Source organism: Burkholderia sp. SR8 (genome assembly GCF_052851275.1).
In genome coordinates this window covers 1-56030 of record NZ_JAULUC010000006.1, presented here as the reverse complement: position 1 = coordinate 56030, position 56030 = coordinate 1, and the positions used below count along the sequence as shown (strand labels likewise).

The 56030-nt window shown below is 69.0% G+C and carries 53 protein-coding genes (1 of these 53 running past the window's edge); 26 read left to right on the top strand and 27 right to left on the bottom strand.

The window, feature by feature from the left end; all coding sequences use genetic code 11:
- The 3 genes in view from Q3A80_RS09380 to Q3A80_RS09370 are tightly spaced (at most 27 nt apart) and all read right to left on the bottom strand, a layout consistent with a single transcriptional unit that may run on beyond the window.
- Positions 1-967 carry the 5' portion of a dipeptide ABC transporter ATP-binding protein gene (locus tag Q3A80_RS09380; RefSeq protein WP_446328766.1) on the bottom strand. The gene continues 950 nt to the left of window position 1, outside the view, so only the first 967 of its 1917 coding nucleotides appear in the window; its start codon is at positions 965-967; its stop codon lies off the left edge, out of view.
- Positions 968-994: 27 nt separating this feature from the next.
- Positions 995-1981 carry an isoaspartyl peptidase/L-asparaginase family protein gene (locus Q3A80_RS09375; protein WP_446328765.1) on the bottom strand — a complete coding sequence of 329 codons (987 nt, stop codon included), beginning with the start codon at positions 1979-1981 and terminating at the stop codon, positions 995-997.
- Positions 1978-2922 carry a MurR/RpiR family transcriptional regulator gene (locus Q3A80_RS09370; RefSeq protein ID WP_446328764.1) on the bottom strand — a complete coding sequence of 315 codons (945 nt, stop codon included), beginning with the start codon at positions 2920-2922 and terminating at the stop codon, positions 1978-1980. Before Q3A80_RS09370 ends, Q3A80_RS09375 begins: the two co-directional genes overlap by 4 nt.
- Before the next feature lie 322 nt (positions 2923-3244).
- Between Q3A80_RS09370 and Q3A80_RS09365 the strand changes: the two genes are divergently transcribed.
- The gene (locus tag Q3A80_RS09365) at positions 3245-5266 is read left to right on the top strand and encodes a BCCT family transporter (protein ID WP_446328763.1); all 2022 of its coding nucleotides are present in this window, start codon (positions 3245-3247) and stop codon (positions 5264-5266) included.
- A gap of 94 nt (positions 5267-5360) precedes the next feature.
- A complete protein-coding gene (locus tag Q3A80_RS09360) occupies positions 5361-5672 on the top strand; it encodes a hypothetical protein (RefSeq protein WP_446328762.1) in 312 nt (103 codons plus the stop codon).
- A gap of 94 nt (positions 5673-5766) precedes the next feature.
- On the opposite strand, the gene Q3A80_RS09355 is transcribed toward Q3A80_RS09360, so the two are convergent.
- The gene (locus tag Q3A80_RS09355; protein ID WP_446328761.1) at positions 5767-6615 is read right to left on the bottom strand and encodes a class I SAM-dependent methyltransferase; all 849 of its coding nucleotides are present in this window, start codon (positions 6613-6615) and stop codon (positions 5767-5769) included.
- Positions 6616-6794: 179 nt separating this feature from the next.
- Here Q3A80_RS09355 and Q3A80_RS09350 point away from each other — a divergent pair, with 179 nt between their 5' ends.
- Positions 6795-8258: a metallophosphoesterase family protein gene (locus Q3A80_RS09350; protein WP_446328760.1), complete on the top strand. Its 1464-nt coding sequence runs from the start codon at positions 6795-6797 to the stop codon at positions 8256-8258.
- Here Q3A80_RS09350 and Q3A80_RS09345 read toward each other — a convergent pair.
- A complete protein-coding gene (locus Q3A80_RS09345) occupies positions 8245-8643 on the bottom strand; it encodes a hypothetical protein (protein ID WP_446328759.1) in 399 nt (132 codons plus the stop codon). The genes Q3A80_RS09350 and Q3A80_RS09345 overlap by 14 nt on opposite strands.
- On the opposite strand from Q3A80_RS09345, the gene Q3A80_RS09340 reads away from it, so the two are divergent.
- Positions 8642-9997 (top strand): cytochrome-c peroxidase, encoded by a 1356-nt coding sequence (locus tag Q3A80_RS09340; RefSeq protein ID WP_446328758.1) that lies wholly within the window; start codon positions 8642-8644, stop codon positions 9995-9997. The two genes, Q3A80_RS09345 and Q3A80_RS09340, sit on opposite strands and share 2 nt — an antisense overlap.
- 98 nt (positions 9998-10095) lie before the next feature.
- The gene (locus Q3A80_RS09335) at positions 10096-10371 is read left to right on the top strand and encodes a hypothetical protein (protein WP_446328757.1); all 276 of its coding nucleotides are present in this window, start codon (positions 10096-10098) and stop codon (positions 10369-10371) included.
- Positions 10372-10515: 144 nt separating this feature from the next.
- Here Q3A80_RS09335 and Q3A80_RS09330 read toward each other — a convergent pair whose 3' ends face one another.
- Positions 10516-12000: an aminotransferase-like domain-containing protein gene (locus tag Q3A80_RS09330; RefSeq protein WP_446328756.1), complete on the bottom strand. Its 1485-nt coding sequence runs from the start codon at positions 11998-12000 to the stop codon at positions 10516-10518.
- 211 nt (positions 12001-12211) lie between these two features.
- Between Q3A80_RS09330 and Q3A80_RS09325 the strand changes: the two genes are divergently transcribed.
- Positions 12212-12562 carry a hypothetical protein gene (locus tag Q3A80_RS09325; RefSeq protein ID WP_446328755.1) on the top strand — a complete coding sequence of 117 codons (351 nt, stop codon included), beginning with the start codon at positions 12212-12214 and terminating at the stop codon, positions 12560-12562.
- A 168-nt stretch (positions 12563-12730) separates the two neighbouring features.
- On the opposite strand, the gene Q3A80_RS09320 is transcribed toward Q3A80_RS09325, so the two are convergent.
- The 8 genes from Q3A80_RS09320 to gtdA all read right to left on the bottom strand — a co-directional run bounded on the left by Q3A80_RS09320 (position 12731) and on the right by gtdA (position 19260).
- Positions 12731-13153 carry a DUF6691 family protein gene (locus Q3A80_RS09320; protein WP_446328754.1) on the bottom strand — a complete coding sequence of 141 codons (423 nt, stop codon included), beginning with the start codon at positions 13151-13153 and terminating at the stop codon, positions 12731-12733.
- A 1-nt stretch (position 13154) separates the two neighbouring features.
- Positions 13155-13589, bottom strand: a complete 435-nt coding sequence (locus tag Q3A80_RS09315; RefSeq protein ID WP_446328753.1) for a YeeE/YedE family protein — start codon at positions 13587-13589, stop codon at positions 13155-13157.
- A complete protein-coding gene (locus Q3A80_RS09310) occupies positions 13579-13929 on the bottom strand; it encodes an ArsR/SmtB family transcription factor (protein WP_446328752.1) in 351 nt (116 codons plus the stop codon). The genes Q3A80_RS09315 and Q3A80_RS09310 overlap by 11 nt, the downstream gene beginning before the upstream one ends.
- A 129-nt stretch (positions 13930-14058) precedes the next feature.
- A complete protein-coding gene (locus tag Q3A80_RS09305) occupies positions 14059-15420 on the bottom strand; it encodes an MFS transporter (protein WP_446328751.1) in 1362 nt (453 codons plus the stop codon).
- A 76-nt stretch (positions 15421-15496) separates the two neighbouring features.
- The gene (locus tag Q3A80_RS09300) at positions 15497-16705 is read right to left on the bottom strand and encodes a 3-hydroxybenzoate 6-monooxygenase (RefSeq protein WP_446328750.1); all 1209 of its coding nucleotides are present in this window, start codon (positions 16703-16705) and stop codon (positions 15497-15499) included.
- 19 nt (positions 16706-16724) lie between these two features.
- Positions 16725-17366 (bottom strand): maleylacetoacetate isomerase, encoded by a 642-nt coding sequence (gene maiA, locus Q3A80_RS09295; RefSeq protein ID WP_446328749.1) that lies wholly within the window; start codon positions 17364-17366, stop codon positions 16725-16727.
- A gap of 37 nt (positions 17367-17403) precedes the next feature.
- Positions 17404-18102 (bottom strand): fumarylacetoacetate hydrolase family protein, encoded by a 699-nt coding sequence (locus Q3A80_RS09290; protein WP_446328748.1) that lies wholly within the window; start codon positions 18100-18102, stop codon positions 17404-17406.
- A gap of 111 nt (positions 18103-18213) precedes the next feature.
- Entirely contained in the window at positions 18214-19260 is a 1047-nt protein-coding gene (gtdA, locus tag Q3A80_RS09285) for a gentisate 1,2-dioxygenase (RefSeq protein WP_446328747.1), read from the bottom strand.
- Between the two features lie 163 nt (positions 19261-19423).
- Here gtdA and Q3A80_RS09280 point away from each other — a divergent pair, with 163 nt between their 5' ends.
- Complete coding sequence (locus Q3A80_RS09280) at positions 19424-20368, top strand: LysR family transcriptional regulator (protein ID WP_446328746.1); 945 nt, start codon at positions 19424-19426, stop codon at positions 20366-20368.
- 52 nt (positions 20369-20420) lie between these two features.
- Here the strand turns inward: Q3A80_RS09280 and Q3A80_RS09275 are convergent, their stop codons facing one another.
- The 4 genes from Q3A80_RS09275 to Q3A80_RS09260 all read right to left on the bottom strand — a co-directional run bounded on the left by Q3A80_RS09275 (position 20421) and on the right by Q3A80_RS09260 (position 24082).
- A complete protein-coding gene (locus tag Q3A80_RS09275; protein ID WP_446328745.1) occupies positions 20421-21716 on the bottom strand; it encodes an FAD-dependent oxidoreductase in 1296 nt (431 codons plus the stop codon).
- A complete protein-coding gene (locus tag Q3A80_RS09270; protein ID WP_096499103.1) occupies positions 21713-21946 on the bottom strand; it encodes a 2Fe-2S iron-sulfur cluster-binding protein in 234 nt (77 codons plus the stop codon). The genes Q3A80_RS09275 and Q3A80_RS09270 overlap by 4 nt, the downstream gene beginning before the upstream one ends.
- Before the next feature lie 79 nt (positions 21947-22025).
- Positions 22026-23153: an NAD(P)/FAD-dependent oxidoreductase gene (locus Q3A80_RS09265; protein ID WP_446328744.1), complete on the bottom strand. Its 1128-nt coding sequence runs from the start codon at positions 23151-23153 to the stop codon at positions 22026-22028.
- Positions 23150-24082, bottom strand: a complete 933-nt coding sequence (locus tag Q3A80_RS09260; RefSeq protein WP_446329002.1) for a 4-hydroxyproline epimerase — start codon at positions 24080-24082, stop codon at positions 23150-23152. Before Q3A80_RS09260 ends, Q3A80_RS09265 begins: the two co-directional genes overlap by 4 nt.
- A 603-nt stretch (positions 24083-24685) precedes the next feature.
- Between Q3A80_RS09260 and Q3A80_RS09255 the strand changes: the two genes are divergently transcribed.
- From Q3A80_RS09255 to ilvD, 4 genes are all read left to right on the top strand, one after another.
- Positions 24686-26311, top strand: a complete 1626-nt coding sequence (locus tag Q3A80_RS09255; RefSeq protein WP_446328743.1) for an APC family permease — start codon at positions 24686-24688, stop codon at positions 26309-26311.
- Positions 26312-26382: 71 nt separating this feature from the next.
- Positions 26383-27975 (top strand): aldehyde dehydrogenase (NADP(+)), encoded by a 1593-nt coding sequence (locus Q3A80_RS09250; RefSeq protein ID WP_446328742.1) that lies wholly within the window; start codon positions 26383-26385, stop codon positions 27973-27975.
- Positions 27968-28990 carry an Ldh family oxidoreductase gene (locus Q3A80_RS09245; RefSeq protein WP_446328741.1) on the top strand — a complete coding sequence of 341 codons (1023 nt, stop codon included), beginning with the start codon at positions 27968-27970 and terminating at the stop codon, positions 28988-28990. Before Q3A80_RS09250 ends, Q3A80_RS09245 begins: the two co-directional genes overlap by 8 nt.
- Before the next feature lie 505 nt (positions 28991-29495).
- Positions 29496-31355 (top strand): dihydroxy-acid dehydratase, encoded by a 1860-nt coding sequence (ilvD, locus tag Q3A80_RS09240; protein WP_446328740.1) that lies wholly within the window; start codon positions 29496-29498, stop codon positions 31353-31355.
- Between the two features lie 101 nt (positions 31356-31456).
- Here the strand turns inward: ilvD and Q3A80_RS09235 are convergent, their stop codons facing one another.
- Positions 31457-32272, bottom strand: a complete 816-nt coding sequence (locus Q3A80_RS09235) for an SH3 domain-containing protein (protein WP_446328739.1) — start codon at positions 32270-32272, stop codon at positions 31457-31459.
- A gap of 33 nt (positions 32273-32305) precedes the next feature.
- Entirely contained in the window at positions 32306-32713 is a 408-nt protein-coding gene (locus Q3A80_RS09230; protein WP_446328738.1) for a hypothetical protein, read from the bottom strand.
- Between the two features lie 309 nt (positions 32714-33022).
- Here Q3A80_RS09230 and Q3A80_RS09225 point away from each other — a divergent pair, with 309 nt between their 5' ends.
- On the top strand, positions 33023-34588 hold the full coding sequence (locus Q3A80_RS09225; protein WP_446328737.1) for a sigma-70 family RNA polymerase sigma factor: 1566 nt from the start codon (positions 33023-33025) through the stop codon (positions 34586-34588).
- A gap of 186 nt (positions 34589-34774) precedes the next feature.
- Entirely contained in the window at positions 34775-35653 is an 879-nt protein-coding gene (locus Q3A80_RS09220; RefSeq protein WP_446328736.1) for a helix-hairpin-helix domain-containing protein, read from the top strand.
- 76 nt (positions 35654-35729) lie between these two features.
- Here Q3A80_RS09220 and Q3A80_RS09215 read toward each other — a convergent pair whose 3' ends face one another.
- Complete coding sequence (locus Q3A80_RS09215; RefSeq protein ID WP_446328735.1) at positions 35730-36155, bottom strand: helix-turn-helix domain-containing protein; 426 nt, start codon at positions 36153-36155, stop codon at positions 35730-35732.
- Positions 36156-36295: 140 nt separating this feature from the next.
- Between Q3A80_RS09215 and Q3A80_RS09210 the strand changes: the two genes are divergently transcribed.
- On the top strand, positions 36296-36793 hold the full coding sequence (locus Q3A80_RS09210; RefSeq protein ID WP_446328734.1) for a DUF2938 domain-containing protein: 498 nt from the start codon (positions 36296-36298) through the stop codon (positions 36791-36793).
- A 150-nt stretch (positions 36794-36943) separates the two neighbouring features.
- Here Q3A80_RS09210 and Q3A80_RS09205 read toward each other — a convergent pair whose 3' ends face one another.
- Entirely contained in the window at positions 36944-37384 is a 441-nt protein-coding gene (locus Q3A80_RS09205; protein WP_446328733.1) for a MarR family winged helix-turn-helix transcriptional regulator, read from the bottom strand.
- Between the two features lie 134 nt (positions 37385-37518).
- Here Q3A80_RS09205 and Q3A80_RS09200 point away from each other — a divergent pair, with 134 nt between their 5' ends.
- The gene (locus tag Q3A80_RS09200) at positions 37519-39051 is read left to right on the top strand and encodes a DHA2 family efflux MFS transporter permease subunit (RefSeq protein ID WP_446328732.1); all 1533 of its coding nucleotides are present in this window, start codon (positions 37519-37521) and stop codon (positions 39049-39051) included.
- A 51-nt stretch (positions 39052-39102) separates the two neighbouring features.
- Here Q3A80_RS09200 and Q3A80_RS09195 read toward each other — a convergent pair whose 3' ends face one another.
- Positions 39103-40617, bottom strand: coding sequence for an acetyl-CoA hydrolase/transferase family protein (locus tag Q3A80_RS09195; RefSeq protein WP_446328731.1), 1515 nt, complete (start codon positions 40615-40617; stop codon positions 39103-39105).
- 642 nt (positions 40618-41259) lie between these two features.
- Here Q3A80_RS09195 and Q3A80_RS09190 point away from each other — a divergent pair.
- The 7 genes from Q3A80_RS09190 to Q3A80_RS09160 are packed head-to-tail and all read left to right on the top strand — an operon-like array spanning position 41260 to position 48480.
- Positions 41260-41943: a CDP-alcohol phosphatidyltransferase family protein gene (locus Q3A80_RS09190; RefSeq protein ID WP_446328730.1), complete on the top strand. Its 684-nt coding sequence runs from the start codon at positions 41260-41262 to the stop codon at positions 41941-41943.
- Positions 41940-42749: a HalD/BesD family halogenase gene (locus Q3A80_RS09185; protein ID WP_446328729.1), complete on the top strand. Its 810-nt coding sequence runs from the start codon at positions 41940-41942 to the stop codon at positions 42747-42749. Before Q3A80_RS09190 ends, Q3A80_RS09185 begins: the two co-directional genes overlap by 4 nt.
- The gene (locus Q3A80_RS09180; RefSeq protein ID WP_446328728.1) at positions 42746-43747 is read left to right on the top strand and encodes an HpnL family protein; all 1002 of its coding nucleotides are present in this window, start codon (positions 42746-42748) and stop codon (positions 43745-43747) included. The genes Q3A80_RS09185 and Q3A80_RS09180 overlap by 4 nt, the downstream gene beginning before the upstream one ends.
- A 35-nt stretch (positions 43748-43782) precedes the next feature.
- Positions 43783-44550 carry a phosphocholine cytidylyltransferase family protein gene (locus tag Q3A80_RS09175; protein WP_446328727.1) on the top strand — a complete coding sequence of 256 codons (768 nt, stop codon included), beginning with the start codon at positions 43783-43785 and terminating at the stop codon, positions 44548-44550.
- Positions 44547-46232: a phosphoenolpyruvate mutase gene (gene aepX, locus Q3A80_RS09170; RefSeq protein ID WP_446328726.1), complete on the top strand. Its 1686-nt coding sequence runs from the start codon at positions 44547-44549 to the stop codon at positions 46230-46232. Before Q3A80_RS09175 ends, aepX begins: the two co-directional genes overlap by 4 nt.
- Positions 46229-47416 carry a phosphonopyruvate decarboxylase gene (gene aepY / locus Q3A80_RS09165; RefSeq protein WP_446328725.1) on the top strand — a complete coding sequence of 396 codons (1188 nt, stop codon included), beginning with the start codon at positions 46229-46231 and terminating at the stop codon, positions 47414-47416. Before aepX ends, aepY begins: the two co-directional genes overlap by 4 nt.
- Positions 47416-48480, top strand: a complete 1065-nt coding sequence (locus tag Q3A80_RS09160; protein ID WP_446328724.1) for a 2-aminoethylphosphonate aminotransferase — start codon at positions 47416-47418, stop codon at positions 48478-48480. Before aepY ends, Q3A80_RS09160 begins: the two co-directional genes overlap by 1 nt.
- A gap of 144 nt (positions 48481-48624) precedes the next feature.
- Here Q3A80_RS09160 and Q3A80_RS09155 read toward each other — a convergent pair whose 3' ends face one another.
- Positions 48625-49281 (bottom strand): HD domain-containing protein, encoded by a 657-nt coding sequence (locus tag Q3A80_RS09155; protein WP_446328723.1) that lies wholly within the window; start codon positions 49279-49281, stop codon positions 48625-48627.
- Between the two features lie 170 nt (positions 49282-49451).
- Here Q3A80_RS09155 and pdxR point away from each other — a divergent pair, with 170 nt between their 5' ends.
- The 3 genes from pdxR to Q3A80_RS09140 all read left to right on the top strand — a co-directional run bounded on the left by pdxR (position 49452) and on the right by Q3A80_RS09140 (position 51881).
- Complete coding sequence (gene pdxR / locus Q3A80_RS09150; RefSeq protein WP_446328722.1) at positions 49452-50864, top strand: MocR-like pyridoxine biosynthesis transcription factor PdxR; 1413 nt, start codon at positions 49452-49454, stop codon at positions 50862-50864.
- Between the two features lie 119 nt (positions 50865-50983).
- Positions 50984-51400: a cupin domain-containing protein gene (locus Q3A80_RS09145; protein WP_446328721.1), complete on the top strand. Its 417-nt coding sequence runs from the start codon at positions 50984-50986 to the stop codon at positions 51398-51400.
- Between the two features lie 25 nt (positions 51401-51425).
- Positions 51426-51881, top strand: a complete 456-nt coding sequence (locus Q3A80_RS09140; RefSeq protein ID WP_446328720.1) for a carboxymuconolactone decarboxylase family protein — start codon at positions 51426-51428, stop codon at positions 51879-51881.
- Between the two features lie 180 nt (positions 51882-52061).
- On the opposite strand, the gene Q3A80_RS09135 is transcribed toward Q3A80_RS09140, so the two are convergent.
- Complete coding sequence (locus tag Q3A80_RS09135) at positions 52062-53213, bottom strand: acyltransferase family protein (protein WP_446328719.1); 1152 nt, start codon at positions 53211-53213, stop codon at positions 52062-52064.
- A 355-nt stretch (positions 53214-53568) separates the two neighbouring features.
- Here Q3A80_RS09135 and pip point away from each other — a divergent pair, with 355 nt between their 5' ends.
- Positions 53569-54501 carry a prolyl aminopeptidase gene (gene pip, locus Q3A80_RS09130; RefSeq protein ID WP_446328718.1) on the top strand — a complete coding sequence of 311 codons (933 nt, stop codon included), beginning with the start codon at positions 53569-53571 and terminating at the stop codon, positions 54499-54501.
- A gap of 60 nt (positions 54502-54561) precedes the next feature.
- Here pip and Q3A80_RS09125 read toward each other — a convergent pair whose 3' ends face one another.
- Both Q3A80_RS09125 and Q3A80_RS09120 read right to left on the bottom strand, forming a co-directional pair.
- On the bottom strand, positions 54562-54834 hold the full coding sequence (locus Q3A80_RS09125) for a hypothetical protein (RefSeq protein ID WP_446328717.1): 273 nt from the start codon (positions 54832-54834) through the stop codon (positions 54562-54564).
- Positions 54835-55020: 186 nt separating this feature from the next.
- Positions 55021-56019: a transglutaminase family protein gene (locus tag Q3A80_RS09120; protein ID WP_446329001.1), complete on the bottom strand. Its 999-nt coding sequence runs from the start codon at positions 56017-56019 to the stop codon at positions 55021-55023.
- Positions 56020-56030: the final 11 nt, after the last annotated feature.

The following is a 56030-nucleotide window of genomic DNA, read 5'->3' as shown; positions in this document are numbered from 1 at the left end:
GCGGCTGGCTGTCGGCCGCGGCACCGTTTGCGGCTTGCGCGTCGTTCGCCGCAGGCGCGGCCGCGCTCGTGCCGGCCACCTTCAGCAGCGGGAATTTCTCGGGGATATCGGTGCCCTGCATCGACCCGAGCCGCGGCACCGCCGCGAGCAGCGCGCGCGTGTAGCGATGCGCGGGCATCGTGAAGATCCGCTCGGACTCGCCCTCCTCGACCTTCTCGCCGCGATACATCACGAGCACGCGATCGGCCACCTCGGCGACCACGCCCATGTCGTGCGTGATGAAGATCACGCCCATGTTCATTTCGTCCTGCAGCCCGCGGATCAGTTGCAGGATCTGCGCCTGGATCGTCACGTCGAGCGCGGTCGTCGGCTCGTCGGCGATCAGCAGCGCGGGACGGCACGACAGCGCCATCGCGATCATCACGCGCTGCCGCATCCCGCCGGACAGCTGGTGCGGATAACGCGCGAACACGCGGCGCGCTTCCGGGATGCGCACGAGGTCGAGCAGCCGCAACGCTTCCGCGCGCGCCTCGGTCGCGCTCTTCGACTGGTGCAGCGCGATCGCCTCGCTGATCTGGTCGCCGACCGTAAACACCGGGTTCAGCGACGTCATCGGTTCCTGGAAGATCATCGCGATGTCCGCGCCGCGGATGCCGCGCATCGTCGCCGCGCTCGCCTGCGCGAGGTCGACGAGCGTGCCGCCGCGCCGCCGCAGCACGATCCGGCCACTCGTGATCTCGCCGCCGCCATGCTCGACGAGCCGCATCAGCGCGAGCGACGTGACCGACTTGCCGGAGCCCGATTCGCCGACGATCGCGAGCGTCTCGCCGCGATCGACGTGAAACGACACGTTGCGCACTGCGTCGAACGTCGCGTTTTCGCGGCGGAACATCACCGACAGGTCGTCGACGGCGACGACGCGCTGTTCCGGCAGGACCAGCGCGGACGGGTTTCGGCTCGAAGTCATGCGAAGCTCTCCTCGTGCGATCCGGAATCAGGCTGCATCGTCGCGGTAGATGCCGACCACCGGCGCCTCGCCGACGCGCGCGTACCCGCGATACATCCCTTCCGTGTTGAACGGCATCGCGACGTTGCCGTGCGCATCGACCGCGACGATCCCGCCGCGGCCGGCCAGGCGCGGCAGCTTGTTCATCACGACGTCGTGCGCGGCGTCGGCGAGCGATGCGCCGCGATACGCGATCTGCGCGGCCATGTCGTGCGCGGTCGCGAGCCGGATGAACATCTCGCCGGTGCCGGTGGCGGATACCGCGCACGTCGCGTCGTCCGCGTAGCAGCCGGCGCCGATGATCGGCGAATCGCCGACGCGCCCCGGCTGCTTGTTCGTGATGCCGCCGGTCGACGTCGCCGCCGCGACATGCCCGTTGACGTCGCACGCGACCGCGCCGACCGTGCCGTGCTTGCGGTCGGGATCGAGCGGTTCGGGCGGCCGCGCGGCGCCGAACGCGAAGGTCGCCGCGTCGTGATCGAGCATCGTGCCGGCCGCCGCGCGCGCCTTGACCCATTGCGCATGGCGCGCTTCGGTGTCGAAGTAGCCGGGCTCGACGAGTTCGAGCCCCTGCGCGGCCGCGAACGCGTCCGCGCCTGCGCCGGCGAACAGCACGTGCTCGCTCGCCTCCATCACGCGCCGCGCGGCGAGGACCGGATTGCGCACGCGGGTCGCGCAGCAGATCGCGCCGGCCGCGAGCGTCGCGCCGTCCATCACAGCCGCGTCGAGCTCGTGCCGGCCCTCGGCCGTATAGACGGCGCCGCGCCCGGCGTTGAACAGCGGACAGTCCTCGAGCATCCGCACCGCGACGGTCACGGCGTCGAGCGCGCTGCCGCCGCCGGCGAGCACCTTCTGCGCGGCCTCGAGGATCGCGGTGAGCTCGGCTCGGTACTGGCGTTCGGTGTCGGAATCCATCGCATCGCGCAGGATCGTGCCTGCGCCGCCATGAATCGCGACGATCGCGGATGAAGTCATGATTTTTTCGGACGTGGGGAAGAAGGGCTGGCGGCCGGCAGCGCCGCTTGCGGCTGCACGAGCCACGGCAGCAGGAATTCGGTCATCTCGGCGGCGGACTTCGCGGACCGGTGCGTGCGCAGCGCGACCGCATCGATCAGCGCCTCGATCAACGTGAGCACGGCGGCTTCCGACGTCGCCGCGAAACGCCGCTCGGCCTTCACGTACAGGTTCATCGATGCGATCGGCGCAAGCGGCGATTGCGGGCCGTCGGAGATGCCGAGCACGCGCGCGCCGCGCGCCGCCGCACGACGGGCCAGCTCGATCGTGTCCTTCACGTAGCGCGGACACGCGAGCGCGATCACGAGATCGCGCGAGTCGGCCGTATACAGGCGCCGCGCCGCATGCGACGGGCCGCCCAGCAGCGCGAGCGATTGCACGTTGTCGTGGCACACCGACAGCCCGTGCTCCATCAGCCCGGCGAGGAACGCGCTCGAACCGGCGCCGAGGATCAGCACGCGCCGCGCGCCGACGATCGCCTCGACCGCCGCTTCGACATCGGCCGCATCCAGCTGCGCGCGCGTGTTCTCGATGTTCGCGACGGCCTGGTCGAACACCGCATCGATCCACGCGGCGCCGCGCACGCCCTGCTCCTGTTCCTGCGCCGACCGCAGCCGCTCGACCGGGCCGAGCGTCGCCTCGAAGCCGCGCACGAGCGCCGCGCGCATCGCCGGATAGCCGTCGAAGCCGAGCGCCTTCGCGAAGCGGTTCGCGGTCGCGATCGATGCGTTCACCGCCTGCGCGAGCTCGTCGATCCGCATCGTCGCCGCGCGAAACGGATTCGCGAGCACGAACTGGCCCATCCGCCGATGGATCGGCGTCATCCGCGGCATGGCCGACGCAATGCGCTCCGCGATCGCGGATTCATCCTGACTGGCATCGTGCGGAACGAGAGGCGTCATACGAAAGGTTTTGCAAGGTAGATGAAAATCAATTTACACAATCTGCCGCGCGGAAAAAAATAAATTTTCATCAGGGTTGTCACGACCCTGTCGCGTTCGCGTGCACGGATCGGCGGTGTCGCGGGCCGCACCGCGCCGACGCGCGGGTTTTCTCGCTCGCCGCGATACCTTACAATTCGTCAGCTTGATCCTTGCTGCATACCCTCTCCTTGCAGTCCTGACACCGCGGTACACTCGACGCACGCCGTATCAGGGTCCGACGCGCGACGTACGCGCGCCGGGCGGCGTCGCGCCTCGTTGCGCCCACAACTGGATGCCCGCCATGCCAGATTCCGTTCCGTCGCCCCGCACGACGTTCAAGCCGCAGGTCGTACTGCCGGCGCTCGCGGTCATCGGCGCGCTGCTCGCCGTATGCGCGCTGCACCCGACCGAAGCCGGCGCGCTGTTCTCCGCCGGCCAGCAGTGGGTCGTCGCGCGCTTCGACTGGTTCTACGTGCTCGCCGTCACCACGTTCCTCGTCTTTCTCGTGCTGATCGCGGCAAGCGACTTCGGCAACATCCGGCTCGGCCCCGACGATGCCGAACCCGAGTTCAGCTTCGTGTCGTGGACGGCCATGCTGTTCGCGGCCGGCATGGGGATCGGCCTCATGTACTTCGGCGTCGGCGAGCCGATGCAGCACTTCCTGAAGCCGCCGACCGTCGACCCCGGCACGCCTGCCGCCGCGCGCGAGGCGATGCTGATGACCTTCTTCCACTGGGGCTTCCATGCGTGGGCGGTCTACGGGCTGATGGGGCTCGTGCTCGCGTACTTCGGCTTCCGCTACAACCTGCCGCTGACGCTGCGCTCCGGGCTGTATCCGGTGCTGCGCGAGCGCGTGAACGGCTGGATCGGTCACACGGTCGACGCATTCGCGCTGGTCGGCACGGTCGCGGGCATCGCGACGACGCTCGGCTACGGCGTGATGCAACTGAGCGCGGGCCTGCACACGGTGGCCGGCTGGGACACGAGCGGCAACGCGTTTCGCATCGCGCTCGTCGCGATCGTCGTGCTCCTCGCGGGCGCGTCGGCTGCAAGCGGCCTCGACAAGGGTGTGCGACGGCTGTCCGAGCTGAACCTGCTGCTCGCGTTCCTGCTGCTTGCGTTCGTGGTCGTCGCGGGCCCTACCGCGTTCCTGCTGCGCGCGCTCGGCGACAACATCGGGCAGTACCTGTCGAACCTCGTCGACCTGTCGTTCCGCACCTATGCGTACGCGCCGCCGCGCGAGGAAGGCTGGTTCGGCGGCTGGACGATTCTCTACTGGGCATGGTGGGTGTCGTGGTCGCCGTTCGTCGGGATGTTCATCGCGCGCATCTCGCGCGGCCGCACGATCCGCCAGTTCGTGATCGGCGTGTTGCTCGTGCCGACGGCGTTCAACCTCGTATGGATGACCGTGTTCGGCAACAGCGCGATCTGGCTCGACACGCACGGTGCGGCCGGCGCGCTCGCGCAGACGGCCACCAGCGTCGACGCGCTGCTGTTCCGCTTCTTCGATTTCCTGCCGCTGCCGCAGTTGTTGTCGATCGTCGCGATCGTGCTGATCGCGGTGTTCTTCGTCACGTCCGCCGATTCGGGCGCGTTCGTGATCGACCAGATCGCGACGCGCGGCGCCGCGCATTCGCCGGTGTGGCAGCGGCTGTTCTGGGCCGCGCTGCTCGGCGTGACGGCGGCCGTGCTGCTGGTCGCGGGCGGCCTCGGCGCGCTGCAGGCGATGACGCTGATCGCCGCGTTGCCGGTCGCGCTGATCATGCTCGCCCTGTGCTACGGGCTGTGGCGCGGGCTCGCGGCCGATCGCGCGCACTATTCGCAGGACGTCGCGCCCGCGACGAGCTTCTGGACCGGTCAGCACTGGCGCCATCGCCTGACGCACATCCTGCGTCAAACCACCGAGGCCGACGCGCGCCAGTTCGTCGCTGAAACCGTCGAGCCCGCGCTGCGCAAGGTCGCCGACGAACTGCGCGCCGGCGGCGTCGACGCGCACGTGCAGCGCGACAACGAGGATGCGGTACGGCTCACCGTGCCGACCGCCGAACATCGCGATTTCGTCTACGGCGCGCGCGTGACGGCAAAATCCGCGCCGGCGTGCCTCGTACGCGAGACGGCCGAACCGGAATCGGAACGTCCGCACGTGTACGGGATCGTCACGTTCTTCGCGGACGGCCGGCTCGGCTACGACGTCGAATACCTGCGCGGTGACGAACTGATCGCCGACGTGCTGCGGCAATACGAACGCTACGTGTCGCTCGCGGCCGACCAGCGCACGCATCTGCTGAGCCGCGCGCCGGGTCACGCAACGGAGGCCGAATGAGCGAGACCATCGGCTTCTTCATATTGGCCAGATTCATTACGTTCGGCGCGTTCAGCGCATCGAGCCGGCGCGCGCCTGCCGGCGGAGCCGCACGATGAGCGGCGTCCTGCACGATCGTACCGGCGACCTCATCGCACTCGCCACGCTCGCGGTGCTTTACGTCGCCGGTGTCGGCCTTGCGCTGTGGCGGATGCGCACGGCCGCGCCGCGCGGCAAGCTGTACTGGATCGCCTGCATCGCGCTGCTGGCCGGCGGCGCGGTCGCGATGACCGCGAACCTGTCGCCCGTGCCCAACAGCGGCGAGATGCCGCCGGGTTTTGCGCTCGGCGCCGAAGCCGTGCTGCTCGGCCTCGCGCTCGTCGCGGCCGGTTGCGCGTGGTGGATGTTGCGCGCACGGCGCGGCTGAAGACAGCGCTTTACGCTTTACGCGCGTCCGGTTCAGCGCGCGTACCGGCCCACGCGCGTTGCAACGATCGGAAAGTCGCCGTTCTCCCGAAGCGTCACACCGACCGCGCCCGCGCGGTAACGAGCCAGCACGCCGCGTCGAAACGCAGATCGGCGCCCTGCACGTAGCGATCGAACGCGGCGCGAACCGTCTCGATCACGCGCCGGCGTGTCGCGTCGTCCACCTGCCGCAGCGCGAGGCCGACGGGTCCCAGCCGCGCGATGTAGTCGTCCAGCGCGGCGGCCGGCAACGCACATGCGGTATCGATCGGCTCGATCGCGATGTCGGCCCAGCCGCTGTCCGCCAACACCGACGCGATCCGCTGGCGGTCACCGAACGCGAATTGTCCCGGTGCGCCGGGTTGCCGCGCCGGCAGGTCGGGCAGCAACGGCTCGGCGGCACGCTCGGCCGTCGTCATGAACGGATTGTCGGCCGCGCCGCGCCATGCAACGAAGCGCAGCTGCGCGTTCTGCCGCGCCGCGTGCCGCAAGTTCCCGAATGCCCGGACCGGATCGTCGAAGAACATCACGCCGAAGCGCGACACGATCAGGTCGAACCGAGCGGGCGGGAACCCGTGCGTCTGCGCATCGGCCTGCACGAAATCGATGTCGAGACCGTCGCGTTCCGCGCGCGCGTGCGCGGCGGCGATCATCCGCGCCGAGATGTCGACACCCGTACAGTGCGCGTGCGCGCCGAGTCGCCGTGCGATCGCGAGCGTCACCGCGCCCGTGCCGCAGCCGACATCCAGCACGCTGCGCGCGGACGCCGTCACCGCCGCGTCCGCGAGCAGTATCTCGAACGGCTCGAACATCCGGTCGAGCGACGTCTGCGCGTCGACCCACGCGAGCCCCGACGGCCCGTTCCACAGCGCGGACTGCGCTTCGTTTGCGTGGCTGTCTTCCATCGTCGATTCTCCTGGTTCCTGTTGGGCGTCATGAGCCGTGCACGGGACTATGCTGCATCAAGCCGGCTTGAGGTCAAGGCCGTCGCGCCGGAACGCTCGGCGCGCCGGCTGCATCGCAGCCATTCACATTACTTACATTCGTGTTGCGTATCGTTGACGGCTTTCCTACGGTGCCTCCCATGCGACGACTCTTCTCGCGCGCGCGGTTCGTGCGCTGCGCTCCGCTTGTTGCCCTCGCGGCGCTGTCCGCGTGTTCGAACCACATCGATACGCCCGCCGATCCGGCCAGTGCCGCGATCAACGTCCAGGCCGCGTGGGTCGAGATCGGCGATGCGAACCAGGCGATCGCGCGCGTGATCACGAACTACCGCCCCGCTTCCGCGAGCGATCCGCTGTGTCCGCAGCTTGCCGTCGACGGCAAGCTGTCGCGCATGACGCTGCGCGCCGGCGCCGCGACCGTTCCGCAACGGACGACCGCCAGCGACCCGGCCGACTCGAAGCCGTCGAGCTTCCCGGTGTCGGTCTGCGAAACGACGCTGCCGGCCGATGCGCAGTCGGCGAGCGTCGCGGGGCGCGCGCTGCCGCTGCCGAAAGCGCTGCCGCAGCGCATCGCGATCATCGCCGACACCGGCTGCCGGATGAAGAAGGCCGACAACGCATGGCAGGCGTGCAACGACGCGACGGTCTGGCCGTTCGACACGATCGCGGCGAGCGTCGCGAAGCTGTCGCCTGATCTGGTGCTGCACGTCGGCGACTATCACTATCGCGAGAACGCATGCCCGCCCGACATCGCCGGCTGCAAGGACAGCCCATGGGGCTACGGCTGGGATACGTGGCAGGCCGACCTGTTCCGCCCGGCCGCGCCGCTGTTCGCGAAGGCGCCGTGGGTCGTCGTGCGCGGCAATCACGAGGAATGCGCGCGGGCCGGCCAGGGCTGGTACCGCTTCCTCGATCCGCGCCCGTATTCGGCGGCCCGTTCGTGCGACGATCCGGCCAACGACAACGACGCGAACTACTCGGACCCGTATGCGGTGTCGCTCGGCGGCGGCACGCAGGTGATCGTGTTCGATACCGCGAAGGTCGGCCGCAATCCGCTGAAGACGACCGACGCGCAATTCCGCATCTACCAGAAGCAGTTCCAGACGGTCGCGGCGCTCGCGTCGAAAGCCGGCATCACGACGACGATCTTCACGAACCACCATCCGATCCTCGCGTTCGCGCCGATCGCCGGCAGCACGCCTGCGCCGGGCAACCTCGCGCTGCAGTCGGTGATGGCGAGCCTGAACGCACAGGCGTACTACCCGCCCGGCATCCACGTCGCGCTGCACGGACACGTGCACGACTTCCAGGCGATCAACTTCTCGTCCGGACATCCGGCGACGATCGTGTCCGGCAACGGCGGCGACAACCTCGACGTCGCGCTGCCCGATCCGTTCCCGGCAGGCCTGACGCCCGCGCCGGGCGCCGTGATCGAGCGGCTGTCGCACAACAACAGCTTCGGCTTCCTGATCATGGAGCGACGCGCGGCGCCGGCAACGGGCTGGGTGTTCCATGCGTATTCGGCGGCGGGCAAGCTGCTCGCGTCGTGCGACCAGTCGGGCACGACGCTCGCCTGCGACAAGACGGGGTTCATCGCGCCGTGAGTGACGACGTGCGGTTGGGTGAGGGTTTGACGGGTTTGGCGGGTTTGGCGGGGGTGGCCGGCCGCTGGCGGCGGATGGCTGCGGTGTGGGTACGTCCGGTTTCGGGGATGGCGGCAAGCGAGCGTCGGATTAGGGGGTCGCGTGCGACTCCGGCGTCTGCTTCGGCTTCGGCATCGGCTTCGGCATCGGCTTCGGTTTCGGCTTCGGCGCTGGCTCCGGCATCGGCATCGGCATCGGCATCGGCTTCGGCTTCGGCATCGGCTTCGGCGTCGGCTCCGGCTCCGGCTCCGGCTTCGGCGCCGGCTCCAGCATCGGCATCGGCTTCGGCTTCGGCTCGCGTTCCGGCTCCGATCCCGGTTGCCGGTACCGGCTCGGCGATACGCATGCTTGCCACTGCGATGCTCGCCGGGGCCGCACTTGCGGCGCAGGCCGCACCTTCCGAAACGACGCTGCTCCCCGGCGCGCCGCCGTCGCGCGTCGTCGGCACGATCGGCAACGGCACGCCGCAGGTGACCGGCAAGGTCGACGCGGCGACCGCCCGCTTCGCGCCCGATCCGACGCTCGTCGCGCTCGGGCGGCGGATCTTCTTCGATCCGCGCCTGTCCGAGCCGCGCGGGACGTCGTGCGCGGGCTGCCACGATCCGGCGCGCGCGTTCGCGCCGACACTGTCCGCGGCCTCGCTCGCAGGCCCCGGCGTGCCGGAAGGCAGCCGCCGCGGGCGCTTCAGCCAGCGCAATGCGCCGTCGCTGCTCTACGTCCGTTACGTGCCGCGCCGCCACTTCTACCAGGATGACGACGCGCCGGCGCCGTCGCCGTTCGGCGGCCTCTTCAGCGACGGCCGCGCGGACACGCTCGCCGAACAGATCCGCGGGCCGCTGTTCGATCCGAACGAGATGAACAACCGGTCGCCGGCTGCGCTGCTGCGCAAGGTCGACGGCACCGAGCTGGCGCCCGATCTCGCCGCACGCTTCGGCGCATCCGTACGGCGCGATCCGGAGCAGCTGGTGCGCGCGCTCGGCGCGGCGCTCGAGGCCTACCTGCAGAGCGACGAGATGGCGCCGTTCACGTCGCGCTTCGACACGTTCCTGCGCACGCGCCAACCGCTCGCGCCGGCCGAGATGCGCGGGCTGGCGCTGTTTCGCAACCCCGACAAGGGCAACTGCATGAGTTGCCATACGTTGTCGGAGACGTCGAGCCGGCCGGAACGCTCCCTGTTCACCGACTTCGGCTACGACGCGATCGCGGTGCCGCGCAATCGCGCGCTGCCCGCGAACCGCGATCCGCGCCATTTCGACAACGGCCTGTGCGACACGGCCACCCGGCTGCGCTGGCCCGAGCCGACGCAATGGTGCGGCTACCTGCGCACGCCGGGGCTGCGCAACGTCGCGGTCAAACAGACGTTCATGCACAACGGCGTATTCACGACGCTGCGCGACGCGGTCGCGTTCTACAACACGCGGTCGACGGACCCGGGCCGCTGGTATCACGGCGCGAAGACGTTCGACGACGTGCCGGCCGCCTATCGCGGCAACATCAACGTCAACTCGACGCCGATGAACCGCCGGCCGGGCACGCCGCCCGCCCTGACCGACGCGGAAATCGACGATATCGTCGCGTTCCTCGGCACGCTGACCGATGCGCGCTATGCGCATTTCGCGGCCTCCGCCAGCCCTGCCGCCCCCGCCACGCCGAAGGCGCCTGCCGCCCGGATCGCCCGTACCGCCGCGCCGGCGCGCTGAACCCTGGCCGAACGGCCAGGCGGACGCACGCCCGCTTGCGGCCGCCTCATATACTGGTTATATTTACAGTACTGTATTTATGAACAGTGAGGTGCGCGATGGAACATCTGGTCCGTATCGTCAACGACACCGATCGCCAAGTACTGGCATGGCTGCGCGCGCAGCTCGGCGACGCCCGCGTGGAGCGCGCGGCACGCCAGCTCGGGCATACGCGCAAACCGTTTCCGTTCGCGGTATGCCGGTATCTGGGCATGAGCGCGCCGGCCACGCTGCGCCAGCCGGAACGGCCGCGTGCCGCGCGCGACTTCACGGTCGGCGATCGCTACCTGTCGCTGATCCGTCAGCACCTGGCCGCGCAGGCGGTGGGCCGATGACATCGCCGAAGTCGTATCGCTGGCGTGTCGTCGCGCGGCGGCCGGCCGGCGGAAGCGCGACGAGCCGGATCGGCCGGCCCGTGCGTTCAGCTCGAACACCGGGCGCCGACGCAGACGCACCGGGCAAGCCGCTCCCGGCACGGCCTACGCGGCGGCGGCCGCGTCCCGTATCAGCTCGCCGAGTGTTTCGATTGCCGCTTCATGGGCCGTGTCGAACACCCGCGTGCAGGCAAGCCGGACATACGCGTCAAAGCGGTCGGAATTCGAAAAGATCGAGCCGGGCGCAATCCTTACCCCGCGTGCCAACGCGGCATCGAACAATGGTTCGGAACGCACGCCGTCCGGCAACGCGATCCACAGCAGCATGCCGCCCGGCGGCCGGTTCATCCGCGTGCCGGCCGGAAAGTGGCGCGCGATCGCATCGATCGTCGCATCGCGCTGCACGCGAAGCTGTTCGCGAAACCGGTGCAGGTGGCGATCGAATGCACCCGAGCCGACGAATTCGGCCGCGACGGCCTGCAGCAACGCAGCGTTGTGCCGGCTGTGCGCGAACTTGAGCATTTTCACGCGCGCATGCCAGCGGCCCGCGCTCATCCAGCCGAGCCGCATCCCGGGCGCCAGCACCTTGTTGAACGACGGGCAGTAGATCACCGTGCCGTCGCGGTCCCATGCCTTCACCGGCTTCACCGCGTGCGGCGCCTCGACGAGTTCGCGATACGGCTCGTCCTCGATCACGGCCACGCCGTGGCGCGAGCACAGCGCGACCAGCGCGGCCTTGCGTTCGTCGGGCATCACGCTGCCGAGCGGGTTCTGCAGATTCGGCACGACGACCACGGCCCGAATATCGGGGTACGCGGTCAGCGCCACGTCGAGCGCCTCGATCGACAGCCCGGTTGTCGGACTGGCCGGAATTTCGAGCGCGCGCAGGCCGAGGCTTTCGAGCAACTGGATCAAGCCGAAAAAGGCCGGCGATTCGATCGCGATCGTGTCGCCGGGGCGCGCCACCGCGCGCAGCGCGAGATTCACCGCATCGACGCCGCCGCTCGTCGACATCACGTCGTCCGGCGACACGGTCACACCGTACGACAGCGCACGCCTGGCCATCGTCTGCCGGAATTCGGGCGAGCCGCCGACCGGCCCTGCATCGGTCAACAGCGTCGGCTTGCGGCGCAACAGCCGGATCGCCAGCGCCTGCAGGCGCTCGGCCGGATACAGCGTCGCCTGCGCGGACGCGCCGCCGAGATTCAGCGCGTCGGGTTTCGCATTCCCGCGATCGATCACCCGCGATACGCGTTCGTGCAGGCCGGCGAATGGCGGTTCGATACTCAACGGCGGCCCGCTGCTTTCCGGCAGCGCCTGAAGCGCAGCCGCCGCTCGCCGCCGCACGAAGTACCCGGAACGCGGCCTGGCTTCGCACCAGCCCGTATCCTCGAGCCGCCGGAACGCCTGGATCGCGGTCGACAGGCTTACGCCGTGCTGCGCCATGAATGCGCGCACCGACGGCATCCGGTCGCCGGGCGAGAGCGTGCCGGCCGCGATGATGCGGCGGTAATGCTCGGCGAGCCGTTCGTAAAGCGGCTCGCCGGTCATCGGCAAAGGCGTGCGGGACGGATCGGCGGCGAAGGTCATGCAGTCGATCGTGCCCGCGCGCTCCGGTGCACGCCAGATACAGATTCCGACGAAACCCACCGATACAGCGATCTGAAACAGGCGTTTGCACCGTAACAGATTCCCGTCCCCTGAATCTGTCGTGCACCCGCGCGTTTCCCTAACCTGATGGCACGCCATCGCCTCGCCGTCGCGAGGCCGGCCAACCAGTGACAACGGGAAAGGACTCGCCATGCGAACGCAAGACATCCGGCTCGATGCCGGCCAAAGCCACTTTGCGTGGTTGGACAACGGCGCCCGGGTGATCGTGCTCGACGGCGCGCTGTCGGTTACGCTGCACCACGGCGGGCTCGACTGGCTGCCGGATGCGCCGCAATACGTTCGCCGCGTGCTCGACGAAGGCGAATGCCTGACGATCGAGACGGCCGGCCATGTGATGTTGTCCGCCAGCGGGGCCGGGCCGGTCGGCGCGATCGTCGCGGAACCGGCGGCTCGACGCGGCGTGTTCGCCGCGTGGCGCGCATGGCTGCACCGGGCGTCGGTCCGGGTATTCACCGAACGGCATGTGCGCGAGCAGCCCTGACTGCGGCAGCTCGCGCCATCGTCGCCGGGTGTCATCATGCGACCGCCGCGTCGCCGCGCCGGCGACACGCGCGATCTTGTCAGCCACCGCGCTGCGGGGCAGATCCACTCAGCGCGTCCGATCAGGCTGCTGCAGCGGCCACGGCCCGTGACAGGAAGTCCGCGGCCGCTACCGCGCCTTCCGCCGCCGCTCGATCCATTCGAACAGCGCCATGCCGACCAGCATCGCGACGGCGAACGCCATGCCCTTGACCGACCCGAGCCCGATCGACACGATCGCCGGCCCCGGGCAGAACCCGGCGAGGCCCCAGCCGATGCCGAACACGGCGCTCCCGGCAACGAGGCGCACGGTCACCGTCCGCGCGGCAGGCCACTGAATCGGTAAGCCGAGCCACGAGCACGTCCGACGCTTCGCCCATGCGAATGCAAACACCGCGACGCCGATCGCGCCGGCCATCACGAATGCGAGCGACGGATCCCACCAGCCGGCCAGGTCGAGAAAACCGAGCACCTTCCGCGGGTTCGCCATCCCCGACACGATCAGGCCGACGCCGAACAGCAGTCCGGCCAGAAACGCGAATGCTGCCTGCATGTCAGCCTCCGAGCACGTGCCGGCGTACGAAAACGGTCGCGAAGCCCGCCGCCATGAACACCGCCGTCGCAACGATCGAACGCGCGGCGCCGCGCGACAGTCCGCAGACGCCGTGACCGCTCGTGCATCCGCCCGCATAGCGCGTGCCGATCCCGACCAGCACGCCGGCCGCCAGCAATTCGCCCCAGCCTGCGTCCACTTCCGGGACCACGCCGGCGCCGGCGATACGCATCATCAGCGGCGCGGCGATCAGCCCTGCGACGAACGCGGCACGCCAGTCGCGCTCCGCGGCACCGGCCGCGAACAGCCCGCCGACGATGCCGCTGATTCCGGCGATCCGCCCGTTGAACGCGACGAGCCACGCGGCAGCGAGCCCGATCAGCACGCCGCCCGCAAGCGACAGCCAAGGCGTGAAATGAAGCGCGTCAACCTGCATGGCGCTTTCCCTTCACGGCGGGGCCGCAAAACTGTTCGTAGAGCACGCCCATCACCGCGATCGCGGCCGGGCTGTCGAGCGAATAGTGGATGTTCTTGCCTTCGCGGCGCGTGCGCACGAGCGCGTTGTCGCGCAACACGCCGAGCTGCTGCGACAGCGTCGGCTGACGGATATCCAGCCGCGCCTCGAGATCGCTGACGCAACGTTCACCCTGCGACAGTTCGCACAACAGCAGCAACCGGTCGGGGTTGGACAGCACCTTGAGCAGCGCGCACGCCGATTCGGCGGCGGCGCGCATCTGATCGGGCTCGGGCAGCCCGGCGGAAGAATCGGCGTTCATGAGGACGAGCTTTTGCAGACGATTAACGAATCGATATTATATCAACTTATATATTATCGATCCGCCCGTTCAGCCCGTGCCGTCGATCCATCAAGGCAGCCGGCACCGTCTGCACCGCCCCTCGTTCCGCTAAGCCTGCTCGCCGGCAATCGCATCGGCCGCCGCCGCCCGCTTCGCGCCGGTCCGCACTCTCCCGAGCGTCAGCACCGCGATTCCGGCGATCACGCACGGCACCGCGACAACGGCAAACGCAGTCGGCAAAGGCAGTCCCATCGCGAGCATCGCGCCGCCCGCCATCGAGCCGACGACCGATCCGCCGCGGCCGATCCCGTTCGCCCAGCTGACGCCGGTGGTTCGGCATTCGGTCGGATAGAACGCGGCCGACAGCGCATTCGCGCCGACCTGCGAACCCGACACGCAGAAGCCGGCCGCGAACACGGCCAGCGCGGCGCCTTCCGGCGATGCGGCCAGCACGCCGATCGCCGCGACGAACACGCCCGCCGCCGCATAGCTGCATGCGAGCACGCGATGCGGATCGAAGCGGTCCATCAGCCAGCCGAGCACGATCGCGCCGAGCGTGCCGCCGACCTGGAACATCGCGGTCACGCGTGCCGCGGTCTGCAGCGTCGCGCCGGTCGTGCGCAACAGCGTCGGCAACCAGCTGGACAGCAGATAGATGACGAGCAGGCTCATGAAGAACGCGAGCCACAGCAACAGCGTGCCGCGCAGCAGGTCCGCGCCGAACAGACGGCCGAGCGGCGACCCTGCCGGCTTCCCGCGCGGCGCGACGAACGACGCATGCGCGAGATGCGGGTCCGGCGCGATACGCGCGAGCATCGCCGCGACCCGCTCGCGCGCCGCGCCGGTGTTGACGAGGTAACGCACCGATTCCGGCAGCCGCCATGCGAGCACCGGCAGAAGCAACAGCGGCGCGGCACCGCCGACGACGAGCACCGCACGCCAGCCGTTGCGCTCGATCAGTGCCGCGGCCGCGAGCCCGCCGAGCGCGGAGCCGATCGTGAAGCCGCAGAACATCGTCGTCACGAGCAGCGAGCGCCGCCGTGCGGGGCAATACTCGGACGTCAGCGTGATCGCGTTCGGCATCGCACCGCCGAGCCCGAGCCCCGTCACGAAGCGCCATGCGATCAGCTCGGCCAACCCGCCCGCGCTCGCCGACGCGGCGGTCGCGATGCCGAAGCACGCGACGCAGGCGAGCAGCAGCCGCTTGCGGCCGAACCGGTCGCCGAACGGCCCGAACACGAGCGCGCCGGCCATCAGCCCGGCGAGGCCCGCACCGAATACCGGCGCGAGCTGCGCGGGCGACAAGCCCCATTCCGCACGAATGACGGGGGCGATGAACCCGATCGATGCGGTATCGAAACCGTCGATCGCGACGATCAGGAAGCACAACACGACGATCGCGGCCTGAAACGGCGCAACGCGATGCCGGTCGATCCATTCGCTGACGTCGATGGACAGCGTATCGGCCATGATGGTGTCTCCTCCATGAAGGCGGTCGCGCGCGATGTGGTTGGAATGCGCGCCGCCGGATGCGGGCTGAAGCGCGTCAGGCGACGGACTTCAGGCAATCTTCCGCGCGCCAGCCGTGCAGCCAGTCGAGCGCGTCGTAGAACTGCGCCTGCGTGCGACCGACCCACAGTCCGTTGCGTACCTGCCGCTCGACGCCCTTCGCGTGATAGATCCGCCCCATCTCGCGCGCCGCGTACAGCACGCGCGCGGTGCGCGGAATCCGCACGCGTTCGTACAGCGCGAACGCGGCCTCGAAGTCGCCGTCGGCCTGCGCGACGGCCGCGCCGAGCGTCACCGCGTCCTCGAGCGCCTGGCACGCGCCCTGCGCGATGTACTGCGTCATCGGATGCGCAGCGTCGCCGAGCACCGTCGCGCGGCCCGTGCTCCAGCGCTCGACCGGGTCGCGATCGGCGGTCGCCCAGCGCTTCCACGACGTCGGCCGGTCGAGCATCTGCTTCGGCAACGGATGGATGCCGTCGAAGTACGACAGCACTTCCTCCTTGCTGCCCTCGCGCACGCCCCAGGTTTCCTGCTCGCGGCTGTGGAACGTGACGACGAGGTTGTATTGCCGTCCGCCGCGCAGCGGATAGTGGACGAGATGGCAATGCGGGCCGGCCCAGACGACCGGCGCGTTGATCTGAAGATCCTTCGGCATGTTGTCGACGTCGACGACCGCGCGGTACACGACGTGCCCCGTCACGCGATGCGCATCGCCGATCAGCGCATGACGGATCGCGGACTTCACGCCGTCGCAGCCGATCACCGCGTCCGCGCGATAGCGCTCGCCGTGCTGGTCGGTCACGGTCACGCCGTTGCCGTCCTGCTCGAACCCGCACACCTGCGTGCTGGTCCGGAATTCGATCAGCGGATGATCCTTGACCGCTTCGTAAATCGACAGATGAATGTCCGCGCGATGAATCACCGCGTACGGGTTGCCGAAGCGTTCGCGATACGCGGCGCCGGTATCGATGCGCGCGACCTTCCGCGCATCGACCGCATCCATCAGTTGCAGCCAGTCGGTGAACACCGCTCGACCGCGTGCGGCGTCGCCCACGCCGAGCGCGTCGAGCGCGTTGAAGGCATTCGCCGCGAGCTGGATGCCCGCACCGATCTCGCCGATATGCTCGGCCTGCTCGAGCAGCTTCACGCGAATGCCCTGGCGCGCAAGCGCCAGCGCGGTCGCGAGGCCGCCGATGCCGCCGCCGATCACGAGTACGCGCCGGCCTGTGTTGTGTGTCTCGCCCATGTCTGTCTCCTGCTTCGTGTTACGCGACGTAGTCCGGCTGCCGCTGCGGCTGCGCCGCGTCGAACGCCGGCTCGTGCCGCGCGTGTTCGTAAATCGCAAGGCTGCGCGGATACGCGCTCAGGTCGCAATCCATCCGCAACGCGTTCGCGATCTGCGGCACCAGGCACACGTCGGCGAGCGTCGGCGCATCGCCGAAACACCACGGGCCCGCGTCCGCGCGCGCGAGGAGGCGCTCGACGGCGGCCATCCCTTCCGCGATCCAGTGCCGGTACCACGCGCTCTTCTGCTGCGGCGTGACCTGCAGTTCGCTGTCGAGGTAGCGCAGCACGCGCAGGTTGTTGACCGGATGGATGTCGCACGCGATCAGCGTCGCGAGTTCCAGCACGCGTGCACGTTGGCGCGGTTCCGCAGGAATCAGCCGCGGCGCCGGATGGAGCTGATCGAGGTAGTCGATGATCGCGAGCGACTGGCCGAGACGGAAATCGCCGTCGACCAGCGCCGGCACCGACGCCGACGGATTCACCTGCGCGACGTAGCCGGCGTCGCGATGCTCGCCGGTGCGGATGTTCACCGGCAGCGTGTCGTACGGCATTCCTTTCAGCGCGAGTGCGATGCGCACCCGATAGGACGTCGAACTGTTGAAGAAGCTATGCAGTTGCACGATGTGACCTTTCTTCGGGGAAAACGACGCACGCGCGTCAGACCACGCGTACGGCCAGTTCGCCGAGACGCTCGACGCCGACCTTCATCACGTCGCCCTTCACCACCGCGCCGACTCCTTCCGGCGTGCCGGTGAAGATCACGTCGCCCGGTTCGAGGCGGAAGAACTTCGACAGGTCGGCGACGGTTTCGGCGACCGACCAGATCAGGTGCGACACGTCGCTCTTCTGCTTCGTCGCGCCGTTGACGGTGAGCCACAGGCCGCCCTGCTCGAAGTGACCGACGTCGCTCGCCCGATGCACGGGCCCGACCGGCGCGGAACGATCGAATGCCTTGCCGATTTCCCACGGACGGCCCATCTCGCGCATCTTCATCTGCAGATCGCGGCGCGTCATGTCGAGCCCGACTGCATAGCCCCACACGTGGTCGAGCGCGTGTTCGACCGGAATGTCCGAACCGCCTTTGCCGATCATCGCGACGAGTTCCGCCTCGTAGTGGTAGTTCTGCGTCTGCCACGGATAGGCGAGTTCGAGCGTTTCGCCGTACGCGACCGGCACGACCGAATCGGCCGGCTTGCAGAAGAAGAACGGCGGCTCGCGATCGGGATCGAAACCCATCTCGCGCGCATGCGCCGCGTAGTTGCGGCCGACGCAGTACACGCGGCGGACCGCGAAGCGGGCGTCGCTACCGGCGACGGGAAGCGCGACCGGCGCTTCGGGCGGGAAAACGTAAGTCATGAACGGCTCCTGCGTTAGCATGAAAGGAGGAACGCGCGCCGCTGCGGCGGCGCACGAAAGGAAGCGGGAAAATCGTTGAAACCGGCCGCGCTCGATCGCGGTCACTCACGATCACTCGCGAACTTCGCGCAGCAGGTTCAACTCGGACAGCACCGGCCGGTCGGAATAGCTGAACAGCACGCTGTCGGACGACGCCGACAGCCGCACCGGCGCCCACGACGGCGCGACGAAGATGTCGTGCGGCTCGAACGCGAATGCGTCGCCGCCGATGTGCGCGGTGCCGCTGCCTTCGACGACGCAGTAGATCGTCGCGTCGGTGCTGCGATACGTGCGGCCGTCGAAGCCGGCGGGCAGCAACTGCATGAACGTCGCGATCGTCGGCATCGGCCAGCCGCCCGTCGCGGGGTTCACGTAGCGCAGTTTCACGCCGTCCCACGCGTCGAGCTCGCCGTTGCGGTACAGCGCGTCGAGCGCTTCGCGGGTGCGTGCGTACGGATAGCTGAACACCGGCGACGTCGGGTCGCTCACGCGATGCCGGACCGGCACCATGTTGTGACCGAAGCGCGCGAAGCTGTCGCCTTCCGCGCGGCTGACGGGTTGCTCGGCTTGCGGATAGTTCTCCGCGAAGCCCGCGTCGAGGCTCGCGACGAGCGGAATGTCCAGCCCGTCGAGCCACACGACCGGCTCGCCGCCGTCTTCCGCGGACGGATTGCCGTGGTCGTGCCACGCCCACGACGGCGTGATGATGAAGTCGCCCGGATGCATCGTCGTGCGCTCGCCGTTCACCGCGGTCCATGCGCCGCTGCCTTCGACGATGAAGCGCAGCGCCGACTGCGTATGCCGGTGGCTCGGCGCAATCTCGCCCGGCAGGATCAGCTGCAGCCCCGCGTACAGGCTCGGCGTCATGCTCGACTTGCCGGGCAGCCCGGGGTTCTCCAGCACCAGCACGCGCCGCACGGCTTCTTCCGCGCTGATCACGTTGCCGGCCTGCATCACCAGGTCGCGCACCTGCGCGTACTTCCAGATCGCGGGTTGCGCGGCCGGCTGCGGCGTTTTCGGCACGAGGTTGTGCAGCGATTCCCACAACGGCGCGAGACGCTGTTCGGCGATTCGTGCGTAGTAGTCGGCGCGCGACGTATCCGGGTGTCGGCTGGTCATCATGTCTCCTTGGGCGGCCGATCGCGGTCGGCGCTGTGTCCGGTCGGGGGCTGCGTGCTGCAGTCCGTCAGCGAATTTATATTCGACGCAGACATACCCAGTAAAATGGCGAAATCATCTAATCCATATTGTTTTGGATATATTTTCCGATACGGAGCGCGCGATGGACTGGACCTACCGGCTGCGATTGCGGCACCTGCAAGTGCTGCTGAGCCTGGCGAGCACGGGCAACCTGAGCCAGTCGGCGGCGGCGCTCGCGACCACGCAGCCCGCGCTGTCGAAATGGCTGAAGGAACTGGAGGAGGACGTCGGCCTGCCGCTGTTCGAGCGGCACGCGCGCGGATTGCGGCCGACCGCGTACGGCGACGCGCTGATCGAGCATGCGCGCCGCGTGGAGGCGCAGCTCGACGTCGCGCGCGACGACATGGCCGCGCTGCGCGAAGGCGGCAGCGGCCTGGTGACGATCGGCACGTCGGGCGTCGCGGCCGCCGATACGGTGCCGCTCGCGGTGTCGCAATTGCTGAAGCGGATGCCGCGTGCGCAGGTGCGGCTCACCGAAAGCACGATGAATCAATTGATGCCGCAACTCGCACGCGGCGAGCTGGACATCGTCGTCGGGCGCTCAGGGTCGGCGTCCGTCGATCCGCACCTGCACGCCGAGGCGCTTTATGTCGATCCGGTGGTGTTCGTCGCGCGGCCCGATCACGCGCTCGCCGGCGCGGCATCGGTGGGCTGGGACGAGGTACTCGCGTACTCGTGGATCGTCTGGCCGTCCGGCACGCCCGTGCACAACGCGCTGCAGGTCGCACTGACGGCCGCGGGCCGCGTGCAGCCGCCGCACTGCGTCGAATCGAATTCGTCGATCCTGAATCTCACGCTGCTGAACAACACCGACCTGCTCGGCGTCGCGTCGCACCGTGCCGCGCGGCGCTTCGAGCAATTGAACGCGATCCGCATCCTGCCGATGCAGCTCGAGGGCCAGGGCGCGGTGTCGATCTACTGGCATCCGGACAGCGCGAATCGCGCGGCCGTGGCCGCCACGATCGAGTGCCTGCGTGCCTGTGCGGCACCGCAGGTCGGCGGATGGGAGAAAGTGAACGTCGAATGAGCGCCGAGGCGGCCGGCGCGTGCCGTGCCGCCTCAGCGTCGGGCGTCGGGCGTCACGCGCCGTCGCAGCACGCCGTATCGTCCAGCATCAGCGTGCCGACTCGCGCGGGCACGAGCGGCGTGCGCGGCACCGGCGGCGTCCAGCCGAACAGCGCCTGCGCGGCCGCGCCGCAGACGCGGCCCTGGCATGCGCCCATCCCGCAGCGCGTCTGCAGTTTCGCGGCCGTCCAGCCGGGTGCCGGCGCGGCCGCGACCGCGTCTGCCACTGCGTCGAAACGCACGTCCTCGCACCGGCACAGCAGCGTATCGGGACGCGCGAGCCGGCGGATCGGCTCGCGGATCGCGAAGCGCTCTCGCACCGCATCCGCGAACGCCTGCCAGCGTGCGCGCTGCGCGACCAGCGCAGCGAGCCGCTCCGTTTGCCCGGTGGCCGCGCAGCCGGCGATCTCGCCTTCGACCATCGCGAGCTCGCTGCCGCCGACACCGGTGCATTCGCCCGCGGCGAAACAGCCGTCGCGGCTCGTGCGCTGATGCGCATCGACCACGACCGCGCCGTTCTCGATCCGGCAGCCGAGATGACTCAGCAGCACGGTGTTCGGCACGAGGCCGAAGCCGCACGCGAGCCGGTCGCAGTCGACGTCGAACTCGCGCTCGCCCTGCCGGATCCGCACGCGTTCGAGCCGCTTGTCGCCGAACGCTTCGACGACGTATGCATTGGGCCGGTACGCGGCGGTGACGAGCTTCGCGGCCTGCGCGAGCTTCGACGGCCAGCGCCACAGCCCGGCACCGAAGCCGGCGACATCGCCCCATGCGGCCTGTTCGAGCACGTGCGACACCTGCGCGCCGGCCTGACGGGCCGTCGCCGCGCTCGCGAGCAGCAGCGGACCGCTGCCGGCGATCATCGTGCGCTGGCCGCGCACGTCGAGGCCGTATTTGATCAGCGCCTGCAGGCCGCCCGCGCCGGTCACGCCGGGCAGCGTCCAGCCCGGGAACGGCAGCAGCAGCTCGCGCGCGCCGCAGCAGACGATCAGCGTGCGGAATTCGAGCAGCAACCCGCGTTCGTCGTCTTCCAGCAGCAGCGTGCCCGGCCGCGTTTCCGCGACGATGCGCGTGCCCGCGAGATGCGTAACGTTCGGCTGTCGCAGCACCGCGAGGCGTTCCGCGGCGGCCGGCGCCGGCGTCGCGTTGGCCGCCTGGCGCCAGATTTGCCCGCCTGCGCGCGGGTTGTCGTCGACAATCGCGATCGTCGCTCCGCTTCGCGCGGCCGCCCGCGCGGCCGACAGCCCGGCCGGGCCCGCGCCGACGATCGCGACGTCGACGCTCAGTCGTTCCTGTTTCGCCGTGCTCATCGCGTGCGCTCCACCCGCATCCCGTCGCGGCACAGCGTCTGGCAAGCCAGTCGGCGGCGGCCGTCGATCGTCATCCTGCACTCCTGGCAGATGCCCATACCGCAAAACGGCGCACGCGCCGCACCCGTGCACGACACGCGCGTCGTGTCGTCGCCGCTCGCCGCGATGGCAGCCGCGACGGTCGCACCGTCGGCCACCGTCAGCGCGCGGCCGTCCAGATGAATGATCATGTCAACCTCCGCCGGGCCGCCCCAAGGGGGCTGACCGCCCCCGCGGGGGGCAGCGAACGAAGTGAGCGTGGGGGTCGTTTCATGTCAGCGCTCCGGCGACGGGGGACGTCGTCAGAAAACGTCCCGGCAAATACGGTTCGATATCGATGGGCGGCCGCTCGCCGGTCATCAGCGCGGCGACCAGCCGCGCGCTGCCCGGCGCGGTCGTCACGCCGAGCCCTTCGTGCCCGACCGCGAGCCACACGCCCGGCCGCGCCGGATGTTCGCCGAGCAGCGGCAGTCCGTCGGGGCTCGCGGAACGGAAGCCCGTCCACGAGCGGATGGCGTTCAGTTCGGCGAGATCGGGGAGATAGCCGACCGCGCGGCGCAGCATGCGCGAGAGCACCGGCGGCTCGATACGAGGGTCCTCGGTGTCGAACTGGCGCGACGAGCCGATCAGCAGCTGGCCCGTCGGCCGCGGCTGCACGTTGAATGCGACCGACGTGCCGTCGCTCGCATGCGCGCTCGCCGCATAGCCGAGCTCGACGAGCTGGTGCGATACCTGGCCCGGATAGCGGTCGGTGATCAACAGATGGCCCTTCTTCGGGCGCAGCGGCAGTTCGGGCAACAGCGTGCGCGCGGCGACGCCGTTCGCGACGACCACGCGTTCCGCGCGCAGCGTCGCGCCGCTCGCGAGTGTCACGCTCGCGCCGTCGACCGCCACCGCCCGCTCGCGCCGCAACGCGATGCCCGGCGCTCGCTGCAACAGCCAGCTTGCAGCGACCGGCGCATAGAGAATCGCATCGCCGGGAATCTTCAGCGCGCCGCCGAGGCCTGCGCGCAACATCGGTTCGAGTTGCGCGAGCGTTTGCGCATCGATCAGCTCGCCCGCGACGCCGTGCGCGGCGAGCGTCGCCTGCTTCGCGCGCGCGAGGTCCATCTCGTGGGCATCCGCCGCGAGCCACAGCGTGCCGCAGTTGCGGTACGCGCAGCCTTCCGGCATCTCGCCGGCGAGCGCGCGCCACTGCTCGATCGAGTAGTGGCTCAGCGCGAGCTCGGCCGCGTTGTCGTCCATCGCGACGAGGTGGCCCATGCCGGCGCCCGTCGCGCCGCCGCTCGCGTCGTCGACGACGAGCACGCGCAGCCCGCGCTGCGCGAGTTCATGCGCACACGCGGCGCCGACGATGCCGGCGCCGATCACGACGACGTCGGTACGGGTCTCGCTCACGACACGATGCCCCAGCCGAACGGATCGTCTTCCTCGATCAGCAATGTCGCTTCCGCGCTCAGGTGCGCGCTGCCGCGGATCGTCGGCACGATGCCGCCGTCGGCCTGCACATAGCTTGCGTGGAACACGCTGCCGATCACGCTCGCCTGGCGCCACACGACGCCCGGTTCGAGCTTGCCGTCGGCCGCGAGGCACGCGAGCTTCGCGCTCGTGCCGGTGCCGCACGGCGAACGGTCGTACGCGTGACCCGGGCACAGCACGAAGCTGCGGCTGTCGTGTTCGGGATCGTCCGCGAACAGTTCGATATGGTCGATCTCGCCGCCGTTCGCGCCCGTGATCCCCGCGCACTCGAGCCCCGCGCGCACCGCGGACGAATACGCGGTCAGCGCGGCGACGTTGTCGCCGGCCACACGCTGGCCGTGATCGCTGATCAGGAAGAACCAGTTGCCGCCCCACGCGATGTCGCCCTTCACCGGGCCGTAACCCGGCACGTCGACCTCGACGCCCTTCGCATGGCGATACGCGAGCACGTTGCGCACGCTCACCGACAGGTCGTCGTGCAGCGTCGCCTCGACGGTGCCGACCGGCGTTTCGATCTTGTGCACGCCCGGCGCAATGCGGCCCATGTGATGCAGCGTGCGCACGACGCCGATCGTGCCGTGCCCGCACATCCCGAGATAGCCGCTGTTGTTGAAGAAGATCACGCCGGCCGCCGCTTCCGGCGACACGGGCTCGCACAGCAGCGCGCCGACCAGCACGTCGCTGCCGCGCGGCTCGAGAATGCACGCGGTGCGGTAGCGGTCGTGCTCGCGCGCGAGCACGTCGCGACGCTCGGCCATCGTGCCGTTGCCGAGCGACGGAAAACCGGACACGACGAGCCGCGTGGGTTCGCCGCCGGTGTGCGAATCGATGATCTGGATGCGCTTCATCATGAGCCGTCCGAAGTGGGGAAAGGAGCATAGCTTCCTCCGTCGCGCGTCCGTCCGCTTGTGGCTTTTCGATGAAGGCGGCGACGAAATCGGCATAGTGCGGAGCACCTTTCGGAACCCTTCCGGCCACTGTGCCGATTTCGTCATTCTGCTCCGCGATACGACTCAAGCGTGATGGGTGTTTGCACGGCGATACTGGTTGCACGTCGACGCGCCTGTCGTCGGCCGACATGAAGCAGGAGATTGCAGTGAGCCGAAACGCCATCCAGCGGACCGGAGTGTTCCCCGCCGTCAGCAACCGGTTCGTACCGGGCGCTTCCAGCGCTTTCGACGCCGCGCACCGCGCCGAACCGGGCCCCGTGAACCGCTGACCGATTTCCCCCCGGCGGTGCGGCGGCTTCCCCCCGTCGCATCGCCACCACCGGTCCGGCAGGGCCGAACGGGCCCGTTCGCCGCAGCGCCAGCGCGCGCTGCGCATCGACGGTCCGCGGCCCGCCCCGGTCGTTCGAACCGGTCGCACGCCGGCCGGCAGGTACCGCACCGCTGCTCCGTCGGAGCGCGGCGCCGACCAGCCTGCCCCGATATTTCCCAGGAGACAAACCCATGCCAGGCCAAGGCAACACCCACCCGTCCGTCCCGCTTTCCCGTTCCGTGCCCGCCGACGGCGGTCACGGCAAATTCAAGAAACAGCTGTCGCTGACCGACCTCACGTTCATCGGCCTCGGTGCGATCTTCGGTTCGGGCTGGCTGTTCGCCGCGAGCCACGTGTCGACGATCGCCGGCCCGGCCGGCATCTTCTCGTGGCTGCTCGGCGGCTTCGCGGTGCTGCTGCTCGGCATCGTCTATTGCGAGCTCGGCGCCGCGCTGCCGCGCGCGGGCGGCGTGGTCCGCTATCCGGTGTTCTCGCACGGCCCGCTGCTCGGCTACCTGATGGGCTTCATCACGCTGATCGCCTTTTCGAGCCTGATCGCGATCGAAGTGGTCGCCGCGCGCCAGTACGCGGCGGCGTGGTTCCCCGGCCTGACGAAGGCCGGATCGAGCGATCCGACGACGATCGGCTGGCTCGTGCAGGCCGCGCTGCTGTGCTTCTTCTTTTACCTGAACTATTCGAGCGTGAAGACGTTCGCGAAGGCGAACAACATCATCAGCATCTTCAAGTTCATCGTGCCGCTGTCGGTGATCGCGGTGCTGTTCACGTTCTTCAAGCCCGCCAACCTGACCGTGCACGGCTTCGCGCCGTTCGGCATGCCGGGCATCGAAATGGCCGTGTCGGCCGGCGGCATCATCTTCGCGTATCTCGGCCTCACGCCGATCGTGTCGGTCGCGAGCGAAGTGCGCAATCCGCAGCGCACGATCCCGATCGCGCTGATCCTGTCGATCCTGCTGTCCACGCTGATCTACGTGCTGCTGCAGCTCGCGTTCATCGGCAGCATCCCCACCGACATGCTCGCCGCCGGCTGGCACGACGTCAGCAAGGCGTTCTCGCTGCCGTACCGCGACATCGCACTCGCGCTCGGCGTCGGCTGGCTCGCGGTGATGGTCGTCGCCGACGCGATGATCTCGCCGAGCGGGTGCGGCAACATCTACATGAACGCGACGCCGCGCGTCGTCTACGGCTGGGCGAAGACGGGCACCTTCTTCAAGGTGTTCACGCGCGTCGACGAAGCGTCGGGCATCCCGCGCGCGGGCCTGTGGCTCACGTTCGGCCTCGCGATCTTCTGGACGATGCCGTTCCCGTCGTGGGAAGCGCTGATCAACATCGTGTCGGCCGCACTCGTGCTCAGCTACGCGGTCGCGCCCGTGTCGGTCGCCGCGCTGCGCCGCACCGCGCCCGACCTGCCGCGGCCGTTCCGCGCGGTCGCGTTCGGCATCACCGGCCCCGCGTCGTTCGTGATCGCCGCGCTGATCGTCTACTGGTCGGGCTGGAGCACGGTGTCCTGGCTGCTCGGCCTGCAGATCGCGATGTTCGTGATCTACCTCGCGTGCCGCCGCTGGGTGCCGACCGCGCACCTGAGCCTCGCCGAGCAGGTGCGCTCGTCCGCGTGGCTGATCGCGTTCTACGCGGCCATGATCGTGCTGTCGTATTTCGGCGGCTTCGGCGGTACCGGCCAGCTCGCGCATCCGTACGACACGGTCGTCGTCGCGGCCGTCGCGCTCGTCATCTACTACTGGGGCGCCAACACCGGCGTCCGCTCCGACAAGCTGCAGCTCGAAGACGACGAAGGCTGACACCCGCGCCTTCCCCTTTCCACTCCCGGCCGGGCACACGACGCCCGGCTCCGCATTTTTCGAGGAAAACCATGCAACTCACAGGTCAGCTCCTGATCGGCCAGTCGGCCATCGCCGGACAGAACGGCACCCTCCACGGCATCGCCGCCGCGACCGGCGAAGCGCTCGAACCCGCATTCGGCGGCGCGAGCCTGCACGACCTGGAGACGGCCTGCGCGCTCGCCGACGATGCATTCGATACGTACCGCGAAACGAACCCCGAGCAGCGCGCCGCGTTTCTCGACGCGATCGGCCGCAACATCATGGCGCTCGGCGACGACCTGATCGAGCGCTGCATGACCGAAACCGGCCTGCCGCGCGCGCGCATCGAAGGCGAACGCGGCCGCACGGTCGGCCAGCTCGCGCTGTTCGCGTCGCTCGTGCGCGACGGCGGCTACGTCGATGCGCGCATCGATCCCGCGCGCCCGGACCGCAAGCCGCTGCCGCGCGTCGACCTGCGCCTGCGCAACGTCGCGATCGGGCCGGTCGCCGTGTTCGGCGCATCGAACTTCCCGCTCGCGTTCTCGGTGGCCGGCGGCGATACCGCCTCGGCCCTCGCGGCCGGCTGCCCGGTGATCGTCAAGGCGCACTCCGCGCATCCGGGCACGTCGGAGCTCGTCGGCCGCGCGATCCAGCAGGCCGTGCGCGAATGCGGGCTGCCGGCCGGCGTGTTCTCGCTACTGTTCGACGCATCGCGCGAAATCGGCCAGGCGCTCGTCGCAGACGCGCGCATCAAGGCCGTCGGCTTCACCGGCTCGCGCCGCGGCGGCGTCGCGCTGATGAACATCGCGGCCGCGCGCCACGAGCCGATTCCGGTCTACGCGGAAATGAGCTCGATCAACCCGGTGCTGCTGTTCCCGGCCGCGCTCGATGCGCGCCACGATACGATTGCGCCGCAGTTCGTCGCGTCGCTCGCGCTCGGCGCCGGCCAGTTCTGCACGAACCCGGGCCTCGTGCTCGCCGTCGACGGCCCCGCGCTGCGCGCGTTCGAAGCCGCGGCGGCCACGGCCGTGCAGGCGACCGCCGCGCAGACGATGCTGACGCCGCACATCCACGCAAGCTACGCGCAGGGCGTCACCGCACTGCGCGCGCACGATGCGGTCGAGCTGCTCGCCGAAGGCGTCGAAGGCGGCCGCTACCAGGCACGCGCAGCGCTGTTCGCGACGTCGGCCGACGCGTTCATCGCGCACCCCGAACTGCGCGACGAAGTGTTCGGTCCTGCGTCGCTGATCGTCCGCTGCGCGGATGCCGACACGCTGCATCGCGTGCTGAAGTCGCTCGAAGGCCAGTTGACGATCGCCGCGCATCTCGCCGACGGGGACGCCGCGCTGTTCGCCGCACTGCGCCCGACGCTGGAGCGCAAGGCCGGCCGCATTCTCGTCAACGGGTTCGGCACCGGTGTCGAGGTCGGTCACGCGATGGTGCACGGCGGCCCGTTCCCGGCCACGTCCGACACGCGCACGACGTCGGTCGGCGCGCGCGCGATCGAGCGTTTCCTGCGCCCCGTGTCGTATCAGGACGTGCCGGACGCGCTGCTGCCCGACGCGATCCGCAACGGCAACCCGCTGAACGTGCCGCAACGCATCGACGGCGTGCCCGCGCCGCGGGAAGCGCGCGATGTCTGAGCCGCTCGCCGAAGTCGTCCTGTCGCTCGACGAGGTCCATGCACTCGCGCTGCGGGTGCTGACCCACAACGGGATGTCGGATGCGCACGCGCGGGCGATCGCGCGCGTGATCACGCAGGGTCAGCGCGACGAGTGCCATTCGCACGGCGTGTACCGGCTGCTCGTGTGCGTGCGCTCGCTGAAGAAGGGCAAGGTCGATCCGCAGGCCGTGCCGACGCTGCGCCGGCTGTCGTCGTCGATCGTCGCGGTCGACGCGCATCGCGGTTTCTCGCTGCTGAGCTTTGAAACCGGCCTGCCGGTGCTCGTCGAGATGGCGAAGCAGCACGGGATCGCCGCGATGGCGATCCATCGCTGCTATCACTTCTCGGCACTGTGGCCGGAGGTCGAGGCGATTGCCGCCGAGGGACTGGTCGGCATCGCGATGAATCCGAGCCACAGCTGGGTCGCGCCGGAAGGCGGCCGCGAACCGGTGTTCGGCACCAACCCGATCGCATTCGCGTGGCCGCGCCCGGGGGGCGTGCCGTTCGTGTTCGACTTCGCGACGAGCGCAATCGCGCGCGGCGACATCGAGTTGCACGCGAAGCTCGGCAAACCGATCCCGCCGCACTGGGCGATCGATGCCGACGGCCGGCCGACCACCGATCCGAAGGCCGCGCTGCAGGGCGCGATGCGCACGTTCGGCGGACACAAGGGCTCGGCACTCGCGGCGATGGTCGAGCTGCTCGGCGGCGCGCTGATCGGCGACATGACGAGCCGGGAATCGATGGAATTCGACGAAGGCGTCGGCGCGACGCCGTGCCATGGCGAGCTCGTGATCGCGTTCGATCCGAAGGTGTTCCTCGGCGACGAGCTCGAGGCCGGCCTCGCGCGCGGCGAGCGGATGTTCGCGTCGATCACCGGGCAAGGCGCGCGGCTGCCGTCGCAGCGGCGCTTCGATGCACGGGCGCGCAGCATCGCGCACGGCGTGCGGATTCCGAAGCCGTTGTACGACGAAATCCTGACGCTGCTCGACTGACGCGCGATCGAGCGGCACGGCACGGCTTCATCGTCGGCGGAACGGGCGGTGAAGCCGCCGCGCGGTTCTGCCGGCGATGGCCTTTTCGCCTGTTCACCTTCGCGTGTCAGCCTTCGCTTTTCCGCCTCCGCATCTCGGCATTTCGGCACCTTGGCACTTGGCACTTGGCACTTGGCACTTGGCACTTGGCACTTGGCACTTGGCACTTGGCACCTTGGCACCTTGGCACCTTGGCACCTTGGCACCTTGGCACCTTGGCACCTTGGCACCTTGGCACCTTGGCACCTCGGCGCCTTGGCACCTCGGCGCCCGGTACGTTCAGTCGCCGCCCGGCCGGCCACCGGCATCGCGTCGCCTCCCGCCGCGCCCGCCGCCCGCCCGGCGGCTGTGGGATAATCGTCGAGTTTGCCCAGGGCGCAGCTCAAGAGGTTGTTCGCACGGGCGCGCGAGAGGCCTTTATTCCCGTGCCTCCACCCTTTTCCGCGATATTTCTTCAGCCATCACAATGCCCACATACCGTTCCAAAACCTCCACCGCCGGCCGCAACATGGCAGGTGCGCGCTCGCTGTGGCGCGCCACCGGCATGAAAGACGACGATTTCTCGAAGCCGATCATCGCGGTCGTCAACTCGTTCACGCAGTTCGTGCCCGGGCACGTGCACCTGAAGGATCTCGGCCAGCTCGTCGCGCGCGAGATCGAAGCGGCGGGCGGCGTCGCGAAGGAATTCAACACGATCGCGGTCGACGACGGCATCGCGATGGGCCACGACGGCATGCTGTACTCGCTGCCGAGCCGCGACATCATCGCCGACTCGGTCGAATACATGGTGAACGCGCACTGCGCGGACGCGATGGTCTGCATCTCGAACTGCGACAAGATCACGCCGGGGATGCTGATGGCCGCGATGCGCCTGAACATTCCGGTAATCTTCGTGTCGGGCGGCCCGATGGAAGCCGGCAAGACGCGTCTCGCGAACCCGGTCACCAAGGCCATCGAACTGAAGAAGCTCGACCTCGTCGACGCGATGGTGATCGCGGCCGACCAGTCGTATTCGGATGCGGACGTCGCCGAAGTCGAACGCTCGGCGTGCCCGACCTGCGGCTCGTGCTCGGGCATGTTCACCGCGAACTCGATGAACTGCCTGACCGAAGCGCTCGGGCTGTCGCTGCCGGGCAACGGCACGGTCGTCGCGACGCACGCCGATCGCGAGCAGCTGTTCAAGCGCGCCGGCCGCCGCATCGTCGAACTCACGCGCCAGCACTACGAGCAGGACGACATGCGCGTGCTGCCGCGCTCGGTCGGCTTCAAGGCGTTCGAGAACGCGATGACGCTCGACATCGCGATGGGCGGCTCGACCAACACGATCCTGCACCTGCTCGCGATCGCGCAGGAAGCCGGCATCGACTTCACGATGAAGGACATCGATCGCCTGTCGCGCATCGTGCCGCAGCTGTGCAAGGTCGCGCCGAACACGAACAAGTACCACATCGAGGACGTGCACCGCGCCGGCGGCATCATGGCGATCCTCGGCGAGCTCGACCGCGCCGGCAAGCTGCACACCGACGTGCCGACCGTGCACGCGCCGACGCTGAAGGACGCGCTCGACCAGTGGGACATCGTCCGCACCGAAGACGAAGCGGTCCGCACGTTCTACCTGGCCGGCCCGGCCGGAATCCCGACGCAGGTCGCGTTCAGCCAGAACACGCGCTGGCCGAGCCTCGACCTCGACCGCGCCGAAGGCTGCATCCGCTCGTACGAGCATGCCTTCTCGAAGGAAGGCGGTCTCGCGGTGCTGACGGGCAACATCGCGCTCGACGGCTGCGTGGTGAAGACGGCCGGCGTCGATGAAAGCATCCTCGTGTTCGAAGGCTCGGCGCACGTGACCGAGTCGCAGGACGAAGCAGTCGAGAACATCCTGAACGACAAGGTCAAGGCCGGCGACGTGGTGATCGTGCGCTACGAAGGCCCGAAGGGCGGCCCCGGCATGCAGGAAATGCTGTACCCGACGAGCTACATCAAGTCGAAGGGCCTCGGCAAGGCATGCGCGCTGCTGACGGATGGCCGCTTCTCGGGCGGCACGTCGGGCCTGTCGATCGGTCACTGCTCGCCGGAAGCGGCAGCGGGCGGCGCGATCGGCCTCGTGCGCGACGGCGACAAGATCCGCATCGACATTCCGAACCGCACGATCGACGTGCTGGTGTCGGACGAGGAACTCGCACGCCGCCGCGAAGAGCAGAACGCGAAGGGCTGGAAGCCGGCGCAACCGCGTCCGCGCAAGGTGTCCGCGGCGCTGAAGGCCTATGCGAAGCTCGTGATGTCGGCCGACAAGGGCGCCGTGCGCGACCTGTCGCTGCTCGACGACTGACGCCGGGCGGCGGGCCGCACGAGCGGCCCGCGACGCCCGCTGCAGAAGCCGCTCTCCGGAGCGGCTTTTTTTTCGTCCGGCGCCGGCGTCGACGCCGTCCATCAACGGCGATATTCGTCGCTGCGAGCACCACCGCCGCCGCCATGGCCGCCGTCGTGGTCGCCGCCTCCCTGCGATCTGCCACCGTAACCGCCGCCGCCCGGATTCCCCTGCGGCGGCATCATGCGCGGCGCGCCGCCCTGCGGGGGCGCGGGATGCGCGACTGCAGCCGGCGGCCGCGCATTGCCGCCGGCACCGGGCATGGGCGCCGGCATCGGCGCAGGAGCCGGTGCGGCCTGCGGGGCCTGCGGCGCCGGCATGCGGTTCGGGCCGTTCCAGCCGCCGCGCGTGGCCGACGGCCGTGCGTCATGCTGCGCGGGCGGCACGCCGCCGGGCGCACGCTGGATCGGCCCGCCCGGTTGCGGGCGGCCGTATGCGGGCGGTACGCCGCCGGGGCCGATGCGCGGCTCGGCGCGCCGCTCCCAGCGGTCGCGATCGTGGAACCACGGCCGGTTGCGGTAATAGCGGTCCCAGTACGCGCCGATCGCGAAGCCGGTCACCGGCACGCCGATGATCGCGCCATACTCGAGCAGCGGCACGTAGCTGCCCCGGTACGGATAGTCGAGTTGTTCGGCGTCGATCCAGCCGCGCACGCCCGGCAGCGCGACGTCGCACCACGAGTAGTCGCTCAGGCAGCCGAACACGTCGAGCGCGGTGCCCGGTGGAATTTCGGCGACGACCGGATAATCCGGCGCCGGCCCCGCATAGAGGTCGGCTCCCGAGTTCGTATACGCGCTGCTCTGCGCATCGGCGATGCCCGGTATGGCCGCGATGCCGAACAGCACGGCGCACAGACTTCGGATGATGGTGTTGCTCATGGTGCTCTCCCGCGCGGTGCCGCCGCGCGTCGGTCAGTGTCGATGGCCACCGCCCCAGTGTCCGCCACCCCAGTGGCCGCCGCCCCACGGTCGGTGCCAGTACCCGCCGCGGTACCCGCCGCCCCAATGCCCCCAGAAGCCGAGGCCGATCGTGACGGGCGGCCCGTACCAGCCCGGGTAGTACGCGGGATAGTAGGCCGGGTAAGGCACATAGACGGGCGCGGCATAAACGGGAGCCGGCGCGTACGCGTAATCGTCCGACGAAGGCGGTGCAGCCGGCGCGGTGCTCGCCGGCGCCACCGCGATCTCGCGCTGCGACAGCGTGGCCGGCACCGGTGCGTAATACGGTGCATAGCCGTAAGGGCCCGTGTAATAGCAGCCGCTCAGCGCGAGCATCGCCACCGCCATGACGGCAGGCCTCGCGGCGGGAATCGGGTTCATCTCGTTGCTCCGCAGGAATCCGCGCGTCGCCGCGTGGCGCGCGCCTGACTCTAGCTTACGTCCCCTGCATGTTTCCGCGGATTTGATCGGTTACTTTTTGTTTCTGCGCTGGAATGCAGGCGCCGGACCGTGCAGGCACGTCGTCTGCTTCGGCGTCTGCCGCGCCGCCGTTGAAGTTGGCGCAACTGCCCTCACCTTGAATATCGAGTCAGACTGACCGGCGCGGACGGGTGTTCGCGGCCTCCGGCGGCCTGAAACCCGCGGACTTCGGCCCGCCCAGACAGGAACGCGGCTCGCGCCGCCATCGACATGACTACGCCACGCCCCACGCTTCGGGCGGACACGCCCCTCGATCCGATCATCCAGCTGCTGGCGCTCGCCGGCGAACAGGGTTATCTGACGCACGCCGACCTCGTCGACGCGCTGCCGCCGGAAAGCGACAGTCCCGACGCGCTGGACGTCGTGCGCGCCGCGCTCGCGGACATCGGCATCGCCGTGCTCGACGAGCCGGCCGCACCGGTGCCGTTCGCGGCCGCGGCGCCGGTCGACGTCGATCGCGACACGCTCGACGAAGGCCGTGCGCTACTCGGCGACCTCGCCCGCGGCACGAGCGCATCGACCGACCCGCTCGCGCTCTACATGCGGCGTATCCACGCGGTGCCGCTGCTCAAGCGCGAGGACGAAATCGTGCTCGCGCGCGAAATCGAAACGGGCCGCCATCAGATCCTGCATGCGCTCGCCGGCTGTCCGGCCGCGATCGAGACGCTGCTCGCACGCCGCGGCGCCACGGGTGCAACCGGCGCGGCCGGCGACGAAGGCGACGAAGGCGACGACGTCGACGGGGAACACGACGCACCGCCTGCACCTGCACGCGACGACGCGCTACAAGCCGCGGTCGCGGCCGTGCGCCACGCGTTGCATGCGCACGGCTGCCGCTCGGACGCATACCGCGACGCGCGCAACCATCTGGCCGCCCTGCTCGGTTCGCTCGCATGGGTCGCCCCGGCCGTCGACGACGCGAGCCGCGTCGTGCGTGCGCTCGCGGCCACGCCGGTCAATACGACCACGGAGGCCGGCGCCGACGACGCGTGCTTCGACACGGTCGCGCGCCGCGCACTCGGCGCCGCGCTCAGCGATGGCCAGCAAAAGGTGCGCGACGGCACGCGCGCGATGCTGGAAGCGAACCTGCGGCTCGTGCTGTCGATCGCGCGCAAGTACCTGAACCGCGGCGTCGACCTGCCCGACCTCGTGCAGGACGGCTGTCTCGGCCTGATGCGCGCGATCGAGAAGTTCGAATACCGGCGCGGCTTCAAGTTCTCGACCTACGCGACCTGGTGGATCCGGCAGGCCGTCGCACGCGCAGTGGCCGACCGCTCGCGCACGATCCGCGTGCCGGTGCACGTCGGCGACCAGTACCAGCGCGTGCAGCGGCATGCGCTGCGCTTCCGCCAGCGCACCGGCCGCCGCGCGACGCCGGCCGAGCTCGCGGCCGAAACCGGGCTCGCCGAGGACAAGCTGCGCGCGGTGCTCGCGCTGCCCGCCGAGCCGCTGTCGCTGGACACGCCGCTGCCCGACGCGGACACCGGCCTCGTCGACCTGATCGAGGACCAGGCGTCGACGAGCCCGTTCGAGCGTCTCGCGGATTCGCGCATGCGCGAGTGCGTGACGTCGCTGCTGCGAACGGTCACGCCCACCGAGGCCGACGTGCTGCGCCGGCGGTTCGGCCTCGGCGGCGCCGAGCCCGATACCTACGACGCGATCGCGCAGGACGCCGGCATGTCGCGCGAACGCGTGCGGCAGATCGAGAAGCGCGCGCTGGCGACGCTGCGCACGGCCGCCGAGGCCGAGGGCGCGCAGTCGTTCCTCGACGCGTAACGGGTCGCGCGTTCGTGCCGGATCCCGGCACGAACGCGTGTGACCCGGTTCCGTCGGTGCAACGTTTGCCATTGACGCGCATCAAGTTTTGCTCGTCGCTTGCGGCCACAATATGCTGAAATGAAAGGTAAAGCGGTGCGTCGCGCACCGCGTCCATTCCGTTTGCGCTTCCCCGGGTCCCTCACCATGCAGACGACCTTCAGCCAGACGCACGAGGAAAACCGCCAGGTCGCGGACTGCCTGCGCGAAGCCGCGCAGCTGCTTGCCGACCAGGGCGCGAATCCCTATCGGGTGGCCGCCTATCGCACGGCGGCCGACACGCTCGAGTCGCTCGACGATGCGATCCGCACCCGGTTCGACGCGGGCGGCGTCGACGCGCTCGGCGCGCTGCCGCAGATCGGCACGGGCGTCGCGCAGGCGATCGCCGAGTTGCTGGTGACCGGGCGCTGGCGCCTGCTCGACCGGCTGCGCGGCGACGCCGAACGCGCGTCCGCGTTCGAAGCCGTGCCGGGCATCGGTCACGCGCTCGCACTGCGGATTCACGACGAATTGCACATCGACACGCTCGAGGAGCTCGAGCGCGCGGCCCGCAACGGCCGGCTCGAAGCGATCGCGGGCGTCGGCCCGCGGCGCGCGGCCGGCATCCGCGCGGCGCTCGACGACGTGCTGACGCGCCGCCGGCGCTGGCAAGGCCACGCGCGCGACGCCGATCTCGGCACCGAACCGCCGGTCGAGCTGCTGCTTTACATCGACCGGCTGTACCGCAACAAGGCCGCCGCCGGCGCGCTGCCGATGCTCGTGTCGCGGCGCCTGAACGCGGACGTCAGCGTATCGCCGCCCGTGATGCACATGACGAAGGGCGGCTGGCATTTCACCGCGCTGTGCCCGTATCCGGCGCGCGCGCAGGAGTCCGGGCGCACCGCGGACTGGGTCGCGCTTTACTTCTACGATGCGTTGCAATGCGAGCACCAGCGGACCATCGTCACCGGCACGCTCGGCTCGCTCGTCGGCAAACGGATCGTGCGCGGACGCGAGATGGAATGCCGCGTGTATTACGCGGGATGACGCAGGCGGGCCGCCAGCCGCCACGCCGGGTGCCGGCGAGCGGCGTGCGCGCGTCGGTCCGGTATCCGCACCCGGCCTAAGCGCCTTCCGCCTTCGTGCGGCGCACCGGATGGCGATGCGCGGCGATTCTCAGCAGCTTCTGGAACGACGGACATTCGAGATGGCTCGGCGCCGGGCACACGGCCGCATGCCGCAGCGCGTCGCGCACCGCGCCCAGGCGGCGGATCGTGCGGTCGAGTTCGTCGGCCTTGTCGTCGAGCTTCGCGCGATCGATCGCGGGCCGGCCGTCGGCGCCGAACATCGCGAGGATGTCGTCCAGCGAAAAACCGGCCTCGCGGCCGAGCGCGATCAGCGCAAGGCGCTCCAGCACCGACTCGTCGTATTGACGGCGCAGCCCGTGACGGCCGGTCGGCACGATCAATCCCTTTTCCTCGTAATAGCGCAGCGTCGACGCGGGCAATCCCGAGCGGCGCGCGACATCGGCGATGTCCAGTCGGCTCATGCTTGACCTCAAGTGAACTTGAAGTTGCAAGATAGCCGTTCGACTCTTTCGACACAAGCCCGGACCGCCATGAATCTGCCCTATCCCTGTCGTCTTCCGTCGTGCGTCGCCGTCGCGACCGTTCGCGCCGGAGGCCCGCGATGATCTCCGCCGACTTCCTGTTGCGCATCCTGCTGATCGGCGCGGGCGCGACGCTCGCGATGGACCTGTGCGCGTGGTGGCGGCGCAAGGCCTTCGGCATTCCGTCGCTCGATTACGCGCTGGTCGGCCGCTGGCTCGGCCACATGACGCGCGGCCGGTTCCGTCATGCGTCGATCGTCGCCGCACCGCCGATGCCGGCCGAACGCGCGGTCGGCTGGATCGCGCATTACGCGATCGGCATCGCGTTCGCGGCGCTGCCCGTCGCGATCGCAGGAACGGAGTGGGTCCGCGCGCCGACGCTCGTGCCCGCGCTGGCGGCGGGCCTCGTCAGCGTGGCCGCGCCGTTCTTCGTGATGCAGCCGGCGCTCGGGTTCGGCGTCGCCGCGTCGCGTACGCCGCAGCCACGCGTCGCGCGCCGGCGCAGCCTCGTCACGCATCTCGTGTTCGGGCTCGGGCTGTATCTGACGGCGTTCGGACTCGCGATGCTCGAGCGTTAGCGCGGCGCACCGCCGGCAACGGGCCGGCTCACGGAAATCGTGCTCGTGCGGCGCCAGACCACGCCGTACCGGCTCCACAGGCCCCTTCGTTGCTGCAGCAGCCAGTCGGCCGCGGCGGGTCGATTCCGCAGCGGCAAGCCGGCGCCGCGGTCATTCGCCGCCGCTGTCGATCAGGTTGTGACGCACGCGCCCGAGCAGCCGGACGAGCGTGTCGCGCTCGTCCGGCGTGAAGCCGCGCAGCCCGTCGTCGGTGACGGTGTCGCCCACTTCCAGCATCTGCGGAAAGATGTCGCGCGACTTGCCGGTGAGCCGGATCACGAACGCGCGGCGATCGTCGTCGTTCGCGATGCGTTCGATCCATCCGCAGCTTTCCATCCGGTCGAGCAGCCGCGTGAGCGAGATCGGCGTGATCTCGAGCCATTCCGCGAGCCGCGCCTGATTCATCTCGCCCTTCCACGTCAGGTACGCGAGCACGCGGCTTTGCGCGCGCGTCAGCCCGATGCGCTTCGCGCGCCGGTCGAACAGGCGTCCTTGCAGGCGGGCCACGTCGGAAATCAGGTAGCCGATCCGGTTCTCGTAAGTCTTGTCCATGCGGCGATTATAGGGGCAGGCCGCGCGCGATCCGCGGCCGCGGCGACGCGATGAGCACGGCTATAATAAGCGTGCTTATAATTCGAGTCATACTGGATCGTCGCCCACGGCGACCGCCCCACGGAGACACCCGCTTGAATCCCGCCGCCGACGCCCCCGCCTCGCCGCCCGCCCTCAATCGGCCGATGCTGACGCTGTCGATCATGCTCGCGACGCTGATCCAGACGCTCGACAGCACGATCGCGAACGTCGCGCTGCCGCACATGCAGGGCAGGCTGTCCGCGTCGCAGGACGAGATCACCTGGGTGCTGACTTCGTACATCGTCGCCGCGGCGATCGCGACGCCGCTGACCGGCTGGCTGTCCGACCGGCTCAGCATGAAGCGGCTGCTGACGATCTCGATCGCCGGCTTCACGATCGCGTCGGCGCTGTGCGGGCTGTCGGAATCGCTCGTGCAGATCGTCGGCGCGCGGCTGCTGCAGGGTGTGTTCGGCGCCGCGCTGGTGCCGCTGTCGCAGTCGATCCTGCTCGACATCAACCCGCGCGAGAAACAGGGCCAGGCAATGGCGATCTGGGGAATGGGCGTGATGGTCGGCCCGATCCTCGGTCCGACGCTCGGCGGCTGGCTGACCGACAGCTACAACTGGCGCTGGGTTTTCTTCATCAACGTGCCGATCGGCGCGTTCGCGCTGGCCGGCGTGCTGACCTTCCTGCCGGCCCGCGCACCGCGCCCGCACGTGAAATTCGACGCGTTCGGCTTCGCGACCCTCGCGCTCGCGATCGGCGCGTTCCAGGCGATGCTCGACCGCGGCGAACAGCTCGACTGGTTCGGTTCGTACGAGATCCGGATCGAGGCGCTGGTCGCCGCGCTCAGCTTCGCGTTCTTCCTCGCGCATACGGCGACCGTCGGCAAGGCATCGTTCTTCAAGTCGGAATTGCTGCGCGATCCGAACTTCGCGACCGGCACGCTGTTCATCTTCGTCGTCGGCGCGGTGCTGTACGCGACGCGTGCGCTGCTGCCGCCGATGCTGCAGAACCTGATGGGCTATCCGGTCGCGACGACGGGCCTCGTCACCGCGCCGAGCGGCGCCGGAACGATGATCGCGATGCTGTTCGTCGGGCGATTGCTGAAGTACGTCGATGCGCGGGCGCTGCTGTTCGCGGGGCTGGCGATTTCCGCGCTCGCGCTGTGGCAGATGATGCAGTACACGATCGTGCTGTCCGAGGCGGACATCGTGTGGCCCGGCGTGATCCAGGGCTTCGGGCTGGGGCTCGTGTTCGTGCCGCTGAGCGCGCTGTCGTTCTCGACGCTGCAGCCGGAGCTGCGCGCCGACGGCACGGCCACCTACAGCCTGATGCGCAACATCGGCAGCAGTATCGGCATCTCGATCGTGCAGACGCTGATGACGCGCAACACGCAGGTCGCGCATGCCGATCTCGCGACCCACGTCACGCCGTTCGACCCGGCCGTGCAGGCGATCGCGGGCAGCCGCGTCGACATCGCGCTGCTCGATCGCACGATCAACCAGCAGGCCGCGATGATCGCGTACCTGAACGACTTCAAGCTGATGTTCGTCGCGACGCTGCTGATGATCCCGCTATTGCTGCTGATCCGGCCGCCGCAGAAGACGGCGAGCGTCGACGTCGCGCACGCGGCGATGGAATGACGGCGCGAAGGACGTGCGCGCAGCCCGTGCGCCGCGTGCACGTCCGGCCGCTCAGGCCTTCATCGTCCCGGTGCGCACATAGCGCTCGTGCCACGACAGCGCCTCGGCGAGCAGGTGCGGCGTGTGCTTGCCGAAGCTCTCGCGCGACGCGCGCTCGAAGTAGTCCTCGAGCATGGGCCGGTAGTCGGGATGCGCGCAGGTCGCGATGACCTTGCGCGCGCGCTGCTTCGGCGACAGCCCGCGCAGGTCGGCGAGCCCCTGCTCGGTGACGACCACCGCGACGTCGTGCTCGGTATGGTCGACGTGGCTCGCCATCGGCACGATCCGCGAGATCGCGCCGCCCTTCGCGGTACTGGCCGACATGAAGCATGACAGATAGCCGTTGCGCGCGAAGTCGCCCGAACCGCCGATGCCGTTCTGGATCTTCGTGCCCATCACGTGCGTCGAATTCACGTTGCCGTAGATGTCGGCCTCGATCATCCCGTTCATCGCGATGCAGCCGAGCCGGCGCACGAGTTCCGGATGGTTGCTGATCTCCTGCGGGCGCAGCAGGATCTTTTCGCGGAACGTCGCGATCTCGTCGGCAAAACGCTGCACGGCGGCCGGGCTCAGCGACAGCGCGGTGGCCGACGCGAAGCTCAGCGTGCCGTCGTCGAGCAGGTCGAGCATGCCGTCCTGGATCACCTCGGTGTACGCGGTCAGGTTCGAGAAGCCGGCCGAGCTCAGTTCCGCGAGCACCGCGTTCGTGATGTTGCCGACGCCCGACTGCAGCGGCAGCAGGTTTTCCGGCAGGCGGCCGCGCTTCACTTCGTGGCGCAGGAAGTCGATCAGCTGCAGCGCGATCTGCTTCGACGTCGCGTCCGGCGCGGAGAACGCGTTGCTGCGGTCCGGCGCATCGGTCTCGACGATCGCGACGATTTTCTCGGCCGGGCAGCGCAGGTACGGCTCGCCGATCCGGTCGTCGCTTTTCGTCAGCGGAATCGGCTTGCGATGCGGCGGCAGCGCGGTGCCGTAATAGATGTCGTGCATCCCGTCGAGGCCGAGCGGCTGGCGCGAATTCACTTCGAGGATCACGTGCTTCGCCTGCTCGAGCCACGTCTTGTTGTTGCCGATCGACGCCGATGGAATCAGCAGACCGTCCTCGCGGATGCCCGCGACTTCGACGATCGCGACGTCGAGGTCGCCGTACAGCCCGAACCACGCATATTGCGCGACGTGGCTCAGGTGAACGTCCTGGTAGTCGACTTCGCCGCCGTTGATCTTGTCGCGCAGCGTCGGGTCGGACTGGTACGGCAGGCGCATCGAGATGCCGTCGGTGCGCGCGAGCGCGCCGTCGAGCTCGGGCGCGGTCGATGCGCCGGTCAGCACGTTGATCCGGAAGTCCTCGCCGCGCGCGTGGGCGGCTTCGATGTGGGCGGCGAGCGCGGCCGGCACGGCCTTCGGATAGCCCGAGCCGGTGAAGCCGCTCATCGCGACGGTCATGCCGGGACGGATCAGCGCGGCGGCTTCGTCGGCGGTGCGGACGAGCGAACGCAGGGCGGGAGCAAGGATGCGTGAAGAAGACATGGCTGGTTATCTGACGCTTTGGGTCTGTCGTTGACGTCGCGGGGGGTGTCTCCTGAGCGACGCGAAGCCCTTGGGGCCGCGATGGGCGGCCCGGCACCACAGGCACGGTCGGAGTATCGCAGAGGCCATCGCACCGAAATGTCCGCCGGCTGCAAAAGATACTTGCCGGATGCAACGGGTATCGAACGGCCGTTCTGTGAGAGGCGCCGCAGCGGCCTCGAAGGCAACCGAAAGGCACGCGAAAGCAAACCGCCAATTTGCGGTGCGCAGATTACGAACGGCTGAACGTCAATCGACCGATGCCTTTCGGGATTCACGCTGCATCCGCGAAGAATCGGCATGCGCGGGCGCGTCGGCGATCGCCGCGGCCGATTGTCGCCCGGCGGCGTTTCTTCGGGCCTGACGCACGTCAAATCGCATGCATGCGCGAATCGCCGCCGGGCCGGCGCGAGAAGGCCGCGAACCCTTGACAGCCGCGTCACGCACGCCACACTGAATCAGGTGAGGCCCGGATGCGCGAGCGCCGTTTCGCGCGTCCGGTTTGCAACCGGCCACTGCCCGGATTACGCGGTAACACTCCCGTATGTCAGGACATTGATCGAATAAAAAGCAACAAATTACAATTCCGTATATATTTCGCCGATGGACCAAAGAAAAACCGCCACACGTTCCGAACCGCCGCTGCCACGCACCTGGGATGCGCGGCTGGCGCGCTCGCTCGTACGCCCGCTGATCGACACGCCCGTCACCCCGAATCACCTCACCACCGTCCGTCTGCTGATCGGCCTCGCCGGCGCCTGGTGCCTTGCGCAAGGCGGCTTCGGCTGGAGCAACGCCGGTGCATTCCTGATCGTGCTGTCGAACTTCGTCGACCACACCGACGGCGAACTCGCGCGCATCAGCGGCAAGACCAGCAAGATCGGTCACTTTTACGACCTCGCGGCCGACGCGCTCGTGACGGTCGCGCTGTTCGTCAGCATGGGCGTCGGCATCGTCGCCCAGGGCGGCCAGATGGCCGCGTCGCCGGTACTGCTCGGCGCGGTGGCCGGCGCCGCCGTCGCGCTGATCTTCTTCCTGCGCATGCGGATCGAATCGATCGCCGGCAAGGCCGGCACCAAGCAGGCATTCGCCGGCGGCTTCGAGACCGAAGACGTGCTGTACCTGCTGCCGATCGTGACGCTCGTCGACGGCGTCCAGCCGTTCCTGCTCGCGGCGTCGATCGGCGCCCCGCTGTTCGCCGCGTGGGTCGTGATCGACTGGTGGCGCATCGTGCGCCGCGGCAGCAGCGTTTCGCAGAACCCCACTGAAATCCAGGCTTCCAAATGACTCCTAGCACGCGCGACGACTCCGTGCTGAGCCCGGCACGCCCCGCGCCTGCGCGCGCGGCAGCGGCCGATCCCGATCGCACCGTGGCCGACTGCGTCGGCCGTCTCGACCTCGACCGCCTGCGCGGCGACTACACGCGCCAGGGGTCGTTCCTGTATCTCGACGCATTCCTGCCGGCCGATGCGCATGCGAAGCTCGCGGCCGCCGCCCGCGCGCTGCAGCCGGGCCTGAACCGCAATTACCTGCCCGGCCACAAGCAGGGCGGCAGCGTGAGCCGCCACACGATCGACGAGCAGGCGCCGTACATCGCCGAGCTGTACCGCTCGAAGGCGCTGATCGGCTTCCTCGAGAAGATCACCGGCGACACGCTGATGCTGTCGCCGGACGACGATCCTCACGCGTACGCGCTCTACTACTACACGAAGCCCGGCGACCACATCGGCTGGCACTACGACACGTCGTACTACGACGGCCGCCGCTACACGCTGCTGATCGGCGTGATCGACGACTCGTCGTGCCGGCTCGACTACGAACTGCACACGCGCAATCCGGACGTGCCCGACGAACCGGGCTCCGTGCAGATCGCCGACGGCGGCATCGTGCTGTTCGACGGCGACAAGCTGCGCCACCGGATCACGCCGCTCGGCCAGAACGAAACGCGCGTGTCGCTGACGTTCGAATACGTGACCAACCCCGGCATGCGGCCGTGGAAGCGCTTCATCTCGAACATGAAGGACGCGATCGCGTATTTCGGTTTCCGCCAGGTCTTCAAGCAGCTGGCCACGCGCCGGCCGAGCGGGTCATGACACGCGCCGGCCTGATCCTGCTGTCCCTCGGAACGGCACTGTTCGTCGCGCTGCTCGCCTGGCAGGGCGTCGGCGCGGTCGCGTCGACGTTTCTCGCCGCCGGCTGGGGCCTCGCGCTCGTCGCGGCGTTCCACGTCGTGCCGCTCGTAATCGACGCATTCGCGATCTCCGTGATGTTCGGCCGCGGCCAGCCTGGCGCCGACGTGGGCAACGCACTGCGCGCGCGCTGGGTCGGCGAATCGGTGAACAGCCTGCTGCCGGCCGGGCAGATCGGCGGCCCGGTGCTGATGGTGCGCCACCTCGCGCAGCGCGGCACGCGGATGGCCGATGCAGCCGCCGCCGTCACGGTCAGCACGACGATGCAGGCGCTCGCGCAGATGGCGTTCGCGCTGATCGGCATCGCGACGTTCAGCGTCTATGCGACGCACGAATCGGTCGCTTACCTGCGCACGCCGGCGCTGATCGCCACCGGCGTGCTCGGCGCCCTCGCCGTCGCATTCTACGCGGCGCAGCGGCGCGGGCTGTTCGGCCGCGGGATGCGCCTCGCGTCGAAGCTGCTGGGCCCGCGCGACTGGTCGTCGCTCGCGACCCGCGCGGATGCGATCGACGATGCGGTCGGCGCGCTGTACCGCGATCGCGCGAAGGTCGTGAAGACCTTCGCACTGAGCCTCGCCGGCTGGATCGTCGGCACCGCCGAAGTGTGGCTCGCGCTGCACTTCCTCGGGCACCCGGTCAGCTGGCTCGACGCGCTGCTGCTCGAGAGCGTCGGCCAGGCGATCCGCGGGGCGGCGTTCGCGATCCCGGGCTCGCTCGGCGCACAGGAAGGCGGTTACCTGCTGCTCGCGCCGCTCGTCGGCCTGCCGCCCGACGCGGCGCTCGCGCTGTCGCTCGCGAAGCGCGCGCGCGAACTCGCGCTCGGCCTGCCGGGCCTGCTCTATCTGCATTTCAGTGAAAGAAACTGGCAGCGGCGCCACGCGCCGCAGCCGCTCGCCGACTGATCGTTCGGATCGCCGGCTTTTTGGTTGGAGAACCCATGCGAGCCATCATTCTTGCGGCAGGCCTCGGCTTGCGCCTGCAACAACCGCCCGAGGCGCAGTTCCCGAAGTGCCTGCTGCGCTTCGACGACGTGTCGCTGCTCGAGCGCCATCTGCGTGTGCTCGACGCCGCCGGCGTCGATGAAATCGTGCTCGGGCTCGGCTTCCAGCACGAGAAGGTCGAGCAGGAGCTGAAGCGCCTCGGCCGCACCGCCGAGATCGTGATCAACGACCGCTACGACCTCGGCAGCGTGCTGACCGTGCATACCGTCGCCGATGCGATGACGCGCGGCGGCGACGTGCTGCTGATGGACGCGGACGTGCTGTACGACGAGAACATCCTGCACGCGCTGGTCGCCGATGCAGACAAAGCGGTCGACCGCCTGCTGATCGACCGCGACTTCGAGGCCGGCGACGAGCCCGTCAAGCTGTGCCTGAAGAACGGCGTGCCGGTCGAACTGCGCAAGCAGCTCGCGGTCGACCTCGAATACGACACGATCGGCGAATCGGTCGGCTTCTTCCGCTTCACCGAAGGCACCGCGCGCCGCCTCGCGGCGATCGTCGCCGGCTACGTCGACAGCGGCCGCGCGAACATGCCGCACGAGGAAGCCGTGCGCGACCTGCTGCTCGAAGGCGGCCATTCGTTCGACGTCGCCGACGTCACCGGTTCGCCGTGGATCGAGATCGATTTCCCGAACGACGTCGCGCGCGCGACGCAAGAGATTCTCCCCCTGATTCAACGCACCACCGCAGGAGCCGCACGATGAACGCACGCGAACCCAACTTCTCCGAATCGCGCAGCGCACGGCTGCGCCGCATGCTCGTCAGCAGCGATCTCGAATTCCTGATGGAAGCGCACAACGGCCTGTCCGCGCGGATCGTTCGCGAAGCCGGCTTCAAGGGCATCTGGGCATCGGGCCTCGCGATCTCCGCGCAATTCGGCGTGCGCGACAACAACGAAGCGAGCTGGACGCAGGTCGTCGACGTGCTCGAGTTCATGGCCGACGCGAGCGACCTGCCGATCCTGCTCGACGGCGACACCGGCTACGGCAACTTCAACAACGTGCGCCGCCTCGTGAAGAAGCTCGAGCAGCGCGGCATCGCCGGCGTGTGCATCGAGGACAAGCAGTTCCCGAAGACCAACAGCTTCATCGACGGCGAACGCCAGCCGCTCGCCGAGATCGACGAGTTCTGCGGCAAGATCAAGGCCGGCAAGGATTCGCAGAGCGATCCCGACTTCTCGATCGTCGCGCGCGTCGAAGCGCTGATCGCCGGCTGGGGGATGGACGAGGCGCTGCGCCGCGCGAACGCGTACGCGGAAGCCGGCGCCGACGCGATCCTGATCCACAGCAAGCTGTCGCGTCCCGACGAAATCCTGCAGTTCGCACGCGAGTGGAGCGGCAAGGCGCCGCTCGTGATCGTGCCGACCAAGTACTACAGCACGCCCACCGACGTGTTCCGCCAGGCCGGCATCAGCACCGTGATCTGGGCGAACCACCTGATCCGCGCGTCCGCATCGGCGATGCAGGCCGTCGCGCGCGAGATCCACGAGAACGAGACGCTGATCAACGTCGAGGACCGCGTTGCGTCGGTCAACGAGATCTTCCGCCTGCAGGACGCCGACGAATACTCGGCCGCCGAGCGCATCTACCTGTCGTCGTCGTCGCGTGCGTCGAACGCCGCGGTCGTGCTCGCGGCGAGCCGCGGCAAGGGGCTCGAGGCCGTCACCGAAGATAAACCCAAGGTCATGCTGCCGGTCGCCGGCAAGCCGCTGTTGCGCTGGCTCGTCGACGGCTTCAAGAAGCATGGCGTGAACGACATCACCGTCGTCGGCGGCTATCGCGCCGACGCGATCGACACGTCGGGCATCAAGCTCGTCGTCAACGAGCGCCATGCGCAGACGGGCGAACTCGCCTCGCTCGCGTGCGCGGCCGAGCGCCTGACCGGCGACACCGTGATCTCGTACGGCGACCTGCTGTTCCGCAGCTACATCCTGCGCGATCTCGCGGAAAGCGAAGCCGAGTTCAGCGTCGTCGTCGATTCGTCGCTCACCGAGACCCACCAGAGCGTGCGCGACTTCGCGCTGTGCTCGGCCGCCGACGACCGTGGCCTGTTCGGCCAGAAGACGTATCTGCAGCGCGTGTCGAGCGACGTTGCCGCCGGCACGCCGCATGGCCGCTGGATCGGTCTTCTGAACGTGCGCGGCGCCGGTGTCGATCGCCTGAAGGCGATGCTCTCGACGCTGCAGGCGCGCGCCGATTTCGACACGCTCGACATTCCGTCGCTGCTGAACGAGCTGATCGCCGCCGGCGAGAAGATCGAGGTGCAGTACGTGCACGGCCACTGGCGCGGCGTCAACGATCTCGAGGACTTCCGCCGCGCGGGCGACTTCGCGCACGGCCAGACGCCGCTGTCCGAGCCGGGCGCCGGCAACGGGAGCGCGCAATGATCGAAGCGGCCCAGTTCGTCGAGGCCGCGCGCGCGCGCGGCTTCGACTGGTACGCGGGCGTGCCCTGCTCGTATCTGACGCCGTTCATCAACTACGTGCTGCAGGACCCGACGCTGCACTACCTGTCGGCCGCGAACGAAGGCGACGCGGTCGCGCTGATCGCAGGAGCGACGCTCGGCGGCAAGCGCGGGATCGCGATGATGCAGAACTCGGGGCTCGGCAACGCGGTGAGTCCGCTCACGTCGCTGACGTGGACGTTCCGGCTGCCGCAGTTGCTGATCGTCACGTGGCGCGGCCAGCCGGGCGTGCCCGACGAGCCGCAGCACGCGCTGATGGGGCCGATCACGCCGGCGATGCTCGACACGATGGAGATTCCGTGGGAGACGTTCCCGACCGATCCCGCACAGGTCGGCCCGGCACTCGACCGCGCGATCGCGCACATGGACGCCACGGGCCGCCCGTACGCGCTCGTGATGCAGAAAGGCAGCGTCGCGCCGTATGAGCTGAAGGCGAACCCGGCGGCGGCGCCGCGCGCGCACGTCGCCGCGCAGTCGGCGGCACGCGCTTCGTCCGCCGACGCGTGGCCGACCCGCCACGACGCGTTGCAGCGCGTGATCGCGCACACGCCGGTCGATTCGACCGTCGTGCTTGCATCGACCGGCTTCTGCGGCCGCGAACTCTATGCGATCGACGATCGGCCGAACCAGCTGTACATGGTCGGCTCGATGGGCTGCGTGACGCCGCTCGCGCTCGGCCTCGCGCTCGCGCGCCCCGACCTGCGCGTGGTGGCCGTCGACGGCGACGGTGCCGCGCTGATGCGCATGGGCGTGTTCGCGACGCTCGGCACGTACGGTCCGTCCAACCTCACGCACGTGCTGCTCGACAACGGCGCACATGAATCGACCGGCGGCCAGGCGACCGTCTCGCAGCACGTGTCGTTCGCGGGCGTCGCGGCCGCGTGCGGCTATGCGTCCGCCGTCGAAGGCGACACGCTCGACCTGCTCGATGCGGCGCTCGACGCGCCGCAGCCGGCCGACGGCACGCGCTTCGTGCGGCTTGCGATCCGCACGGGCGTGCCCGACGGCCTGCCCCGCCCGACCGTCACGCCGGTCGAGGTCAAGACCCGCCTGATGCGGCATATCGGCGCCGCGCTGGCTGAAGCCCATGCCGAAGGAGCTCACTGATGCTGCTGCTGAACCCTGGCCCGGTCACGCTGACCGAACGCGTGCGCCGCAGCCTGCTGCAACCCGACCTGTGTCATCGCGAAAGCGAATTTTTCGATCTGCAGGATGAAGCGCGTGCGCGCCTCGTCGCCGCGTACGCGCTCGATCCGGCCGAATGGGCCGCCGTGCTGATGACCGGCTCGGGCACCGCGGCGGTCGAAAGCATGATCGCGGCGCTCGTGCCGCAGGACGGCAAGCTGCTCGTGATCGAGAACGGCGTGTACGGCGAACGCATCACGCAGATCGCGACGCAGTACGGGATCGCGCATGACGTGCTGAAGCACGAGTGGATGCAGGCGCCCGATCTCGCGCAGATCGCCGCGCGGCTCGACGCGGGCGGTTATTCGCACGTCGCCGTGATCCATCATGAAACGACGACGGGCCGGCTGAACGATCTCGGTGCAATCGCCGACGTGTGCCGCGCGCGCGGCGTGAAGATGCTGGTCGATGGCGTCAGCAGCTTCGGCGCCGAGGCGATCGACTTCGCCGGCGGCGTCATCGATGCGGTCGCCGCGACCGCGAACAAGTGCCTGCACGGCGTGCCGGGCGCGGCGTTCGTGATCGTGCGCCGCAGCGCGCTCGCGAAGGCCGCGAGCCGCACGTACTACCTCGATCTCGGTCGGCTTGCGAAGCTGCAGGATCAGCGGAATACGCCGTTCACGCCGTCCGTGCACGCGTACTACGCGCTCGTCGAGGCGCTGCGCGAGTTCGACGAAGCCGGCGGCTGGCGTGCGCGCCATGCGCATTACAAGGCGCTCGCCGATCAGGCGCAGGCCGGGCTCGCGGCGCGCGGGATGCCGCTGGTGCTGCCGGAAGGCGCGTCGTCGGTCGTGCTGCGTGCATATCGGCTGCCGCAGGGCGTCACGTACGAGACGCTGCACGACGGGCTGAAGGCGCGTGGCTTCGTGATCTACGCGGGGCAAGGCGGGTTGTCGAAGGAGCTGTTCCGGATTTCGACGATGGGCGCCATTCAAGCCGCGGATGTCGAGCGGTTGCTGGACGGGTTTACGGCGTTGACGCGGTAAAACGCTGCGCCCTGCTTCGTTCGCGAAAGGCCCGCAAGGGCCTTTTTTCATGCGCCGCGATCTGAAAACCGCATCCGAACCCCGCTATACAGTACGAACCGGCCATTTCGTCCGGATGTTGCCCTGGGCAGGCACCGCAGGACCTCAACCCCAACTCGAATTCAACATGATGCTGCACACGTTGACCCGGGCGAACCCCGGATCCTTGTGCGCGAGGAAGTCATCGTTGAAGGTGCCGAACGTCGTGGCCGGGCGATGCTTCATGCCGTCGTAGAACGCATCGATCATCTTGCTGGGAAAGTCGGCGCCGCGCGGATAAGCGTCGACCACCGCCGCGCGTTGTTCGTCCGTGAATTGATCGAAGCCACGCCCCGCCACGTCCATTCCTGCTCCCGCCTGAACCAGCGCGATCTCTGCGTGCATGTGCTCCGGAATGCCGGGCGTCGTATGGAGGGCAACGGCTGTCCAGACTTTCTCGATGTCCGCCTCGGCAATGCGATGGCTTCGCAGGAAATCGCGCGCCGCATTCGCGCCGTCCACTTCGAATCGAAGCTGGCTTTCGTGATAAATCGACGTCAATCCGATGTCGTGAAACATCGCCGCGACATAGAGCAGCTCGCGATCGAACGCGATGTTCTTCTGCTGTCCGAGCAGCGCGCCCCACAGGTACACACGCGTCGAGTGGTTGAACAGCAAGTCGCCCTCGGTATCGCGAATGAGTTGCGTGACCTCGCGCGCCAGCTGGCTGTCCGGGATCACGGCCTTGATCGATCCAATCGTCTGCACGGTATCTTCCATCATCTGTTCGCTCGCTTTTCGTGTCGCCCGCCTGACCCGGCCCGAATTCGGTGGCTGTACGCGGGCATCGGTTTCGGGCCGGACCGACTGGCCGCGGCCACGGAGAAAAGCTACGCTTCTCTTGGGGCATCAAACAGTCCCAAGATCGACCCATTCGAATGCACCATCGCCACATGACGACGCTCTCCATCGGCCTGGATCGCTCCACACGCACGTCGCTGTCCATCCAGATCTACAGTTCGATCCGCGACGCGATAGAGTCCGGCAAGCTGGCCTCGGGTGCCCGCCTGCCCTCATGGTCGGATCTGGCCGCCCAGCTCGGCGTGTCGCGGGGCACCGTCCGCGCCGCGTACGAGCGGCTGATCGACGAGCAGTTCGCGATCGGTCTCGGCGCGGCCGGCACGCGCGTAGCCGAACGCCCGGCGGTGCCGATGGCAGCCCGCTGGTCGCCCGAGGCGCCGCCGCTGCCGGATCTGTTCGACGCGTTCGGCACGGTGCCGCTGGCGTTTCAAATGGGCGTGCCGTCGCAGGCCGCCTTTCCGTTCAAGCTATGGTCGCGCATCCAGGCGCGTGCGGCGCGCCGGGCGTCCGCGGCGCCCGTCGGATACCCCGATCCGCGCGGCGAGCCGGACTTGCGCCGGGAAATCGCCGCGTATCTCGGCGTCGCCCGCGGTCTTCGATGCAGCCCTTCCCAGGTTTTCGTCACCGCCGGCTTCTCCGGCGCGCTAGGCCTCGCGATTCGCGGGCTCGGCATGGCAGGCCGACAGGCGTGGATCGAAGACCCCGGCTTTCCGCTCACGCGTACAGCGCTCGGGCTGGCGGGCATGACGGTGACGGCCGTACCGGTGGACGCCGACGGACTCGACGTCGATGCCGGCATCCGGCAGGCCGATGAAGCCGCGCTTGCCGTCGTCACGCCTGGCCAGCAGGCGCCGCTCGGGGTGACGATGTCGCTCGCCCGGCGCATTTCATTGCTCGAGTGGGCCCGACGAAACGACGCATGGATCGTCGAAGACGATTACCTGAGCGAGCTGCAACTGAGCGGACGGGCCGCGCCTGCGCTCGCGTCGATCGACCAGGACGGCCGGGTCCTGCACATCGGCAGTTTCAGCAAGACCATCAGCCCCGCGCTGCGTCTCGGCTTCCTCGTGGTCCCGCCGGACCTGGCACGCCGCTTCGGCGATATCGCCGCGTGCCTCGCACCCGCGCCCGCCGCGGGTGCGCAGCACGCGGTGACCGAGTTCATGCATGACGGGCACTATTTGCGCCATTTGCGGCGGATGAAGCGTCTCTACGCGGGGCACCGGGAGAACCTCCTTCGTTGTCTGAAGGAGCAGGATTCGGACGTGATCAGGATTCAGGCCACGGCCGGCATGGCGGTGGTGACGACGCTGCCCGCGGATGTCTCCGATGTCGATATCGCGTTGCGCGCCCGCGCGGCCGGGCTGGCGCCGGTCCCGCTGTCGCCGTGGTACACGGGCGCGCGCGGGCAACAGGGCCTGCTGCTCGGCGTGACGAACCTGAACGAGCGCACGCTCCGCGCCGACTGTCGCCGTCTGCTGGAACTCGTTCGCGAGCATGGCTGACGGGGCGGCAAGCGCGGCGCCGTCATCGCGTCTTGGTACAGCGAAAATGTTCATTCCTGGTGCTTTCGAGTGTCCGCGTCCAACCCGACAATGCGGGAACATCAACGAACGACACGATCATGAACATCCAGTCCATCGCAGTTGCCGCCTGCACGAGCATCGCCTTCTGCGTCGCGGTGCCGGCCGCGGCGCACGGCACGGGTGAGACCGTCACGCCGAACTTCCAGCACGCGATTCCGAACATCCCGGGCAAGTCGCTGACCGCCGTCGTGGTCGACTACGCGCCCGGCGCGGCGTCGTCCGCGCACCGGCATGCGGGCTCTGCTTTCATCTATGCATACGTCGTATCGGGCGACATCGAGTCCCAGGTCGACGACGGCCCGAAGCGCGTCTATCACGCCGGAGAAAGCTTCTTCGAGGCGCCCGGCGCCATTCACCGCGTCAGCCGCAATGCGAGCGAGTCACAGCCCGCCCGATTGCTCGCGGTATTCGTCGCGGACAGCAACGACAAGGTCCTGACCACCCCGGTCAAGTAAATCCCGTTCATCAAGGAGTTAGGTCATGAGCAAGCGTCTCGATTACAACCAGATCGCGCCCGCGGGCGTGAAGGCCCTCGGCGGTGTGTACGGCTATGTGATGCAGAGCGGGCTGTCGCCCGTTCTCGTCGACCTCGTCTACCTTCGCGTGTCGCAGATCAACAACTGCGCATACTGCCTGGACATGCATACGCGGGATCTGCTGAAGAAAGGCGTGAAGATCGACAAGCTCGCGCTCGTGCAGGCATGGCGGGAAGCCGGCAATCTGTTCGACGAACGCGAGCGTGCCGCGCTTGCATGGGCGGAGTCGGTCACGCTCGTCGCGGCGACCGGCGTACCGGACGACGCGTACGACGCAGTGCGCGCCGTGTTCGGCGAACGCGAGATCGTGGACCTGACGATTGCAATCAGTCTGATGAACACCTACAACCGCATGGCCATCAGCTTCCGCAACACGCCGCAGGCCGTGCTGGAGCAATGATCCAGTTCGCGAAGCTGCGTTTCGCTTCGCTGCTCGCGCTGGCGGCTGCCCCGGCAGGACAGGCGGCCGCCAATCGGCGTTGCCTGTACGGCGGTAATCGCCATGGAGCCGGGATGTATCGGAACTTGCGGTATTCGCCCGCGTCGCGGAAGCGCTTCAGCTAACGCCGCAGCGGGCAGCCTATTCGGCCACCTTGGCACCGATCGCGTCGGACGGCGCCGGCATCCGCCGCGCGTCGTCATGCATGCGCCGCGCCTCGCGCGCTATGTAGCGATCCTTCAACCGCAGGAACGGTTTCTCGACCAGAAAGTAACTCGCGGTCGCGGCCAGCAACGCCCACACGATGCCGAGCGGGAACGCATGCGCGATCGGCAGATCCGGGCTCGCGAATGGCTGCTGCCACAGATACAGGCTGAACGAGATCGTGCCGACGAATACGACCGGCGCGGCCCGCAGCCAACGCGCGCACCAGAACTCGCTGCGGAAATTCAGCACGACGATCACGATCGCGATCAGCGCCGCCTCGAGCGTGACGCCATACGTCGCATTCCAGAAGCCGCCGAGCCGATGTTCGGCGAGCGGCATCCCGAACAGCACGACGAAGACAATCGCCGTCACGATCCGCGCTTCACCGCGCCACGAGCCGATCCACGCTTCGAGCCGTTCACGGTTAAGCGCTGCGTAACAGCCGATCAGGATCGGATCGACGCCCGTGTGCAGCATCATCGCCAGCTGCCCGCGCAGCGGCGGCGCGACGAAGTACGTCAGCGCGCGCACCAGCGGCACGACCAGGATCAGCGCGGCCAGCCAGCGCGTGCCGCGCCGACGGGCGCCGTACACGAACAGCAGCGGCCAGAACCAGTAGAACTGCTCCTCGAGCGCGAGCGACCAGAAATGGCCGAGATACCACGCGCCGTCCGGATGCAGCGCGTTGTCGCCAGTCAGCCCGAACCACGCCGAATAATTCCACAGATGCAGCGCCGCATACAGCCACTGGCGACGGTCGACGTCGAGCCAGCCGGTGACGGCGAGCACGCCGACGGTCGCGAGATACACGTGGCACGCCGGCCAGATCCGCAGCGCCCGGCGCACGTAAAACGACGTCAGCGCGATGCCGCCGGTGCGCGCGAATTCCGCGCGCAGCACGTTGGTGATCAGGAAGCCGCTGAGCACGAAGAAGATCAGCACGCCGAGCCGGCCGTCGGCGATCAGCCGCAACGGCGCGAACCAGCCGGTGTAGCCGCCCGGCAGCACGTGCTCCGCATGGCCGACGACGACCATCGTCACCGCGACGGCGCGCAACCCGGTCAACTGCGTGACGCGATGGTTCATCGACTGGTTCCCGTTGGCACGGTGGAGGGACGATGCGACGGCCGGCGTGTGCGAACGGCCCGCCGACATGCCGCCGGGATTTTGTATGAAAAATATCGGAATGAAATTGCTCAAAAATTGCGCCGCCCATGCATCACGGAACGCCGGCGCAGCGCCACCCGACACCCGCGCCGGCCGGTAAGCAACGCGCGAATTGAATGGGCATAATGACAAGCCTTGTCCGGCGGCGACCGGGCCGATGCAGACACAACGAAATTTGCGGCACCGCAATACGCAGTCTCCATGCTGCCGGTATTGCGCGCCGTACACCGGCCCGTGCGTCGCCACCCTGCCGACCCTCATCCGGAGCCTGCCTGTGTACCCACCGATCGAACCCTACGCCCACGGCCACCTCGACACCGGCGACGGCCACCGCATCTACTGGGAGCGCTGCGGCAACCCGTCCGGCAAGCCCGCCGTGTTCCTGCACGGCGGCCCGGGCGCCGGCTGCAGCCCCGACCATCGCCGGCTGTTCGATCCCGAGCGTTACGACATCCTGCTGTTCGACCAGCGCGGCTGCGGACGCTCGACCCCGCATGCGAGCCTCGACAACAACACGACGTGGGATCTGGTGGCCGACATCGAGCGACTGCGCGAGATGGTCGGCGCCGAACGATGGCTCGTGTTCGGCGGTTCGTGGGGCAGCGCGCTCGCGCTCGCCTACGCCGAAACGCACCCGCAACGCGTGAGTGCGCTGCTCGTGCGCGGCATCTTCACGATGCGTCGCGCGGAGTTGCTGTGGTACTACCAGGAAGGCGCATCATGGCTGTTTCCGGACCTGTGGGAGGAATTCCTCGCGCCGATTCCGGAGGCCGAACGCGGCGACCTGATGGCCGCATACCATCGCCGCCTCACGGGCGACGACGAAGCGGCAAAGCTCGAAGCCGCGCGCGCATGGAGCGTCTGGGAAGGCCGCACGATCACGCTGCTGCCCGATCCGACGCTGGCCGCGCATTTCGCGGACGGTCACTACGCGCTCGCGTTCGCACGGATCGAAAACCACTACTTCGTGAACCAAGGCTTCGTCGAAGAAGGCCAGCTGCTGCGCGACGCGCATCGCCTCGCCGGCATTCCTGGCGTGATCGTGCAAGGCCGCTACGACATTGCGACGCCCGCTCGCACCGCGTGGGATCTCGCTAAAGCGTGGCCCGACGCGGCGTTCGAGATCGTGCCGGACGCCGGGCACGCGTACAACGAACCGGGCATCCTGAAGGCACTGCTCGCGGCGACGGACCGGTTCGCGGCGTAACCGGTGCCTGACAGTGCAGCGCTGCAGCCCGCGATGCCGGCCTGCACGCGCCGCACGCAGTCAAAGCGCGGCTTCGACGATCGTCCGGCCGCTGATTGCACGCTCGACGAGCTGTTCGTCGCCCACCTTGCGGATCGCATCGTCGAGCAATCCTTCCGGCGCTTCGGTCGCGACCTTCAGCAAACCCGACAGGCCGCGCGCGTCGAGCACCACGAGCGTCTCCATCGAATCCGCGCGGCTCACGAGCACGCGGCGCAACGCCGGGCCCGCGCCGAAGCTAGCGCACAGCGCGATCTTTTCGTCGCCGAGCGAGTAGTCGAAGTTCTTGATCATGTTCGCCGCCGTTGCAAGGGTGTGGCGACGCGCGACGGCGCGGCGCCGTGACGTCGACGCACCCGCGCGTGCCGCCGGCGCGGGACCACGGTGCGATCCATTCGCCGGCAGAGACCATGCTAGGCGTGCAGTATTAACGACGACTTAAACGCCGGAACGGCGCGGCCGAGAGTCGAACGCGCCGTGTTACGCCGCCGCTTCGTCGAGCGGCTCGACGGTCACGCCGACCTTCAGCTCCTGATCCGCGCCGCCGCCGCGAATCACGCCGCGCAGCGGCGTCACGTCCGCGTAGTCGCGGCCGATCGACAGCATCACGTAGTCGTCGCCGGGCGCGCGGTCGTTGGTCGGATCGAGCTGCAGCCAGCCGCCGTCTTCGGGCCACGCCGGGTCGTACACGTCGACCCACGCGTGCGACGCATCCGCACCGATCAGCCGAGGCTGGCCCGGCGGCGGCTGCGTCAGCAGGTAACCGCTCACGTAGCGCGCGGCCAGCCCGAGCGAGCGCAGCGCGCCGATCATCACGTGCGCGAAATCCTGGCACACGCCCTTGCGCAATCGCAATGCATCGAGTGCGGTCGTCGTGATGTCGGTGCTGTTCGGCGTATAGGCGAAGTCGGCGTGAATCCGCCGCATCAGGTCCCACGCGGCCTGCACGAGCGGCCGCTGCGGCGTGAAACTCGCGGCCGCATACGCAGCCAGCTCCGGATCGCACGCGACATGCGGCGATGCGAACGCGAACTCGCTCGCCGCGTCGTACGGCTGTCCCGCGCGAAACCGGAGGCGATCGCGCACGGCTTCCCACGCCGTTGCGTGCTCGGCGTCGGGGTTCGCGATCGCGGGCGGCGGCGCGCCGCGCGCACCCAGCGACCACACGGGCGCACTCACGCGCACGGTACTGCGGCTGCGCACGAGCAGCGCGTCGTGAGGCTGGTTCAGTGCGAACGACGCGCGCGCGTTGCCGAACGCGTCGATCTCGGTGCCGACGGCTTCCGGTGACGGCTCGATGTCGAGCGCGAACGACAGCACCTGCTGGCGCGGCGTCGCAAGCGGCTGCAGGCGCGCCTGGTGCTGCGCGGATTCGACGCGCGCCGCGTAGCGGTATTCGGTGTCGTGCGTGACGCGCAGCAGGCGGCCCGGTGCGGCGGTAGCCGGTGTGACGGGCGGATTCGATGAAGCCGGCGGGATCGCTTTGGCCA

Coding starts and splice junctions, on each gene's coding strand:
- Q3A80_RS09375 (WP_446328765.1), bottom strand. CDS start 1,981: ATGACTTCATCCGCGATCGTCGCGATTCATGGCGGCGCAGGCACGATC.
- Q3A80_RS09370 (WP_446328764.1), bottom strand. CDS start 2,922: ATGACGCCTCTCGTTCCGCACGATGCCAGTCAGGATGAATCCGCGATC.
- Q3A80_RS09365 (WP_446328763.1), top strand. CDS start 3,245: ATGCCAGATTCCGTTCCGTCGCCCCGCACGACGTTCAAGCCGCAGGTC.
- Q3A80_RS09360 (WP_446328762.1), top strand. CDS start 5,361: ATGAGCGGCGTCCTGCACGATCGTACCGGCGACCTCATCGCACTCGCC.
- Q3A80_RS09355 (WP_446328761.1), bottom strand. CDS start 6,615: ATGGAAGACAGCCACGCAAACGAAGCGCAGTCCGCGCTGTGGAACGGG.
- Q3A80_RS09350 (WP_446328760.1), top strand. CDS start 6,795: ATGCGACGACTCTTCTCGCGCGCGCGGTTCGTGCGCTGCGCTCCGCTT.
- Q3A80_RS09340 (WP_446328758.1), top strand. CDS start 8,642: ATGCTTGCCACTGCGATGCTCGCCGGGGCCGCACTTGCGGCGCAGGCC.
- Q3A80_RS09345 (WP_446328759.1), bottom strand. CDS start 8,643: ATGCGTATCGCCGAGCCGGTACCGGCAACCGGGATCGGAGCCGGAACG.
- Q3A80_RS09335 (WP_446328757.1), top strand. CDS start 10,096: ATGGAACATCTGGTCCGTATCGTCAACGACACCGATCGCCAAGTACTG.
- Q3A80_RS09330 (WP_446328756.1), bottom strand. CDS start 12,000: ATGACCTTCGCCGCCGATCCGTCCCGCACGCCTTTGCCGATGACCGGC.
- Q3A80_RS09325 (WP_446328755.1), top strand. CDS start 12,212: ATGCGAACGCAAGACATCCGGCTCGATGCCGGCCAAAGCCACTTTGCG.
- Q3A80_RS09320 (WP_446328754.1), bottom strand. CDS start 13,153: ATGCAGGCAGCATTCGCGTTTCTGGCCGGACTGCTGTTCGGCGTCGGC.
- Q3A80_RS09315 (WP_446328753.1), bottom strand. CDS start 13,589: ATGCAGGTTGACGCGCTTCATTTCACGCCTTGGCTGTCGCTTGCGGGC.
- Q3A80_RS09310 (WP_446328752.1), bottom strand. CDS start 13,929: ATGAACGCCGATTCTTCCGCCGGGCTGCCCGAGCCCGATCAGATGCGC.
- Q3A80_RS09305 (WP_446328751.1), bottom strand. CDS start 15,420: ATGGCCGATACGCTGTCCATCGACGTCAGCGAATGGATCGACCGGCAT.
- Q3A80_RS09300 (WP_446328750.1), bottom strand. CDS start 16,705: ATGGGCGAGACACACAACACAGGCCGGCGCGTACTCGTGATCGGCGGC.
- Q3A80_RS09290 (WP_446328748.1), bottom strand. CDS start 18,102: ATGACTTACGTTTTCCCGCCCGAAGCGCCGGTCGCGCTTCCCGTCGCC.
- gtdA (WP_446328747.1), bottom strand. CDS start 19,260: ATGACCAGCCGACACCCGGATACGTCGCGCGCCGACTACTACGCACGA.
- Q3A80_RS09280 (WP_446328746.1), top strand. CDS start 19,424: ATGGACTGGACCTACCGGCTGCGATTGCGGCACCTGCAAGTGCTGCTG.
- Q3A80_RS09275 (WP_446328745.1), bottom strand. CDS start 21,716: ATGAGCACGGCGAAACAGGAACGACTGAGCGTCGACGTCGCGATCGTC.
- Q3A80_RS09270 (WP_096499103.1), bottom strand. CDS start 21,946: ATGATCATTCATCTGGACGGCCGCGCGCTGACGGTGGCCGACGGTGCG.
- Q3A80_RS09260 (WP_446329002.1), bottom strand. CDS start 24,082: ATGAAGCGCATCCAGATCATCGATTCGCACACCGGCGGCGAACCCACG.
- Q3A80_RS09255 (WP_446328743.1), top strand. CDS start 24,686: ATGCCAGGCCAAGGCAACACCCACCCGTCCGTCCCGCTTTCCCGTTCC.
- Q3A80_RS09250 (WP_446328742.1), top strand. CDS start 26,383: ATGCAACTCACAGGTCAGCTCCTGATCGGCCAGTCGGCCATCGCCGGA.
- Q3A80_RS09245 (WP_446328741.1), top strand. CDS start 27,968: ATGTCTGAGCCGCTCGCCGAAGTCGTCCTGTCGCTCGACGAGGTCCAT.
- ilvD (WP_446328740.1), top strand. CDS start 29,496: ATGCCCACATACCGTTCCAAAACCTCCACCGCCGGCCGCAACATGGCA.
- Q3A80_RS09235 (WP_446328739.1), bottom strand. CDS start 32,272: ATGAGCAACACCATCATCCGAAGTCTGTGCGCCGTGCTGTTCGGCATC.
- Q3A80_RS09230 (WP_446328738.1), bottom strand. CDS start 32,713: ATGAACCCGATTCCCGCCGCGAGGCCTGCCGTCATGGCGGTGGCGATG.
- Q3A80_RS09225 (WP_446328737.1), top strand. CDS start 33,023: ATGACTACGCCACGCCCCACGCTTCGGGCGGACACGCCCCTCGATCCG.
- Q3A80_RS09220 (WP_446328736.1), top strand. CDS start 34,775: ATGCAGACGACCTTCAGCCAGACGCACGAGGAAAACCGCCAGGTCGCG.
- Q3A80_RS09215 (WP_446328735.1), bottom strand. CDS start 36,155: ATGAGCCGACTGGACATCGCCGATGTCGCGCGCCGCTCGGGATTGCCC.
- Q3A80_RS09210 (WP_446328734.1), top strand. CDS start 36,296: ATGATCTCCGCCGACTTCCTGTTGCGCATCCTGCTGATCGGCGCGGGC.
- Q3A80_RS09205 (WP_446328733.1), bottom strand. CDS start 37,384: ATGGACAAGACTTACGAGAACCGGATCGGCTACCTGATTTCCGACGTG.
- Q3A80_RS09195 (WP_446328731.1), bottom strand. CDS start 40,617: ATGTCTTCTTCACGCATCCTTGCTCCCGCCCTGCGTTCGCTCGTCCGC.
- Q3A80_RS09190 (WP_446328730.1), top strand. CDS start 41,260: ATGGACCAAAGAAAAACCGCCACACGTTCCGAACCGCCGCTGCCACGC.
- Q3A80_RS09185 (WP_446328729.1), top strand. CDS start 41,940: ATGACTCCTAGCACGCGCGACGACTCCGTGCTGAGCCCGGCACGCCCC.
- Q3A80_RS09180 (WP_446328728.1), top strand. CDS start 42,746: ATGACACGCGCCGGCCTGATCCTGCTGTCCCTCGGAACGGCACTGTTC.
- Q3A80_RS09175 (WP_446328727.1), top strand. CDS start 43,783: ATGCGAGCCATCATTCTTGCGGCAGGCCTCGGCTTGCGCCTGCAACAA.
- aepX (WP_446328726.1), top strand. CDS start 44,547: ATGAACGCACGCGAACCCAACTTCTCCGAATCGCGCAGCGCACGGCTG.
- aepY (WP_446328725.1), top strand. CDS start 46,229: ATGATCGAAGCGGCCCAGTTCGTCGAGGCCGCGCGCGCGCGCGGCTTC.
- Q3A80_RS09160 (WP_446328724.1), top strand. CDS start 47,416: ATGCTGCTGCTGAACCCTGGCCCGGTCACGCTGACCGAACGCGTGCGC.
- Q3A80_RS09155 (WP_446328723.1), bottom strand. CDS start 49,281: ATGATGGAAGATACCGTGCAGACGATTGGATCGATCAAGGCCGTGATC.
- pdxR (WP_446328722.1), top strand. CDS start 49,452: ATGACGACGCTCTCCATCGGCCTGGATCGCTCCACACGCACGTCGCTG.
- Q3A80_RS09145 (WP_446328721.1), top strand. CDS start 50,984: ATGAACATCCAGTCCATCGCAGTTGCCGCCTGCACGAGCATCGCCTTC.
- Q3A80_RS09140 (WP_446328720.1), top strand. CDS start 51,426: ATGAGCAAGCGTCTCGATTACAACCAGATCGCGCCCGCGGGCGTGAAG.
- Q3A80_RS09135 (WP_446328719.1), bottom strand. CDS start 53,213: ATGAACCATCGCGTCACGCAGTTGACCGGGTTGCGCGCCGTCGCGGTG.
- Q3A80_RS09125 (WP_446328717.1), bottom strand. CDS start 54,834: ATGATCAAGAACTTCGACTACTCGCTCGGCGACGAAAAGATCGCGCTG.